Source organism: Pseudonocardia sp. CA-142604 (assembly GCF_050948475.1).
Taxonomy (GTDB): Bacteria; Actinomycetota; Actinomycetes; order Mycobacteriales; family Pseudonocardiaceae; genus Pseudonocardia; species Pseudonocardia alaniniphila.
Genome location: NZ_CP192045.1, coordinates 1,997,501 through 2,055,171, shown reverse-complemented (window position 1 = coordinate 2,055,171; position 57,671 = coordinate 1,997,501). Strand labels below are relative to the sequence as shown.

At 70.7% G+C, this 57,671-nt stretch carries 44 protein-coding genes, 2 rRNA genes and 1 pseudogene (2 of these 47 running past the window's edge); 27 read left to right on the top strand and 20 right to left on the bottom strand.

All coding sequences use genetic code 11. The features are described from left to right. The 4 genes from ACQPZQ_RS09310 to ACQPZQ_RS09295 all read left to right on the top strand — a co-directional run. A protein-coding gene (locus ACQPZQ_RS09310) for an FAD-binding oxidoreductase (protein WP_433294086.1) crosses the window boundary here: on the top strand, positions 1 to 221 show its end. 958 nt of this gene lie to the left of the window's left edge; the window shows 221 of its 1,179 coding nt (coding positions 959-1,179); its start codon lies off the left edge, out of view; it ends in the stop codon at positions 219 to 221. Further along, a complete protein-coding gene (locus tag ACQPZQ_RS09305) occupies positions 218 to 1,567 on the top strand; it encodes a (Fe-S)-binding protein (protein WP_433294084.1) in 1,350 nt (449 codons plus the stop codon). Before ACQPZQ_RS09310 ends, ACQPZQ_RS09305 begins: the two co-directional genes overlap by 4 nt. Before the next feature lie 56 nt (positions 1,568 to 1,623). After that, complete coding sequence (locus tag ACQPZQ_RS09300; protein WP_433294082.1) at positions 1,624 to 2,184, top strand: DinB family protein; 561 nt, start codon at positions 1,624 to 1,626, stop codon at positions 2,182 to 2,184. A gap of 139 nt (positions 2,185 to 2,323) precedes the next feature. Then, a complete protein-coding gene (locus ACQPZQ_RS09295) occupies positions 2,324 to 3,952 on the top strand; it encodes an L-lactate permease (RefSeq protein WP_433294080.1) in 1,629 nt (542 codons plus the stop codon). A 48-nt stretch (positions 3,953 to 4,000) separates the two neighbouring features. Here the strand turns inward: ACQPZQ_RS09295 and ACQPZQ_RS09290 are convergent, their stop codons facing one another. The 3 genes from ACQPZQ_RS09290 to ACQPZQ_RS09280 all read right to left on the bottom strand — a co-directional run bounded on the left by ACQPZQ_RS09290 (position 4,001) and on the right by ACQPZQ_RS09280 (position 7,408). Further along, on the bottom strand, positions 4,001 to 5,656 hold the full coding sequence (locus tag ACQPZQ_RS09290) for an acyl-CoA dehydrogenase family protein (RefSeq protein ID WP_433294078.1): 1,656 nt from the start codon (positions 5,654 to 5,656) through the stop codon (positions 4,001 to 4,003). A 20-nt stretch (positions 5,657 to 5,676) separates the two neighbouring features. Further along, complete coding sequence (locus tag ACQPZQ_RS09285; RefSeq protein WP_433294075.1) at positions 5,677 to 6,288, bottom strand: TetR/AcrR family transcriptional regulator; 612 nt, start codon at positions 6,286 to 6,288, stop codon at positions 5,677 to 5,679. 133 nt (positions 6,289 to 6,421) lie between these two features. Next, a complete protein-coding gene (locus ACQPZQ_RS09280) occupies positions 6,422 to 7,408 on the bottom strand; it encodes a thiamine-phosphate kinase (RefSeq protein ID WP_433294073.1) in 987 nt (328 codons plus the stop codon). 74 nt (positions 7,409 to 7,482) lie between these two features. On the opposite strand from ACQPZQ_RS09280, the gene ACQPZQ_RS09275 reads away from it, so the two are divergent. The 4 genes from ACQPZQ_RS09275 to ACQPZQ_RS09260 are packed head-to-tail and all read left to right on the top strand — an operon-like array spanning position 7,483 to position 10,284. Next, positions 7,483 to 7,722, top strand: a complete 240-nt coding sequence (locus ACQPZQ_RS09275) for an Lrp/AsnC ligand binding domain-containing protein (RefSeq protein ID WP_241041353.1) — start codon at positions 7,483 to 7,485, stop codon at positions 7,720 to 7,722. A 3-nt stretch (positions 7,723 to 7,725) separates the two neighbouring features. Continuing rightward, positions 7,726 to 8,298 carry a DUF3515 domain-containing protein gene (locus ACQPZQ_RS09270; protein WP_241041354.1) on the top strand — a complete coding sequence of 191 codons (573 nt, stop codon included), beginning with the start codon at positions 7,726 to 7,728 and terminating at the stop codon, positions 8,296 to 8,298. A 34-nt stretch (positions 8,299 to 8,332) separates the two neighbouring features. Then, positions 8,333 to 9,025, top strand: a complete 693-nt coding sequence (locus ACQPZQ_RS09265; RefSeq protein WP_433294071.1) for a metal-dependent transcriptional regulator — start codon at positions 8,333 to 8,335, stop codon at positions 9,023 to 9,025. After that, entirely contained in the window at positions 9,022 to 10,284 is a 1,263-nt protein-coding gene (locus tag ACQPZQ_RS09260) for an Nramp family divalent metal transporter (protein ID WP_433294069.1), read from the top strand. The genes ACQPZQ_RS09265 and ACQPZQ_RS09260 overlap by 4 nt, the downstream gene beginning before the upstream one ends. A 1-nt stretch (position 10,285) precedes the next feature. Here ACQPZQ_RS09260 and ACQPZQ_RS09255 read toward each other — a convergent pair whose 3' ends face one another. Beyond that, positions 10,286 to 11,398 (bottom strand): D-alanine--D-alanine ligase family protein, encoded by a 1,113-nt coding sequence (locus ACQPZQ_RS09255; RefSeq protein WP_433294067.1) that lies wholly within the window; start codon positions 11,396 to 11,398, stop codon positions 10,286 to 10,288. A gap of 102 nt (positions 11,399 to 11,500) precedes the next feature. Between ACQPZQ_RS09255 and ACQPZQ_RS09250 the strand changes: the two genes are divergently transcribed. Beyond that, entirely contained in the window at positions 11,501 to 11,824 is a 324-nt protein-coding gene (locus tag ACQPZQ_RS09250) for a type II toxin-antitoxin system Phd/YefM family antitoxin (protein WP_433294065.1), read from the top strand. Positions 11,825 to 11,835: 11 nt separating this feature from the next. Next, positions 11,836 to 12,300: a hypothetical protein gene (locus tag ACQPZQ_RS09245; protein ID WP_433294063.1), complete on the top strand. Its 465-nt coding sequence runs from the start codon at positions 11,836 to 11,838 to the stop codon at positions 12,298 to 12,300. A gap of 31 nt (positions 12,301 to 12,331) precedes the next feature. Here ACQPZQ_RS09245 and ACQPZQ_RS09240 read toward each other — a convergent pair whose 3' ends face one another. Beyond that, entirely contained in the window at positions 12,332 to 13,225 is an 894-nt protein-coding gene (locus ACQPZQ_RS09240; RefSeq protein ID WP_433294061.1) for an isocitrate lyase/PEP mutase family protein, read from the bottom strand. 128 nt (positions 13,226 to 13,353) lie between these two features. Here ACQPZQ_RS09240 and ACQPZQ_RS09235 point away from each other — a divergent pair, with 128 nt between their 5' ends. The 6 genes from ACQPZQ_RS09235 to ACQPZQ_RS09210 all read left to right on the top strand — a co-directional run bounded on the left by ACQPZQ_RS09235 (position 13,354) and on the right by ACQPZQ_RS09210 (position 20,854). Then, positions 13,354 to 13,986 (top strand): GntR family transcriptional regulator, encoded by a 633-nt coding sequence (locus ACQPZQ_RS09235; protein WP_433294059.1) that lies wholly within the window; start codon positions 13,354 to 13,356, stop codon positions 13,984 to 13,986. Beyond that, positions 13,983 to 16,040 (top strand): hydantoinase/oxoprolinase family protein, encoded by a 2,058-nt coding sequence (locus tag ACQPZQ_RS09230; RefSeq protein ID WP_433294057.1) that lies wholly within the window; start codon positions 13,983 to 13,985, stop codon positions 16,038 to 16,040. The genes ACQPZQ_RS09235 and ACQPZQ_RS09230 overlap by 4 nt, the downstream gene beginning before the upstream one ends. 4 nt (positions 16,041 to 16,044) lie before the next feature. Then, positions 16,045 to 17,922, top strand: coding sequence for a hydantoinase B/oxoprolinase family protein (locus tag ACQPZQ_RS09225; protein WP_433294055.1), 1,878 nt, complete (start codon positions 16,045 to 16,047; stop codon positions 17,920 to 17,922). Further along, positions 17,919 to 18,530, top strand: a complete 612-nt coding sequence (locus tag ACQPZQ_RS09220) for an isochorismatase family protein (protein WP_433294053.1) — start codon at positions 17,919 to 17,921, stop codon at positions 18,528 to 18,530. Before ACQPZQ_RS09225 ends, ACQPZQ_RS09220 begins: the two co-directional genes overlap by 4 nt. A 1,400-nt stretch (positions 18,531 to 19,930) precedes the next feature. Beyond that, complete coding sequence (locus tag ACQPZQ_RS09215) at positions 19,931 to 20,344, top strand: hypothetical protein (RefSeq protein WP_433294051.1); 414 nt, start codon at positions 19,931 to 19,933, stop codon at positions 20,342 to 20,344. Between the two features lie 63 nt (positions 20,345 to 20,407). After that, the gene (locus ACQPZQ_RS09210) at positions 20,408 to 20,854 is read left to right on the top strand and encodes a TIGR03618 family F420-dependent PPOX class oxidoreductase (protein WP_433294049.1); all 447 of its coding nucleotides are present in this window, start codon (positions 20,408 to 20,410) and stop codon (positions 20,852 to 20,854) included. A gap of 262 nt (positions 20,855 to 21,116) precedes the next feature. On the opposite strand, the gene ACQPZQ_RS09205 is transcribed toward ACQPZQ_RS09210, so the two are convergent. After that, on the bottom strand, positions 21,117 to 21,599 hold the full coding sequence (locus tag ACQPZQ_RS09205; protein WP_433294047.1) for a MarR family winged helix-turn-helix transcriptional regulator: 483 nt from the start codon (positions 21,597 to 21,599) through the stop codon (positions 21,117 to 21,119). Between the two features lie 50 nt (positions 21,600 to 21,649). Here ACQPZQ_RS09205 and ACQPZQ_RS09200 point away from each other — a divergent pair, with 50 nt between their 5' ends. Next, the gene (locus tag ACQPZQ_RS09200) at positions 21,650 to 22,108 is read left to right on the top strand and encodes a nitroreductase/quinone reductase family protein (protein ID WP_433294045.1); all 459 of its coding nucleotides are present in this window, start codon (positions 21,650 to 21,652) and stop codon (positions 22,106 to 22,108) included. Positions 22,109 to 22,186: 78 nt separating this feature from the next. On the opposite strand, the gene ACQPZQ_RS09195 is transcribed toward ACQPZQ_RS09200, so the two are convergent. Next, the gene (locus ACQPZQ_RS09195) at positions 22,187 to 23,110 is read right to left on the bottom strand and encodes a proline dehydrogenase family protein (protein ID WP_433294043.1); all 924 of its coding nucleotides are present in this window, start codon (positions 23,108 to 23,110) and stop codon (positions 22,187 to 22,189) included. A 115-nt stretch (positions 23,111 to 23,225) separates the two neighbouring features. On the opposite strand from ACQPZQ_RS09195, the gene ACQPZQ_RS09190 reads away from it, so the two are divergent. The 4 genes and pseudogenes from ACQPZQ_RS09190 to ACQPZQ_RS09175 all read left to right on the top strand — a co-directional run bounded on the left by ACQPZQ_RS09190 (position 23,226) and on the right by ACQPZQ_RS09175 (position 29,294). After that, positions 23,226 to 24,893: a PucR family transcriptional regulator gene (locus ACQPZQ_RS09190; protein WP_433294040.1), complete on the top strand. Its 1,668-nt coding sequence runs from the start codon at positions 23,226 to 23,228 to the stop codon at positions 24,891 to 24,893. A gap of 59 nt (positions 24,894 to 24,952) precedes the next feature. Next, entirely contained in the window at positions 24,953 to 26,578 is a 1,626-nt protein-coding gene (gene pruA, locus ACQPZQ_RS09185; RefSeq protein ID WP_433294038.1) for an L-glutamate gamma-semialdehyde dehydrogenase, read from the top strand. A 202-nt stretch (positions 26,579 to 26,780) separates the two neighbouring features. Continuing rightward, positions 26,781 to 28,442: pseudogene (locus tag ACQPZQ_RS09180) on the top strand (MFS transporter); the annotation flags it as partial. Next, positions 28,440 to 29,294: an MSCRAMM family protein gene (locus tag ACQPZQ_RS09175; RefSeq protein ID WP_433299084.1), complete on the top strand. Its 855-nt coding sequence runs from the start codon at positions 28,440 to 28,442 to the stop codon at positions 29,292 to 29,294. The pseudogene ACQPZQ_RS09180 and the gene ACQPZQ_RS09175, both read left to right, overlap by 3 nt. Here the strand turns inward: ACQPZQ_RS09175 and ACQPZQ_RS09170 are convergent. Then, complete coding sequence (locus tag ACQPZQ_RS09170) at positions 29,274 to 30,656, bottom strand: PLP-dependent aminotransferase family protein (protein ID WP_433299082.1); 1,383 nt, start codon at positions 30,654 to 30,656, stop codon at positions 29,274 to 29,276. The two genes, ACQPZQ_RS09175 and ACQPZQ_RS09170, sit on opposite strands and share 21 nt — an antisense overlap. A 68-nt stretch (positions 30,657 to 30,724) precedes the next feature. Between ACQPZQ_RS09170 and ACQPZQ_RS09165 the strand changes: the two genes are divergently transcribed. The 5 genes from ACQPZQ_RS09165 (at position 30,725) to ACQPZQ_RS09145 (ending at position 36,675) form a co-directional block, all read left to right on the top strand. Continuing rightward, positions 30,725 to 31,384: a pyridoxamine 5'-phosphate oxidase family protein gene (locus ACQPZQ_RS09165; RefSeq protein WP_433294035.1), complete on the top strand. Its 660-nt coding sequence runs from the start codon at positions 30,725 to 30,727 to the stop codon at positions 31,382 to 31,384. An 80-nt stretch (positions 31,385 to 31,464) separates the two neighbouring features. After that, on the top strand, positions 31,465 to 33,573 hold the full coding sequence (locus ACQPZQ_RS09160) for a prolyl oligopeptidase family serine peptidase (protein ID WP_433294033.1): 2,109 nt from the start codon (positions 31,465 to 31,467) through the stop codon (positions 33,571 to 33,573). After that, on the top strand, positions 33,570 to 34,619 hold the full coding sequence (locus ACQPZQ_RS09155) for a mechanosensitive ion channel family protein (protein WP_433294031.1): 1,050 nt from the start codon (positions 33,570 to 33,572) through the stop codon (positions 34,617 to 34,619). Before ACQPZQ_RS09160 ends, ACQPZQ_RS09155 begins: the two co-directional genes overlap by 4 nt. 34 nt (positions 34,620 to 34,653) lie before the next feature. Further along, positions 34,654 to 35,037: a globin gene (locus ACQPZQ_RS09150; protein WP_433294029.1), complete on the top strand. Its 384-nt coding sequence runs from the start codon at positions 34,654 to 34,656 to the stop codon at positions 35,035 to 35,037. Positions 35,038 to 35,085: 48 nt separating this feature from the next. Continuing rightward, a complete protein-coding gene (locus ACQPZQ_RS09145; RefSeq protein ID WP_433299080.1) occupies positions 35,086 to 36,675 on the top strand; it encodes a glycoside hydrolase family 13 protein in 1,590 nt (529 codons plus the stop codon). 71 nt (positions 36,676 to 36,746) lie between these two features. Here the strand turns inward: ACQPZQ_RS09145 and ACQPZQ_RS09140 are convergent, their stop codons facing one another. The 4 genes from ACQPZQ_RS09140 to ACQPZQ_RS09125 all read right to left on the bottom strand — a co-directional run bounded on the left by ACQPZQ_RS09140 (position 36,747) and on the right by ACQPZQ_RS09125 (position 40,557). Continuing rightward, positions 36,747 to 37,343 carry a thiamine pyrophosphate-dependent enzyme gene (locus tag ACQPZQ_RS09140; RefSeq protein WP_433294026.1) on the bottom strand — a complete coding sequence of 199 codons (597 nt, stop codon included), beginning with the start codon at positions 37,341 to 37,343 and terminating at the stop codon, positions 36,747 to 36,749. Next, positions 37,343 to 37,870 carry a phosphonopyruvate decarboxylase gene (locus tag ACQPZQ_RS09135; RefSeq protein ID WP_433294024.1) on the bottom strand — a complete coding sequence of 176 codons (528 nt, stop codon included), beginning with the start codon at positions 37,868 to 37,870 and terminating at the stop codon, positions 37,343 to 37,345. Before ACQPZQ_RS09135 ends, ACQPZQ_RS09140 begins: the two co-directional genes overlap by 1 nt. 94 nt (positions 37,871 to 37,964) lie before the next feature. After that, the gene (locus ACQPZQ_RS09130) at positions 37,965 to 39,296 is read right to left on the bottom strand and encodes a branched-chain amino acid ABC transporter substrate-binding protein (RefSeq protein WP_433294022.1); all 1,332 of its coding nucleotides are present in this window, start codon (positions 39,294 to 39,296) and stop codon (positions 37,965 to 37,967) included. A 58-nt stretch (positions 39,297 to 39,354) separates the two neighbouring features. Further along, positions 39,355 to 40,557: a PLP-dependent aminotransferase family protein gene (locus tag ACQPZQ_RS09125; protein WP_433294020.1), complete on the bottom strand. Its 1,203-nt coding sequence runs from the start codon at positions 40,555 to 40,557 to the stop codon at positions 39,355 to 39,357. A 188-nt stretch (positions 40,558 to 40,745) separates the two neighbouring features. Here ACQPZQ_RS09125 and ACQPZQ_RS09120 point away from each other — a divergent pair, with 188 nt between their 5' ends. Continuing rightward, entirely contained in the window at positions 40,746 to 41,270 is a 525-nt protein-coding gene (locus tag ACQPZQ_RS09120; RefSeq protein WP_433294018.1) for an Lrp/AsnC family transcriptional regulator, read from the top strand. Between the two features lie 14 nt (positions 41,271 to 41,284). Here ACQPZQ_RS09120 and ACQPZQ_RS09115 read toward each other — a convergent pair whose 3' ends face one another. From ACQPZQ_RS09115 to ACQPZQ_RS09080, 8 genes are all read right to left on the bottom strand, one after another. Beyond that, positions 41,285 to 41,911, bottom strand: a complete 627-nt coding sequence (locus ACQPZQ_RS09115; RefSeq protein ID WP_433294016.1) for a hypothetical protein — start codon at positions 41,909 to 41,911, stop codon at positions 41,285 to 41,287. A 43-nt stretch (positions 41,912 to 41,954) separates the two neighbouring features. After that, positions 41,955 to 42,371 carry an acyl-CoA thioesterase gene (locus ACQPZQ_RS09110; protein WP_433294014.1) on the bottom strand — a complete coding sequence of 139 codons (417 nt, stop codon included), beginning with the start codon at positions 42,369 to 42,371 and terminating at the stop codon, positions 41,955 to 41,957. Positions 42,372 to 42,444: 73 nt separating this feature from the next. Further along, entirely contained in the window at positions 42,445 to 47,208 is a 4,764-nt protein-coding gene (locus ACQPZQ_RS09105) for an NAD-glutamate dehydrogenase (protein ID WP_433294012.1), read from the bottom strand. Positions 47,209 to 47,357: 149 nt separating this feature from the next. Next, on the bottom strand, positions 47,358 to 52,289 hold the full coding sequence (locus ACQPZQ_RS09100) for a hypothetical protein (RefSeq protein ID WP_433294010.1): 4,932 nt from the start codon (positions 52,287 to 52,289) through the stop codon (positions 47,358 to 47,360). A gap of 58 nt (positions 52,290 to 52,347) precedes the next feature. Beyond that, complete coding sequence (gene ettA, locus ACQPZQ_RS09095) at positions 52,348 to 54,024, bottom strand: energy-dependent translational throttle protein EttA (RefSeq protein WP_433294008.1); 1,677 nt, start codon at positions 54,022 to 54,024, stop codon at positions 52,348 to 52,350. Positions 54,025 to 54,049: 25 nt separating this feature from the next. Next, positions 54,050 to 54,631: a single-stranded DNA-binding protein gene (gene ssb, locus ACQPZQ_RS09090; protein WP_433294006.1), complete on the bottom strand. Its 582-nt coding sequence runs from the start codon at positions 54,629 to 54,631 to the stop codon at positions 54,050 to 54,052. Positions 54,632 to 54,856: 225 nt separating this feature from the next. Continuing rightward, a 5S ribosomal RNA gene (rrf, locus tag ACQPZQ_RS09085) occupies positions 54,857 to 54,973 on the bottom strand. Between the two features lie 110 nt (positions 54,974 to 55,083). Continuing rightward, a 23S ribosomal RNA gene (locus tag ACQPZQ_RS09080) occupies positions 55,084 to 57,671 on the bottom strand; it runs 527 nt beyond the window's last position.

The following is a 57,671-nucleotide window of genomic DNA, read 5'->3' as shown; positions in this document are numbered from 1 at the left end:
ACTCCGTCGCCGACGCCCACGCACTCGTGCACGCCGCCGGGGGCACGTCCGTGCTGCGGGCCCGCCCGGCCGGATCGAACGCCCCGGCGTGGGGGCCACCGCCGTCCGCTGTCGCGGTGCTCAGGGCACTGAAAGCCGAGCTGGATCCTCGCGGCCGGTTCGGCCCCGGCCGGTTCGCCCCCTGGCCCGTGACTGGAAACGATGGGAAGGACGCCCGGTGACCACTCCCGCCGGATCCGCCGAGACCAACCTGCCCCGCACGGGGCCGTCCGGCTTCGACGACCGCCGCCCGCCGGAGCGGGAGCTGCTCGACGACTGCGTGCACTGCGGCTTCTGCCTGCCCACCTGCCCCACCTACCAGCTGTGGGGCGAGGAGATGGACTCCCCGCGCGGCCGCATCTACCTGATGGATCTCGTGGAGAAGGGCGAGATCGGGCTGTCCGGTCCCGTCACCGAGCACATCGACCGGTGCCTGGGCTGCATGGCGTGCGTCACGGCGTGCCCGTCCGGGGTGCAGTACGACCGGCTGCTCGAGTCGGTGCGCCCGCAGATCGAGCGCAACGTCGAACGGGAGACGTCCGACCGGCTCTTCCGCAACGCGATCTTCGCGCTCTTCCCCTACAAGCGCAGGCTGCGCGCCGCAGCCCTGCCCGGAGCGCTGTACCAGAAGATGCGCAAGGTCCCGGCCATCGCGAAGCTCGCGGAGAAGCTGCCGGGCCGATTCGCCGCGATGGAGTCGCTGCTGCCGCCGGTGTCGGTGCGCGAAGCGTTCGCCAAGCTGCCCGCGTACACGCCTGCCGTCGGCGAGCGCCGGGCACGGGTGGCACTGCTGTCGGGCTGCGTGCAGGACGTCTTCTTCCACCGCGTCAACGAGGCCACCGTCCGCGTGCTCGCCGCCGAGGGCTGCGACGTGCTGGTGCCCGCGGGGCAGGGCTGCTGCGGCGCGCTGGAGCTGCACGCGGGCCGGGAGGACAGCGCCCTCGCCCGGGCCAGGCGGGAGATCGCCATCTACGAGAGGCTCGACGTCGACCACGTGGTCACCAACGTCGCGGGCTGCGGTTCGTCGATGAAGGAGTACGGCCACCTGCTCTCCGACGACCCGGAGTGGGCCGAGCGCGCGGCGGCGTTCAGCGCGCGGGTGCGTGACGTCCACGAGGTGCTCGCCGACCTGGAGCCACGGGCGCCCCGCCACCCGTTCCGCGGCCGCGTGGCGTACCACGACGCCTGCCACCTCGGGCACGCCCAGAAGGTGCGGGCCCAGCCCCGTGCGGTGCTGCGCTCGATCCCGGAGCTCCAACTGGTGGACCTGCCCGAGGCCGAGCTCTGCTGCGGCTCCGCCGGGATCTACAACATGGTGATGCCGGAAGCCGCCGGGGACCTCGGGGCCCGCAAGGCGGCCAACGTGCGCTCCGTGGAGCCCGACGTGATCGTCACCGCCAACCCCGGCTGCCTGCTCCAGATCGGCAAGCACCTGAACGCCGGCGACAGCACCGACCCCATCCCCCTGCTGCACCCGGTACAGCTGCTGGACGCCTCGATCCGAGGGATACCGGTCCCCCGCAGCTGAACAACCACGCTCCGACGCTTCGGCGTTTTGTCGGGGTTTCTCCATATCGTCTGCGCATGGGCATCGACTGGACCACCCAGCTCGTCGAGCAGCTGGATTGGCAGTGGCAGGGGCATGTACGGCCGCGGCTGCGCGGGCTCACCGACGAGGAGTATTTCTGGGAACCCGCTCCGGATTCCTGGAGCCTGCGTCCGCGCGGCACGTCGAGCGCGCCGGTGCAGGCAGGAAGCGGTGAGTTCACCCTCGAGTTCGCGTTTCCCGAGCCCGTGCCGCCGCCGGTCACCACCATCGCGTGGCGGCTCGCGCACATCATCGTCGGGGTCTTCGGGGCGCGGGCCGGGTCGCATTTCGGGGCACCGAAGCTCGACTACGACAGCTTCGTCTACGCCGCCACGGCCGACGAGGCGCTGCGCCAGCTCGACGAGACGTACGCCGCCTGGATCACGGGCGTGCGCGGCCTCGACGCGGAGGCGTTGGAGCGCGCGGTCGGGCCGGCCGAGGGACCGTACGCCGAGCACCCGATGGCCACTCTGGTGCTCCACATCAACCGGGAGGCGATCCACCACTCCGCGGAGATCCTTTTATTGCGCGATCTGTATCGGACAAAAGGGATCTAACGGGTGATCAGATCAAAGCTATTACGCCGAATGGGGTACCTCGCTGTGCTGAATTAGAAGCGGAGACGCACACTGCGCCACCATGTGGCCCACCGTTGCGCTGATATCGCCGTCTTCCCCATCCCCAACAGCTGCCATCGTGCTGGCCGCCTATGAACAGAACCCGGAGGCCGTCGGGGGCTCCCTCGGACTCTCGGCGCTCGTCTCGGTGGTGCCACTCGCCGTCGTGCTCGTGATGCTGGGAGTGTTGCGGATCCGGGCGCCGTGGGCGGCGCTGTCCGGGCTCGCCGCGGCGTTGGTGGTGGCGATTCTGGGCTTCGCCATGCCGTTCGGGATGGCCCTGTCGGCCGCAGCGCACGGAGCCTTCTACGGGCTCTTCCCGATCCTCTGGATCGTGGTGAACGCCCTCTGGGTGTTCAACATGACCGTGGCCACCGGCCACTTCGACGTGCTGCGCCGCAGCTTCGGCGCGCTCTCGATCGACGAGCGCACGCAGGCGATCCTGGTCGCGTTCTGCTTCGGCGGGTTGCTGGAGGCCCTCGCGGGCTTCGGCGCACCGGTCGCGATCACCTCGGTGATGCTCGTGGCGCTCGGGTTCAAGCCGATGAAGGCGGCGGTGGTCGCACTGGTGGCCAACACGGCGCCTGTCGCGTTCGGGGCGATGGGTGTCCCGGTGATCACGCTCGCGAAGGTCACCGGCCTGCCGCTCGAGCAGGTCGCGTCCATGGTCGGGCGCCAGACGCCGCTGCTCGCGCTGTTCGTCCCGCTCGTGCTGGTGTTCCTCGTCGACGGCAAGCGCGGCGTCCGGGAGGCGTGGCTGCCTGCCGTCGTATGCGGTGTGGTGTTCGCCATCGGACAGTTCGTGACGTCGAACTTCATCTCCGTCGAGCTCACCGACATCGTCGCGTCGCTGCTCGGCGCGGTCGCGGTGTTCCTGCTGGCGCGGGCGCAGCCGCACGCGGTCTGGGCCGCCCGCCGGCCCGCCGTGGCCGCCGCAGGGGGTCCCGGCACCGCCACCCAGCCCGACTCACCCGCCGAGGTGCGCAAGGCCTACGCGCCGTACGTGATCATCGTGGTGGTCTTCGCGCTGGCCCAGCTTCCGGGCCTCAAGCCTGCGCTCGACTCCCTGAAGCTCGCCTTCCATTGGCCGTTCCTCGACGTCATCGGCACCGACGGCAAGCCGCACAGCACGACCTCGTTCTCGCTGACCTGGCTGACCACCGCAGGGTCGCTCATGGTGATCGCGGGCATCATCGTCGCCCTGATCCTGGGCGTCGGGGCGTGGCGGGCGCTGGCCATCTGGGGGCGCACCGTGGCCGAGCTGCGATGGGCCATCCTCACCGTTGCGGCGGTGCTGGCACTGGCCTACGTCATGAACGCCTCGGCTCAGACCACCGCGATCGGGCTGTTCGTGGCGGGTGCCGGCGCCGCTCTCGCGTTCGTGTCGCCCGTGCTCGGATGGCTCGGTGTGGCCGTGACGGGTTCCGACACCTCCGCCAACGCGCTGTTCGGCTCGCTGCAGGTCACCGCCGCTCAGGGCGCTGGGCTGCCGCCCGAACTGCTGGCCGCCGCCAACTCCTCCGGCGGTGTGCTCGGCAAGATGCTCTCGCCGCAGAACCTCACGATCGCCGCGGTCGCGGTGAGGCTGGAAGGCCAGGAGGGCGTGATCCTGCGCAAGGTGGTCGGCTGGAGCCTCGGGATGTTGCTCGTGCTGGCGGTGCTCATCACGCTGCAGGCCACCCCGGTGCTGGGCTGGATGCTGCCGTGACGACCGGGAGGGCTCTCGTCGCCGTGACGAGAGCCCTCCCGGCGGGCACTATGCGGCCTTGAGCAGGGCCCGTTCGATCAGCGGCCCCACATCGGCTCCCGCGGGGAGGGCGCCGAACGTGTGGCCCCGGTCGCCGGCCAGGCGGGACGCACAGAAGCCGTCGGCCACCGCGGGATGACCGTGGCGCAGGAGCAACGACGCCTGCAGCGTGAGGGCCATCTGCTCCGCCAGGCGCCGCGCCCCGAACTGGACGGCCGGATCCCCCGGCCCGGCCGCCTGCGCTGCCGCGAGCTCGGAACGCAGACGTGCGACGGCGGAGTCGTAGTGGCGGTCGGCGCCGAGAGCGGCGTCGAGCTCCCCCACGAACGCCACGACCGATTCGGGCTCGCGGTGCAGCGCTCGCAGGACGTCGAGCGCGATGACGTTGCCCGAGCCCTCCCAGACCGAGTTCAGCGGCGCCTCCCGGTACAGGCGCGGGATCCCCGAGTCCTCGACGTACCCGTTGCCGCCCAAGCACTCCAGCGCCTCTCCCGCATGGGCCGGTGTGCGCTTGCAGACCCAGTACTCGCCGACGGCCCCCGCGATCCGCCGAAACGCCGCCTCGTTGTCGTCGCCACGGACGGCACGGTCGGTGGCGCCGGCGATCCGCATCACCAGCGCGGTGGCGGCCTCGCTCTCCAGCGCCAGGTCGGCCAGCACGTTGCGCATCAACGGCTGGTCGTGGAGGTAGGCGCCGAACGCCTTGCGGTGCGTGGCGTGACGCACGGCCGCCACCGTGGCCGCCCGCATCCCGGCCGCGCTCCAGACGGTGACGGCCAGGCGTGAGTTGTCGACCATCTCCAGGATCAGCCGCAGCCCGTCGCCCTCCTCTCCGACCAGCCAGGCCACGGCGTCGTCGTACTCGAGCTCAGCCGAGGCGTTCGACCGGTTCCCCAGCTTGTCCTTGAGCCGCTGCAGGTACATCCGGTTGCGGCTGCCGTCGGGCAGGATCCGGGGCAGCAGGAAGCAGGACATGCCGCCGGGCGCCTGGGCGAGCACCAGGAACACGTCGCACATCGGTGCCGAGGTGAACCACTTGTGCCCGGTCAAGCGGTAGGTGCCGTCGGCTGCGGGCACCGCCCGTGTGGTGTTGGTGCGGACATCCGAGCCGCCCTGCTTCTCCGTCATCGACATCCCGGCGAGCAGTCCCTGCTTCTGCGCAGGCGGGCGCGATCCCGGCTCGTACGTCCGCGCCGCGAGCAACGGCTCGTAGACGGCGGCAAGGTCCGGGGCGTGCCGCAAGGTCGGCACCGCGGCGTAGGTCATCCCGACCGGACACATGTGCCCGGCCTCGACCTGCGTCCAGGCGAGACTGGTGGCCGCGTGGGCGGCGTGCGCGCCGGGCCGGTCGTCCTGCCACGGGCCGGCGGTCAGGCCCAGCCGGACGGCCGTGCCCAGCAGTTCGTGCCATGCCGGGTGGAACTCGACCTCGTCGATCCGATGTCCGACGCGGTCGTGCGTGCGCAGCACCGGCGGGTACTCGTTCGCGAGCCGGCCCCATTCCCGGGCCTGCTCGCTCCCGGCGAGCCTGCCGGCCGCGTGGACCTCCGCCTCGGCCCAGCCCGCGCCCTCCCGGTGCAGCGCTTCCAACAGCGCGGGGTCGGCGGCCGTGTCGACGTCTCCCAGCGGTGGCACCTGGTTGGCGACCTCGTGCGTAGGTGGCATGTCGGGGGCACCTCCGGAGATCAGGAATCGGGTCGGGCGGGGCCGGTGGTGAGGAGTCCGCGGACGATGTCCGCCCAGTGGTCGATCAGGGGCTCCTCGTCCCTGACCCGCTCTTGCAGCGACGCGCTGATCGCGAGCCCGCGCATCAGCTGGACGGTCAGGTCGACGACGATCGGATAGCGGGGCCGGGCGGCGATCTCGGGACCGAAGATCGCGTCGATCACGGCGTGCAGTTCAGCGAGAGCGCCACGCTCGGCAGAGCGCAACGCCGTACGCAGCCGCTCGTCGGTGCGCGCGGCGCCCCACAGCTCGAGCTCCGCGCCGAACGACGGCCGCCTGCTCGCGCGTCGCAGCACCCACACGCCGCGCGCCACCGGGTCGGTGTCGGGCGGGGCGGCCGCTAGCTCTTCCCACAAGGCCTCGAGATGGAACTCCACCAGCCGGTGGACGGCCGCGGTGAACAGCTGTTCCTTGGTGGGGAAGTGGTGCAGGAGCGCACCGCGGCTGAGGCCGGCTCGGCGCTGCACCTCCACCGTGGTCGTCGCGGCGAAGCCGGACTCCACCAGCGACTCCACCGCAACGTCGACGATCCTTCGATAGGTCGCCGCACGCTGGTGATCGCGTGTGGTCATGAGCACCTCCAACCCGTTTTCACCGTCAGAGCTGACGGTGAAAACCTAGCACCGGGTCCACTCACGACGCCCCGGCACGTGCCCACCGTCACGCCGCCGGGCGCACACAGCCGACGCCCGCAGCCATGCCCCCTCAGCGGGTGAAGTGGTCCCATCCGTTCTGGGGCCCTTCGTAGGGCCGCCCGTCCACCAGCACGGCGGGGTCACCCGCGCGGACCGTGCCGATCTCGGTCCAGCCCTCGGGGAGCGGACCGGAGAAGGTGGCCGCGAGCGCGTGGTCCTCGCCACCGGTGAGCACCCACTGCAGCGGGTCGACACCCAGCGCGGCACCGACATCCACCAGCCGGGCGGGCACGTCGAAGGCGCGGCTGCGCACGTCGAGCAGCACGCCCGACGCCCGTGCGACGTGGCCGAGATCGGCGATGAGCCCGTCCGAGATGTCGATCATCGATGTGGCGCCGGCCTTCGCCGCCTGCGGACCGGCAGCGTAGGGCGGGTCCGGCACGCGGTGCGCTCCGACCACCGCCACCGGCGATCGGAACCCGCGAGCCAGCACGGCGAGACCTGCCGCCGACCACCCGACCCGTCCGCAGATCGCCAGGACGTCGCCCGGCCGCGCCCCTGCGCGCGTGACCGGGGCCCGTCCCTCCAGTGTTCCGAGCGCGGTGACCGAGAGCACCAGCGTCGGTGACGAGGCCACGTCGCCACCGACCACCCCGACACCCACGATCCCCGCCTCCGTCCACAGGCCGTCCACCAGGGCCGTCAACGTCTCGACGGGCGTGTCCCGGCTGCACGCGAGCCCCACGAGCAACGCGGTGGGCACCGCTCCCATCGCCGCGATGTCGGCCAGGTTGGCGGCTGCCGCCTTGCGTCCGACCTGGTCGGGGGCGGACCAGTCGAGCCGGAAGTGCACGCCCTCGACCAGCACGTCGGTGCACGCAACGACGCGGTCGTCGGGCGCGGCCACCACCGCGGCGTCGTCGCCGGGACCGAGGAGCGTGCCTGCGGGCTGGGCGCGGCCGGCATTGAGCCGGGCGATGAGCCCGAACTCGCCGAGGGTCGAAAGTGTGTCTTCCGCCTCGGCGTCCCCGGTGGGGGGCGGGAACGATGTCGGCACAGCGGTACCTCCGGTACGTTCGGCTTCCGACTTTCCTACCCCGGAGAGCTCAACCGAAGTGGAAGGGGCACGCCGTGGTGCAGGCTTACATCCTGGTCCAGACGGAGGTCGGGAAGGCCGCTGCTGTCGCAGCGGAGATCTCCGGCATCACGGGCGTGCTGTCCGCGGAGGACGTCACCGGACCTTACGACGTGATCGTGCGCGCCCAGGCCAATGACGTCGACCTCCTGGGCCAGCTCGTGGTTGCCCAGGTCCAGGGCGTTGCAGGCATCACCCGCACCCTGACGTGCCCAGTGGTGCACCTAGCCTCCTGAGCCATGGCTCCCACCGTCCGTTCCCGGCCCTCGCTACCGGTCGTGATCGCGATCGCGCTGCCGCTGCTGCTCGCCGTGGCCGTGGCCGCGATCTCCATCACAGCGAGGGTTCGGGGGGTCGGTGAGCCCACACCCGCGCCCCCGCAGACCGGGCCCCTCGCGGTGGTGCCGGTGGACGCACCGGACGCGACAGGCCCGGACTGCACGAAGTTGCTGGCTGCGCTCCCGGCCGGCCTGTCCTCCGGCGACGGCACCCTGCCGACCCGCCAGCAGGCCGAGCCGGCGCAGCCCGGCGTGCACGCGTGGGCAGCGGCGCCCCAGCCCGTGGTGCTGCGCTGCGGCCTCCCGCGCCCGTCCGAGCTGAACCCGGCCTCGGCGCTCCTGGAGATCAACGGCGTGCAGTGGCTGCAGCTCTCCGACGACGCACCGAACCCCGAGGTCGTCACCTACGTCGCTGTGGACCGTCCGATCTACGTGGTGGTGACCGAACCGGTCGACTCCGGCAGCGGCCCCCTCCAGCAGCTGTCCGACGTGATCCGCGCAGAGCTGCCTGCGGTGCCCGTGAGAGTGCGCTAGCGAGAGTCGTTAGACGCGTCTACCATCGTTCTTCATGGTGACTATGTCGCGGGCCACCGAGGACTACCTCAAGGCGATATACCACCTCGCCCATCGCGAAGGCCCGGTCACCACCGGCCAGCTGGCCCACGAGCTGCACGTCTCGTCCCCGTCGGTCTCGTCCATGGTCAAGCGCCTGGAGGACGGCGAGCTGATCACCCGGCCGGACCATAGATCACTACAGCTCACCGCCAGCGGGGAACGCGCTGCGCTCCGCGTGGTGCGTCGCCACCGGCTGCTGGAGACCTTCCTCGCCCGCACGCTCGGCGTGCCGTGGGACGAGGTGCACGCAGAGGCCGAGCTGCTGGAGCACGCCCTGTCCGAGCGGCTCGAGGAGCGCATCGACGCCGCGCTCGGCCACCCCACCCACGACCCCCACGGCGACCCCATCCCGCCGCGTGACGGGCCGCACGAGGAGAACTGGGGCGCGGCGCTGTCCACCGTGCCGGCCGGTCGGCGGTTCCTCGTCGAACGCGTCTCCGACCGTGACAGTGCGGCGCTGCGCTACCTCGGCGACCTCGGGGTCGTGCCCGGCGCCGTCGTCGGCGTCGAGGAGCAGGCCCCGTTCGGAGGTCCGCGCTGGGTGCGGATCGGCGACGAGCGCCATCCCCTCGGCGACCCTCTCACGAGGCTGGTGCACGGCCACATCGTCGACGAGGCCCCCGGCGTCGAAGTGCCGCAGTCGTGACGGCCACACAGCCCGCCCCGTCCACCATCGAGGAACTGCGGGCCCGCGGCAGAGTCCGGGGCCGGCTCGCCTTCTTCGGCCCGGCGATCGTCGCCGCGATCGCCTACGTCGACCCCGGCAACTTCGCCACGAACTTCTCGGCAGGCGCCGAGTTCGGCTATCTGCTGCTGTGGGTGATCGTCGCCGCCAACCTGCTGGCGATGCTCATCCAGACGCTCTCGGCCAAGCTCGGGCTGGCCACCGGGCGCAACCTGCCGGAGATGTGCCGCGAGCGGTTCCCGCGGCCGGTGACCCGTGTGATGTGGGTGCAGGCCGAGCTCGTGGCCATCGCCACCGACCTGGCCGAGGTGATCGGTGGGGCGATCGCGCTGCACCTGCTGTTCGGGATCCCGCTGCTCACCGGCGGGGTGATCACCGGGATCGTCGCGTTCGCGCTGCTCGGCCTCCAAGGCCGCGGCTACCGCCCGTTCGAGCTGGCCATCGCGGGCCTCTTCGGCGTCATCCTGCTCGGGTTCCTCAGCACGGTGCTGCGCATCGGCGTCGACCCCAGCGCTGCCGCCGCCGGGCTCGTCCCCCGTTTCGAGGGCACCGACAGCCTGCTGCTGGCCACGGGGATCCTCGGGGCCACCGTGATGCCCCACGTCATCTACCTGCATTCCGCGCTCACCAACACCCGCATCCCGTCCACCACCGTGAGCGAACGGCGCTTCCTGCTCCGGTACCAGCAGATCGACGTCCTCATCGGCATGGGGCTGGCGGGGCTGGTCAACGCGTCGATGCTGGTGATCTCCGCGGCTCTGTTCTTCGGCACCGGCGTGCCGGACACCGATACCCTGGAGGGCGTCTACGCGGGCCTCGCCCGGGTGCTCGACCAGCCCGCCGCGTTCGCATTCGCACTGGCCCTGCTGGCCTCGGGCTTCGCCTCGTCCGGGGTGGGCACTTATGCGGGGCAGGTGGTGATGCAGGGGTTCATCCGGCGCCGGATCCCACTCCTGCTGCGCAGGCTCCTCACCCTCGCCCCCGCGCTCGTGGTGCTGGGCATCGGCGTGGATCCCACCCAGGCGCTGGTGCTCTCCCAGGTGGTGCTGTCGTTCGGCATCCCGTTCGCGCTGGTACCGCTCGTGCTGCTCACCCGCAATCGCGAGATCATGGCCGAGCTGGTCAACCGGCGGCTCACCACCGCGGTCGCCGGGCTCGCCGCGGCGGTGATCATCCTCCTGAACGGCTTCCTCATCTGGCGGACGATCGCCGGAGTCTGAGTCAGCGCAGGCCGGTGCCCCGCGCGAGCGCCGTCTCCACGAGCGTGGTGAGCAGCGTCGGGTAGTCGAGGCCGGTCACCGCCCACGCCCGCGGGAACATCGAGATCGGGGTGAACCCGGGCATGGTGTTCACCTCGTTCACGGTGACCTCGCCGTTCGGCCCGACGAAGAAGTCGACACGCGCCAGACCCTGGCCGTCGAGCGCCCGGAACGCGGCCACGGCCAGCTCCCGCAGCCGCTCGGACTCCGCGTCGCCCAACTTGGCGGGGATGTCGAACTCACAGACGTCGTCGAGGTACTTGGCCTCGAAGTCGTAGAACTCGGGGGTGGTGCCGCCCGCACCGGTGCCGACGATCCGGATCTCGGCGGGCACGCTCGCCCGCACCGTGCCGTCCGGGAACTCCAGGACGGCGACCTCGACCTCCCGTCCCACGATCGCGGCCTCCACCAGCACCTTCGGGTCGTGCTCGCGGGCCGTGGCGATCGCGTCGGGCAGGTCGGCCCAGTCGGTGACCCGCGTGATCCCCACCGACGACCCGGCCCTCGCGGGCTTCACGAACACCGGCAGTCCCAAGCGTTCGCGTTGCTCGGGCGTGAGGGTGTTGGTGCCGCGCCGGAGCACCACGAGATCGCCGATGGGCAGGCCGTCGGCCGCCAGCAGCTTCTTGGCGAACTCCTTGTCCATGCCGGCCGCGCTCGCGAGCACGCCCGCGCCGACGTAGGGCACCCCGGCCATCTCCAGCAGGCCCTGAATCGTGCCGTCCTCGCCGAACGGGCCGTGCAGCACCGGGAACACGACGTCGACCCCGGAGAAGACCTCACCTGCGCGGTCCTGGTCGAGGACGACGAGCCCACCGCGCGTCGGGTCGCCCGGCAGCGCCAGCGCGGTGCGCGACTCGTCGACGGACGGGAGCTCACGGCCCGAGATCACCAGCTCATGCGGGTCGTTCGTGCCTAGCACCCAGGCCCCGGACCTGGTGACGCCGACCGGCACGACCTCGAAGCGTTCGCGGTCGAGGTGCGAGAGCACCGACCCGGCGGAGATGCAGGAGATGGCGTGCTCGCTGCTGCGGCCGCCGAACACCACGGCCACCCGCACCTTGTCCCGGCTCATGACATCCGAGACTAGGCGGGCGGACCCGGTGGCACCGATCGGGGCCGCCCTCGATCAGGGGATCGCATCGACTTGGCTACCGAGTTGGCCAAGATGGGGTCCATGGTCGAAGTCGGAGTGCATGAGGCGAAGACGACGCTCTCCGACCTCCTGCGCCGAGTGGCCGAGGGCGAGGAAGTGGTCATCACCCGTAGCGGTGAGCCCGTCGCGCGCCTCGTGCCGGTACAGCTGGGCGTGCCGCGCGTGCTGGGACGAGATGCCGGGCTGTTCGAGGTGCCCGCGGACTTTGACGAGCCCTCCCCGAACACCTGTAGCGAGCCGTCGATCCGAGGCTCTGAGCGTCGGTCCGGCTCGGACGCGACGAACCGCAGAAATAGGGCGATTTGCCTGCGTACGGCGGTAGATCGGCTCGACGGTCCACAATAGATTTCCGTTGCATGCGACTGCGTGTGGTGCTCATCGGTCTGGTTGCGGCGGCGGCCCTCGTCGGGTGCACCTCGAGCGGAGAGTCGCCGCCCGCCACCGCTGCCGCGCCCACCACCGCGCCGGTTGCGCAGGACACGACCACGGCGGCCGCGCCGACCACCTTTCCGACAGCGACCACCACGGTGACGGCCGCGCCCGACGCGGTGGCGTTCTTCAAGGCCCAGGAGCCGGCATGCCGGGCGGAGGCGGAGCGGGTCGGCAACCCCGTGGTCGACCCCGCCCGGTTCGCCGGCGCGAAGCTCGTCCAGCAGAACACCGACGGCACCGCGCTCATCGAGGACGGCGAGGGCACGCAGCTGATCGTCGACGTCTCCGGCAAGAAGGTCCTGCCCCCGAGCGGCAACCCCGAGGACCTCATGCCCGACCCCTACGGTTTCGGCTGCCCGCCCGAGGTCTTCGTCGGCACCGTGGCCTGACCCTCGACGAGTACGTTCGCGGCGGCCCGGTTCAGCCGCCCCAGCGCTGCTCCAGATCGAGCACCTCGGGCAGCCCGATGAAGTCGGTGAACTCGGCGAATGCCGGGAGCCCCGACAACGCCGCGGCAGGCGTGCCGTCGGCCCGGATCGTCGCCAGCAGGGACCGGATGGCAGTGGTCGCGGCCAGCAGGGTGCCGATCGGATAGAGGACCAGTGCGAACCCGAGGTCGCCGATCCGCTCCAGCGGGATCGGCGGGGTGCGGCCACCCTCGGCCCAGTTGAAGACCAGCGGAGCCACGCCCTTCAGCTCCTGCGCCACCCGCGCGATGTCGTCCTCACTGGTCGGCGCCTCGACGAACAACATGTCCGCGCCCGCCTCGGCGTACGCGCGCGCCCGCGTGATCGCTGCGTCCAGCCCTTCGACGGCAGCGGCATCGGTGCGGGCGATGATCACGAGATCGGGATCGCGGCGGGCGGCCACGGCAGCATGCAGCTTGCCCACCATCTCCTCGGCAGGAACCACGGCCTTGCCGCTCATGTGGCCGCACTTCTTCGGCATGACCTGGTCCTCGAGGTGGATCCCGGCCACACCGGCCTGCTCGTAGGCCTGCACCGTGCGCACCACGTTGATCGCGTTGCCGTAGCCGGTGTCGGCGTCCGCGATCACCGGGACGTCCACCGCTGCGACGATGCGCCGGGCGTTGTCGATCATCTCGGCGGCAGAGAGGAGCCCGACGTCGGGGCGCCCGATGAGGGAGGCGGTGGTGCCGAAGCCGGTCATGTACACGACGTCGAACCCGGCCTCCTCGACGAGCCGGGCCGAGAGCGCGTCGTAGGCGCCGGGTGCGGACACGGGCTGCGGCCCGGCCAGCAGTTCGCGCAGCCGAGCCCGGGGCGCAGCGGGTTGTCGCAACAGGTTTCCCACGTCAACCTCCCAATTTGTATACAACAAGTTAAGGCATGGCCGTCGCGCTTTGCCATGGGGCGACCGCTGGGCCTATTTTGCACACAATCAGCCGAGGAGGTTGTGCGACGAGGGCGTCGGAACGGGCCGTGGGCGCGGTGCGGGAGCTGATCTTGCGCGGTGACCTCACCGCTGGTACCCGTCTCGGCGAGGTGGAGCTGGCCGAACGTCTCGGCGTGAGCCGCACGCCGGTGCGCGAGGCGCTGAGCAGGCTGGCCGCGGAGGGCCTGGTCGAGATCGTTCCCAACCGCGGTGCGCGCGTGGCCAGTTGGACGGTGGCCGAACTGGAGGGCGTGTTCGACCTGCGCTCGGCGCTCGAACCCCGGATCACCGCGCTCGCGGTCCCCCGCGCCGACGCCGCCGACATCACCGTCCTCGACGAGTTGGCGCGCACGATGCTCGACGTGGGCCTGCCCGGGCCGGACCAGGACCTCGACGCCCTCGTGCCGCTCAACCGCAGGTTCCACGACCGGCTGGTGGTGGTGGCCGCCCAGCCCGCGCTCGCCACCGCACTCGCCGGCGCCATCCATGCCCCGATCCAGCTCCGCAACTTCCACGCCTACGACGACGCCTCGCTGCGCCGCAGCCTGGCCCACCACGTCGAGATCGTCGCCGCGATCCGGGCGGGCGATCCCACGTGGGCGCAGGCCGTCATGACCGCACACATCCAGAACGCCCGCACCGTGATGTTGCGGGTCGCTCGTGAGCAGGAGGCTCCATGACCTATCGCCTCGGTGTCGACGTCGGAGGCACCTTCACCGATGTGTTGCTGGTGGAGGAGGCGAGCGGCACCACGTGGCGCGCCAAGACCGCCTCCACGCCGTACGACCAGGCCGTGGGCGTGCTCAACGGCATCGGCAAGGTGTGCGACGAGGCCGGGATCGCCCTCTCGGACGTCGCCCAGGTACTGCACGGCACCACGGTGGCCACCAACGCGATCCTGGAGGGCAAGGGCGCCACCGTCGGGCTGGTCACGACGAAGGGCTTCCGGCAGGTTCTGCAGATCGCGCGCTCGTACGTGCCCGGCGGGCTGGCCGGCTGGATCATCTGGCCGAAGCCGGAGCCGCTCGCTGCGCTGGAGAACACCGTGGAGGTCGACGAGCGCCTCGCCTCCGACGGCACGGTGATCCGCGATCTCGACGAGGCCGACGTCCGCACGCAGCTGGCGAAGCTCCACGGGATCGACGCGCTGGCCGTCGCTCTGATCAACTCCTTCGCCGACCCCGCCCACGAGCGGCGCATCGCGCAGATCGCGGCAGAGATGCTCCCCGGCGTGCCGGTCTCGCTCTCCTCCGACGTGCTGCCCGAGCTGCGCGAGTACGAGCGCACGGTCACCACCGTGGCCAACGGTTATGTGCAGCCGCAGGTCAAGCGCTATGTCGAGACGCTGTCGGGCAAGCTCGCCGAGGGCGGTGTGGCCGGCGAGCTGGCCATCCTGCGCAGCGACGGCGGGCTGTCCACGGCGGACGCCGCTATCGCCGCCCCCGTGACGATGCTGCTCTCGGGGCCGGCGGGCGGCGTCACGGGCGCGGTGTGGACCGCCGAGCAGTGCGGCTACTCCGACCTGATCACGTTCGACATGGGCGGCACCTCCACCGACGTCGCCCTCGTACAGAACCTCACGCCCCGGATCGGTCGCGAGACGAAGGTCGGCGACCTGACGGTGCGAGCGTCCAGTGTGGACGTCCGGACGGTCGGCGCAGGCGGCGGCTCCATCGCGCACGTTCCCGAGCTGACGAAGGCGCTGCGCGTCGGCCCGCAGTCCGCGGGCGCCGACCCGGGCCCCGCCGGATACGGCAAGGGCGGCACCGAGCCGACGGTCACGGACGCGAACGTGGTGCTCGGCTACCTCCCCCCGTCGCTGGCGGGCGGCGAGATCACCCTCGACGTCGACGCCGCGCGGAACGCCGTCGGCAAGGTCGCCGAAGCGATGGGGCTGCCCACAGCGGAGGCGGCGGCCGCGGGAATCGTCGACATCGTCAACGAGAACATGCTCGGCGGCCTGCGACTCGTATCGGTGCAGCAGGGCTTCGACCCGCGCGACTTCGCGCTCGTCGCGTTCGGCGGAGCGGGCCCGCTGCACGCCAACGCCCTGGGGAAGCTGACCGGCGCGTGGCCGGTGATCGTGCCGCCGTCACCGGGTGTGCTCTGCGCGTTGGGTGACGCCACCACGTCCAAACGCAGCGAGTCGGCCCGCACGGTGCTGCGGCGGTTCCACGACCTGACCGGCGACGACCTCGCCGGAATCCTGCGCGAGCTGGCCGCGGAGGCGGGCGGGCGGCTCGCCGAGCAGGGCGTCGCCGGGCCCGACCAGACCACGACCTACCAGGTGGACGTGCGCTACCACGGCCAGGGCTTCGAGATCGGCATCGACGTCGACCCCCGCTGGCTCGACGACCCCGCGTCGGCGCTCACCACGCTCTCCAGTGCGTTCGATCTGGAGCACGAGCGGTTGTTCTCGTTCCTGCTCAGCACCGACCACGAACTGGTCAACGCCCGTGCCACCGTGTCGGGCCCCCGCCCGCAGGTGGCGGCCACGCGCCTTCCGGACGGCGACGGCGACCCGTCCGCAGCCCTGCTCGACACGCACCCGATCCACGTCTCCGGCGGACCGGTCGACGCCCACGTCTACGACCGCACCAAGCTGCACGCCCGTGACGTGATCACCGGGCCCGCGATCGTCACGGAGATGGACTCCACCACCCTCGTGCTGCCCGGTCACACGGCGACGGTGCACCCGTCCGGCAGCCTGTTGATCAACCCCGTGGAGGGCTGAGCGCATGGCACGGATCATCGAGACCGCAACCGGCGAGATCGAGAAGACCGCCGTCGACCCCGTCACCCTCGACCTCATCGAGAACGGGCTGCGCAACGCCCGCTACGAGATGGACGAGGTGCTGTTCCGCACGGCGCTCTCGCCGGGCATCCGGGAGCAGCACGACGAGTTCCCACTTATCGGTGACCCCAGCGGGAAGATGGTCGTCGGCCAGTTCGGGCTCTCCGTGCCCGACTTCCTCGAAGGGTTCGACGACACCGTCGAGGAGGGCGACGTCCTGCTGACGTCCGACCCGTACGCGTGCGGCGCCGCGATCAGCCACGCCAATGACTGGCTGATCGTCATGCCGATCTTCCACGAGGGCCGCATCGTGGGCTGGGCGTCGATGTTCGGGCACATGTCCGACGTCGGCGGCAAGACGCCGTGCTCGATGCCCACCGACGCCCGCACGATCTACGAGGAGGGCGTGGTGATCCCGCCCTTCAAGCTCTACCGCAAGGGCGCGCTCAACGAGGATGCGCTGCGGATCATCCTCAACCAGGTCCGGATGCCGGACTGGAACCGCGCCGACCTCAACGGCCTCATCGCCGCCTGCCGCACGGCCGGCAGGCGGGTGGTCGAGATGTGTGAACGGTTCGGCACGGCCACCTACCTGTCCGCGCTCGACGCGCTGCTGCAGCGCAACTACGACGCGATGAAGGTGCTGCTGGAGATGGTGTTCGAGGAGGGCAAGACCCTCTCGTTCACCGACTACATCTGCGACGACGGCGTCGGCAACGGCCCCTACGAGCTGAAGCTCTCGCTCACCCGCACCGGCGAGAAGGTGCACCTGGACTTCACCGGGTCGAGCCCGCAGGCCGCCGGGCCGATCAACTACTACATCAACGAGAACCTCACCCGGATGTTCTTCGGGATCTACATGATCACGGTGGCCGACCCGCAGATCCTCTGGAACGACGGGTTCTACCCGCTGGTCGACGTCACGATCCCGGACGGCTCGTACTGGAAGCCGAAGCACCCGGCGTCGCTCAACGGGCGCAACCACGGAATCGGCCGCGTGTTCGACCTGTTCGGCGGACTCCTGGGCCAGACCGACCCGGCGCTGCTCAACGCGGCGGGCTTCTCCTCGTCCCCACACTTCATGTACTCGGGGCACTACTCCGGCGGCGACCGCAAGGGCGAGTGGTTCCAGCTCTACTCGATCGGCTTCGGCGGCATCCCCGGACGCCCGCTCGGCGACGGACCCGACGGCCATTCGCTGTGGCCGAGCTTCGTCAACATCCCGTGCGAATACCTGGAGTCCTACTACCCGCTGCGGATCGAGAAGTGGGAGACGATCGCCGACACCGGTGGCGCCGGGCTCCATCGCGGGGGCAACGGTGTCGACGTGGCGTACGTATTCGAGGAGCCGGGCACCATCGCGATCCACGACGACCGGTGGCTGACCTACCCGTGGGGCGTCAACGGCGGCACGCCCGGCGCGCGTGGCAGGAAGTGGATCGACCGCGTCGACGGCACCCGCGAGGTGCTCCCCTCGAAGTGCCATGACGTACCCGTCTTCCCCGGCGACGTGCTGCACTTCGTCACGTGGGGCGGGGGTGGCTGGGGCGACCCGCTGGAACGCGACCCGGCACTCGTCGCGCTGGAGGTGCGGCGCGGACTCGTCACGGCGACGGGAGCGCAGCGCTATGGCGTGGTGGTCTCCGAGGCCGGCGAGGTGGACGACGCAGCCACGGCGGAGCTGCGCAACCGGCTGCGCGCCGACCGTCCCGCGGAGCTGCCGGTGTTCGACATGGGCCCGCCCATCGACGAGCTCCTCGAACGCTGCGAAGCGGAGACCGGCCTGCCCGCGCCGAAGCGCCCGGTCTGGTCGACCTCATGACCAGCCCGCACGGCAGTTCGTTCTCGGGACGCGTGGGGTGGGGCGCCCGGCCCGCGGTGCTGGTGGTGGACCTGGTCCGCGCCTACACCGAGCGGGGCGGGCCCTTCGAACTGCCCGATCCCGCACCCGCGGTGGCCGCCACCGCCGAACTCGTGGATGCCGCGCGGGCGGGCGGCCACCCCGTCGTCTGGACGGTGGTGCGCTACTCCCCCGACCTCGTCGACGGCGGGCTCTTCGTGCGGAAGGTGCCCGCGCTGACCGCCTTCGCCGAGGGAGCGGCCGGAGGCTGGGGCGAGCTGACACTCAAGCCCCTGACCGGGGAGCCCCTGGTCGTGAAGCAGTACGCCTCGGCGTTCTTCGCCACGTCACTGGCCCCCACCCTGCACGCCCTCGGCGTGGACACCGTGGTGGTCTGCGGCGTCTCGACGTCCGGCTGCGTCCGAGCTTCCGCCACCGACGCCCTGGGCCACGGACTGCGCCCGCAGGTCGTCCGGCAGGCGTGCGCCGACCGCACCCTCGCCCTCCACGAGTCCAACCTCACCGACCTCGACGCCAAGTACGCCGACGTGATCGACCTGGCAGAGGCCCTGGAACACCTAACCCCCTGACCCGGCGAGCGAAGATCGCCGCGAAATCAGGACCTGCGCCCCCACGAGGGCAAACAACCGAATCTCACGGCGATCATGACGGACGGCCGACCCGCGGGCGCGGTTCGGCGACTCGCCCGCCAACGCCCCGGGGGAAGATCGCCACGAGATCGGGGTTTCGCCCCCGCGAGGCGGATTACCCGATCTCACGCCGATCATGGCGCGTCCCAGGGACCGGCGCCGAAACGGGCGACCCGCCGACGCGGCCGGGCGACCCGCTCGCCAACGCCCGGGGGAAAGATCGCCACGAGATCAGGAGTTCCGCCCTCGCGAGGGCGGATAACCCGATCTCGCGCCGATCATGGCGGCCGGGTCCAGCGACCGGCGCCGAAACCGGCGAACCCGCGGACGCGGTTCGAGCGACCCTCGCGCCAACGCCCCGCGGGGAAGATCGCCAGCGGGCTACGGGAACCTCCGGAACAGGCGGCACGCGGGCGCGGTTCGTGTGGCTCGACCGCGAGTTCGTCGCGAGATCGGGAATTCCGCCCTCGCGGCGGCCGAAAACCCAATCTCGCACCGATCATGGCGGCCGAGTCCCGATCGGGCGACTCGCGCTCCCGGCGGGGCGACCGGTGCCCGGACGTGCGACTCGCCGGCCCGTGAGTCGCCCGATTCTGGAGGCCGTGCCGGCCGCCGATGACGCGAGGCCGAAGGAAGATCGTCACGAGATCAGGGATTCCGCCCCCGCAACGGTCGAAAGCCGGATCTCACACCGATCATGGTGGCGGTGTCCGGAACCCTCCGGAACAAGCGACTCGCCGGGCGCGGTTCGGCCGGCGGCCGGCGGCCCACGCGCCCGGAACGGGCCGCTCACCGGGAACAACGTGCGGGCGGTTCGGTCGACGCGTCCGCGAGCGAGTCGCCCCCGATGGCGCGAGACGAGCGAAGATCGTCACGAGATCAGGGATTCCGCCCCCGCAAGGGCGGATAACCGGATCTCGCATCGATCATGGCGCACGGCCCAGGGACCGGCGCCGGAACGGGCGACCTGCGGCCTGCAACCGCCTGCTCACCCGGCGGACAACGAGCGACTCGCGAGCCAAGATCGCCACGAGATCGGGGATTCCGCCCCCGTGAGGGCAGATAACCCAATATCGCACCGATCATGGCGCGGCCCAGGGACCGGCGCCGGAACGGGCGACCCGCGGGCGCGGATTCGGGCGACTCGCCCGCCAACGCCCTGGAAGGAGCGAAGATCGGCGCGAGATCGGGAATTCCGCCCTCGCGACGGCCGAAAGCCGGATCTCGCGCCGATCATGGGGGGTCGGCGACTCCGGGAGGGGTGGTGGCGCGGCGGCGGAGTTGTCCACAGCTTGTTCCGAACGGCCACGCGGACGGGGGTCGGTCGTCACGCTCGTGGCATGCCGATTCCGAACGCCGCAGACGCTCCGCTCCTGCTCACCGACGCCGACGTGCTCCGGCGCGTCACCGATCTGGTCGGCACCGCGGCCGTGGTCCGCCAACTCTGGGTGATGTTCGTCGACGGGGACTGCCGGCAGACTCCAGTCGTCATGCCGATCTCCGACCTTCCCGAGCACCCGGAGTCAGGCCCGCTCGACGGCCTCGCCGTCGTCCTGGCCGGGCTACGCGAGGAGCTCACGACCGATCTCGGTCCGGGATCGGTGATCCTCACGCTCGAACGCCGCGGCCCCGAGGCAGTGCTGCCCTCCGACCGCGAGTGGAGGCGTGCGCTGACGCTCACCTGCGAACGCGCGGAGATCGGGCTGCGCGGCCTCTTCCTCAGCACCGACGCCGGGGTGCGCCGCATCGCATGAGAGTGCCGCGTGCGACGGATCGGGGGACGGCGATCCGGGCCGCAGGGTGCAAGACTCGGTCGCATGGCTGCACCCGACCTGGCTCCCGTCCACCGCATCGTGCCGAAGGAGAACGGGCTCGCGAGCGTCTCCGTCGTGCGGGCCGACGGCACACCGCACTCGTCGCTGGTCAACGCGGGGGTGGTGAACCATCCGCTGACCGGTACGCCCGTCGTCGGGTACGTCACCTACGGCCCGGTGAAGCTGCGCAATCTGCGCGCCCGGCCGGCGACCTCGATCCTCTGGCGGGCCGGGTGGCAGTGGGCGGGCGCCGACGGGATGAGCGAGCTCATCGGTCCGGACGACCCCGTCGACGGCATCGACGCCGAGCGCCTGCGGCTGCTCCTGCGCGAGGTGTTCACCGGCGCGGGCGGCACGCACGACGACTGGGACACCTATGACCGCGTGATGCGCGAGGAGCGCCGGGTGGTCGTGCTGGTCGAGCCACAGCGCGTCTACGGCAACGCCTGACCCAGGCGCCCGTGGCGGGCTGATCAGGTGACCGCAGGCAACCCCAGCGACGCCACCAGGTCGCGCATGTCGGCCTCACCTATCTCAGCCCGTCGGCCGGCCTGGTCCGACCGGGCGAGCGCACGGGCCGCCTCCGCACCGGCGGCGACCAGCTGCTCGTCCGCGCCGACGGCACGAGCGACATCTCCGTCGAGGACCTCGCGGTGGCCGTACTCGACGAGGTGGAGCTCCCCCGGTACGTCCAGCGACGATTCACCGCCATCTACTGAGGTCCATCCGCCGGCCCGGTTCCGACCAGTCCGCGGATCCGCTCGGCCTGCGCCAGCTGGAAAGCCCGACCGCGCTCGAGGAAGTCGGCGATCACCGTGAGCTCGGCGACCGTGAAGCGCTGTAGCTCGTCGGTGCCGGCCTCCCCCACCGGCCCGTAGATCTCCTCCGCGCGCCGCCGGGCCGACGGCGTCAGCGCGACAACGGCGCGCCTGCGGTCGTCCGGATCGGGTTCGCGGGTGAGGTACTCACGGGCGGTGAGCCGCTGGATCGCTGTGGTGGCTGCGGCGGGGCTGAGCCCGACGGCGGCGGCGACCTGCCCTGCGGTCAGCGCGCCGTCCGCCACCGCGCCGAGGATGCGCAGGTCCGTGCGGTTGACGCCGAGCAGGTCGGCGGCCGCCGCGTCCACGGCGTCGGCTGCGTTCCCGAACCGTTCGGCGGCCCGAGCGGCACGCTCGACTGCCAATTGCTTCGACACTCGAAGGAGTCTAGCCTCGAGTCATCATTTCGACTGTCGAAGGAATTTTCATGGGTGCATCACAGCTACCGTCCTGGCTCCCCGTGGTGAACCGGCTCGTCAAGGCCCTCCAGCGGGCCGGCCTCCCGCTCGGGACGATCCACGTCCTGACCGTCCCGGGCCGGATCTCGGGGCGTCCGCGCGCCACCCCCGTCTCGCCGCTCGTGGTGAACGGGCGCCGATACGTCGTCGCGGGCCTGCCGCGATCCGACTGGGCCGGCAACGCCCGGGCGGCGGGCCGGGGCGAGCTCGCCCGCGGGCGACGGCGCGAGGACGTCGCGCTGACCGAGGTGACCGACCCGGACCTGCGCCGGGCGGTGATGCGGGCCTTTCCGACGGAGGTGCCCGGCGGGGTCGACTTCTTCGTCCGCCTCGGGCTCGTCGAGCGCGGCACCCCCGAGCAGTTCGCCGCGGCGGCCGATCAGGTGGCCGTCTTCGAGATCCGTCCACGCGCGGGGGTACGGACCTGACGGCCTCGCAGCCCGTCAGGTCTCCTCGCAGCCCGCCGGCACGCTGCGAGGACGCGCCACGTGCTGCGAGGTCGCCGGTCAGCCGCGGGTGAGCAGCGAGCGCGCGAAGAAGGCCAGGTTCGCCGGGCGCTCGCCCAGCCTCCGCATGAAGTAGCCGAACCACTCGGTGCCGTAGGGCAGGTACACGCGCACCCGCAGCCCCTCGGCCGCCAACTCGGACTGCGCGCGGGGCCGCACCCCGTAGAGCATCTGGAGCTCGTAGTCCGTCGCCGTGCGGCTGGTGCGCCCGGCCAGGAAGCGCGCGATCTCGACGAGCCGCGGGTCGTGGGTGGCCACCATCGGCAGGCCCTGCCCCGCCATCAGGATCTTCAGGCAGCGGACGTACGAGCGGTCGACCTCCGAGCGGCGCAGGAAGGCGACCGAGCCGGGCTCGTCGTAGGCGCCCTTGCACAGCCGCACCCGCGAGCCCGGTCCTGCGAGGTCGCGGCAGTCGCCCTCGGTGCGGCGCAGCTGGGCCTGGAGCACCGCGCCGACCCACGGGTGATCCACCCGCAGGTCACGGACGATTCCCAGCGTCGAGTCGATGGTGGTGTGGTCCTCCATGTCGACGGTGACGGTGGTGCCGGCCGCGGCGGCCGCCTCGCAGATCTGGCGCGCGGAGTCCAGCGCGATCTTGTCGGCGTCGACCGCGAGGCTCTGGCCCAGGGCGGAGAGCTTGACCGACACCTCCACGCGGTCGGCCAGGCCCTCCTCACGCAGCCGCCCCAGCAGCGTCCGGTAGGCGGCCACCGTCGCCTCGGCCTGCGCCCGGTCGGTGGTGTCCTCGCCGAGGTGGTCGACGGTCACGAGGCGGTCGGCCGTGATCCGGCGGGCCGCCTCGATCGCGTCGTCCGCGGTGGTGCCCGCCACGAACCGGTTGACCAGCGGGTCGAACGGGCCGGCCTCGACCGCGGCACGGACGGCCCGCGACCGCGCGGCGGCAAGCAGGGCGCTACGGAGCATGGGCAGGACCGTAGATCCGGCGCACGCAGGCCAGTCTTGTCCGATCGGATAAGGTTCGGGGGTAGCGCTCGTCTGAGCCGACATGGCTGCCGGAGCGACGAAGGGGCGATCGCCCGTGGACACCACCCTGCGGAAGGTTCTGGCCGCCGTCGGCGAACCGCTGGTCGACGTCGTGGAGTCACCCAAGGGGCTCGACGTGCCCGTCACGGGGCTCACGATCGTCGACCCCGACGACGAACCCGACCAGTACGCGGGGCAGCTCGTCCTGGTGATCGGCGCACGGGGCCGCGACGCCGTGGCGGCCGTGCGCACGGTGGCCCGCGGCCGCGCCGCCGCCGTCGCCGTCAAGGCCGGGGACGCCGTCGACGAGCTTCGGGCCGCAGCGTCAGCGGCGCGCGTCCCGCTGCTGGTGGTGCGTCCCGACGTCCGGTGGGAGCGGCTGGAGTCGCTGGCCAGGGACGTGCTGGACAGCGGGGGCGATCCTGCCGAGGACGGCCCGGGCGAGCTGTTCTCACTCGCCCAGACGGTGGCGCTGCTCACCCACGGCATCGTCAGCATCGAGGACACGGCCAGCCGGGTGCTCGCCTACTCGCGGTCCGACAGCGACGCCGCCCAGGTCGACGAGCTGCGCAGGCTGTCCATCCTGGGCTGGCAGGGCCCGCCCGACTACCTGCGCATGCTGCGCGAGTGGGGGGTGTTCGACCGGCTGCGCACCGGCGAGGAGGTGGTGCACGTCGACGAGCACGCCGACCTCGGCGTCCGACGCAGGCTCGCCGTCGGTATCCACGCAGGTCAACGGCAGCTGGGGACGATCTGGGTACAGGAGGGCGCCACACCGTTCGCCGAGCGCGCGGCCGACGTGCTGCTCGGCGCGGCACGCGTGGCGGCCGGGCACCTGATCCGCCGCCGCAGCCGGGAGACGCCGGGTGCGCGGTGGAGCCGCGAACTGGTGACCGGGCTGTTGGACGGCCGGACGGACCCTGGCCTGGTCGCCGGCGTGTTCGGACTGGCCGAGCGGACGACGGCGCTCGTGGTCGCCTTCGCCGTCCGCGACCGCGGGTCGTTGCCGGCCGGGGACCCTGCGACCCACGAACTCAGCCTGGCCGAGCTCACCGACGTCGTCTCGGTGCACGCCGCGACCTACCGCCGGGCCGCACTCACGGCGTCGGACGGGGCCCGCGTGTACGCCGTACTGCCGGACGCGCCGGGGGACCGCCCGGATCCCGCACTCCTGGCCATGTGCAGCGAGGTCGCGGCGATGACGCTGCGCCGCGCCGGTGTGCGCGTGCAGGCCGGGATCGGCTCGGCGGTGGCGGGGCTGGCCGGCGTGGCGACCTCACGGCGGGAGGCCGACCGGGTGCTCGACGCGATGCCGGACGGGCCCGGTGACCCGACCGTTGCCGCCTTCTCCGACCTGCGGGCCGAGGTGCTGCTCAACCAGACCCTCGCCCTGCTGGAGACGAGCCCCGACCTGCGCGATCCGGCGGTGACACTTCTGGCCGCCTACGACCGTGAGCACGGCAGCGACCTCGTCGGCTCGGTGCTCGCGTGGCTCGACGCGATGGGGGACGTTCGCGTGGCCGCGGAACGGCTCACCGTGCATCCCAACACGCTGCGGTACCGGGTGCGCCGGGCGGTGGCCGTGGGCGGACTGCGCCTCGACGAGCCCCGTGCACGGTTGATGCACCACCTGCAGCTGCTCGCGGCAGTCCGGGCCGACGGCATGCGCGCAGACTTGTTCGACCGGACAAGAGTGGATGCGCATCGTCGTCCGCCTGAATGAACCGCCGGGCGGCGCACCTTCCTAGGGTTCTGGGCACCTGACCCCGGGGAGGCTTCGCCATGGACGCGATCACCAGCACGCCGCCGCCGCGCAACGAGCCCGTGCGCGACTACGCACCCCGCTCGCCCGAGCGCGCGAGCCTGCAGGCCGCGCTCGCCGAGCTGGGCGGGCAGCACCACGAGCTGACCGTCACGGTCGACGGCCGCCGGCACATGCCCGGTGGTCCCCGGATCGATGTCGTCGCCCCGCACGACCACGGGCACGTACTGGGGACCTACGCCAATGCCGGTCACGAGGACGCGAAGGCCGCGGTCGAGGCGGCACTGCGGGCGGCGCCGGTGTGGCGCGCGATGCCCTTCGACGAGCGCGCAGCCGTGGTGCTGCGGGCCGCCGACCTGCTCTCGGGCCCGTGGCGGGACCGGATGAACGCCGCCACGATGCTGGGCCAGTCGAAGACCGCGATCCAAGCGGAGATCGACTCCGCGTGCGAGCTCGCGGACTTCTGGCGCTTCAACGTGCACTTCGCGCGTCAGATCCACCAGAACCAGCCGAACAGCGGCGCGGGCGTGTGGAACCGCATGGACTACCGCCCGCTCGAAGGCTTCGTCTACGCGATCACGCCGTTCAACTTCACCGCGATCGCCGGCAACCTGCCCACCGCACCCGCGCTCATGGGCAACACCGTGATCTGGAAGCCCTCCCCCACCCAGGGGCTCGCGGCGCACATGACGATGCGACTGCTCGAGGAGGCGGGGCTGCCGCCCGGTGTGATCAACCTGCTCACCGGCGACGGGCGGGAGATCTCCGAGGTGCTGCTCGCCGACCGTGCGCTCGCGGGCATCCATTTCACCGGTTCGACGGCCACCTTCCAGTACCTGTGGCAGCAGGTCGGCGCGAACATCGGTTCCTACGCCACCTACCCGCGCGTGGTCGGGGAGACGGGCGGCAAGGACTTCGTGGTCGCCCACCCCTCGGCCGACGTCGACGTGCTGCGCACCGCGCTCGTCCGGGGCGCCTTCGAGTACCAGGGGCAGAAGTGCTCGGCCGCCTCACGCGCGTTCGTCCCGCGGTCGGTCTGGTCCCGCCTGCGCGACGACCTCGTCGACGAGGTGGAGGCGCTCCCGATGGGCGACGTCACCGACTTCCGCAACTTCCTCGGCGCGGTGATCGACCGCCGGGCCTTCGACAAGGTGACGGCGGCACAGCGCGCGGCCCACGACGACCCGTCGGTGGAGGTCGTGGCGGGAGGCACGGCCGACGACTCGACCGGGTACTTCGTCCGGCCGACGGTGATGGTCGGCTCCGACCCCGACCACGAGATGTTTTGCACGGAGTACTTCGGGCCGTTGCTCGCCGTGCACGTGTACGACGACGGGGATTTCGACCAGGTGCTGACGCACGTCGACCGTGGTGCGCCCTACGGGCTCACGGGCGCGGTGATCGCCCGGGACCGGGCCGCGGTCGCCCGCGCGAGCGAGACGCTCAGGTTTGCCGCAGGCAACTTCTACATCAACGACAAGCCAACGGGCGCCGTTGTCGGCCAGCAGCCTTTTGGCGGCGGCCGCGCATCGGGCACAAACGACAAAGCGGGCTCGATCTACAACCTCCTGCGCTGGGTGAGCCCGCGCACGATCAAGGAGACATTCGTCCCGCCGACGGCCACGGGCTATCCCCACCAGGGATAACTAGCCGGATGACCCTCCGGAACATCCCCGAAGGCCCATGTGTTTAGCATGGGACAAGTAATTATTCGGGGCCGGCGGGAGTGGTCGAGTGACAGCGGCAGTGGCGGAGCGCGGACCGGAATCGGGAGGACCGGCGCGCGCAGAGGAGCCGGATTCCAACTACAAGTGGATCGCCATCTCCAACACAACCCTTGGGTTGCTGATGGCGACGATCAACTCCTCCATCGTCCTGATCGCGCTGCCCGACATCTTCCGGGGCATCGGCCTCGACCCGCTGGCGCCCACCAACACCAGCTACCTGCTGTGGATGATCATGGGCTTCCTGGTCGTCACGGCGGTGCTGGTCGTCGGGTTCGGCCGCCTCGGGGACATGTACGGCCGCGTCAAGATGTACACCCTCGGCTTCGCGATCTTCACCGTCGCGTCCGTGCTGCTCGCCATCACCTGGCAGAGCGGTGGCGCAGGCGCGATGTGGTTGATCGGCTGGCGCGTCATCCAGGGCATCGGCGGCGCGTTCCTCTTCGCGAACTCCAGCGCGATCCTCACCGACGCGTTCCCCGTGCACCAGCGCGGCATGGCGCTCGGCATCAACGGCGTCGCGGCGATCGCGGGCTCGTTCATCGGCCTCGTGCTCGGCGGCGTGCTCGCGCCGGTGAACTGGCACCTCGTGTTCATCGTCTCGATCCCGTTCGGGATCTTCGGCACGGTCTGGGCCTACCTCAAGCTGCGCGACACCGGCCAGCGCAATCCGGCCCGGATGGACTGGTGGGGCAACATCACCTTCGCCGTCGGGCTCATCGCGCTGCTGGTCGGCATCACCTACGGCATCCAGCCTTACGGCAGCCACATCATGGGCTGGACCAGTCCACTGGTGCTCAGCTGCATCATCGGCGGCATCGTGGTGCTGGGGATCTTCGCGTTCATCGAGACGCGGGTGGCGAGCCCCCTCTTCACGCTGTCGCTCTTCGCGATTCGGCCGTTCACCCTCGGCAACAGCGCCAGCTTCCTCGCCGCGCTCGGCCGGGGTGGCCTGCAGTTCATCCTGATCATCTGGTTGCAGGGCATCTGGCTGCCGCTGCACGGCTACAGCTTCGAGCAGACCCCGCTGTGGGCGGGCATCTACATGCTGCCCCTGACCGTCGGCTTCCTCATCGCGGCGCCGGTGTCGGGTGTGCTCGCCGACCGCATGGGCGGACGCGGACTCGCCACCGCGGGCATGCTCATCTCCGGCCTGAGCTTCGTGCTGCTGGAGATTCTGCCGATCAACTTCTCCTACGTGGCGTTCGCCGCCATCCTGCTGGTCAACGGCGTGGGTATGGGCCTGTTCACGTCACCGAACCGGGCCGACGTCATGAACAGCCTGCCCGCCAGTTCGCGCGGCGCCGGCGCCGGGATGACCGCGACGTTCCAGAACTCGGCCACGGTGCTGTCCATCGGCCTGTTCTTCGGCCTCATGATCGCGGGGCTCTCCCAGCACCTTCCGACGGTGCTGGAGCAGGGCCTGCTGCAGCACGGGGTGCCCGCGGACGACGCGAGCCGGGTCGCCGCGCTGCCTCCGGTCGCCGTGCTGTTCGCCGCGTTCCTCGGCTACAACCCCGTGCAGCAACTCCTCGGCGACGTCCTGCCCACGCTGCCGCCCGACCAGGCTTCGTTCCTCACGGGTCGCAGCTTCTTCCCGGAGCTCATCTCCGGGCCGTTCCAGGATGGCCTCACCGTGGCCTTCTGGTTCGCGATCGCCGCGAGCGTCCTCGCCGCCGTGGCCTCGTGGTTCATCGGCGCGCGGCGCTCGACGGAGACCACCTCGGTCGGAGCGGAGCTCGCCTCCGTCGCGGGTGAGGCGGGGATCGGCCCGTCCGAGCTCGTGGAGGACTTCCCGACCGAGCCGCGGCACCTGGCCGCACCGCGGGTACTGACACCGGCGGTGGGCGAGATTCTCGGCGACGTCCGCACGGCCGCGGGTAGCGCCGTCCCCGACGGCGTCGTCACGCTGACCGATGCGAACGGACGCCAGGTGGCGCGTTCGGGCGTCGACCAGGACGGCCGGTTCTCCGTGCAGGGGCTCTCACCCGGTGCCTACATGGCCGTGGCCACGTCACCCGGCTTCCGCCCGGACGTCACGGCGCTCGTGATCAACGGTGCGGGCGCCGTGCACCACTTCGCCCTGCGCGGTGACGGCACCGTCACCGGGACCGTGCGCGCGGCCCGCCACGGCGCCCCTCTCGCCGACGCGATGACCCTCGCCACCGACGCGACGGGCCGGGTCGTGGGCAGTACCCGCACCGGCCCCGACGGCACGTTCACGCTGGCCGGGCTGCCCGCCGGCCGGACCACGGTGACCGCGAGCCTCCCGGGTCACGCCCCGGGCGCAGCAGCGGTGCAGGTGAGCGCGGACGTTCCGACGGTGGTCGAGGTGCTGCTGCAGTCCACGGTCGCCGCGCTCAGCGGCCGGGTGACCGGGGCCGGAGGAGCGCCCCAGCCGTTCGCGACGGTGGCCGTCACCCGTGCCGACGGCGAGACCGTCGCCGCTGCCACGACCGGTCCGGACGGAACGTTCGAGATCGTCGGGCTGGAGCCGGGCGACTACACGGTGGTCGCCACCGCGCAGAACGCGGCACGGGTGCAAGTGCCCGCGGGCGAGCAGTGCAGGGTCGACCTGAACCTCGGCGGCAACAACGGCGCGTCCGTCGACGCCGGCTCAGCCGTTCGCGTTCAGTAGCGTCAGCACGTCCCCGGCCACCGCGAGGCCGCGCTCCAGCGCGGACCGCGGTGGTTCGGCGTATCCGAGGACGATTCCCGCCCGTCCCGGGTCCCCGGCGTGATGGCGGGCCAGCCCGTCGAGCGTGACGCCCCTGGCCGCCGCCGCGTCGATCACGGCACGTTCCGCCGCAATGTCCGGGAGCGGGACGACGACGTGGGCGCCTGCGGCGTCGCCCTCCACGACGTGGCCGGCGCTGCGCACCGCGGCCGCAACGGCTGCCCGTCGCTGCGACAGCTCGCGGCGCAGGCGCCGCAGGTGCCGGGCCAGGTCACCGTGCGCGGCGAGAGCCACGAACACGCGCTGCCCGGCAGGGGCGGGCCGGGTGCCCGTGTGACCGCGCAGGTCGAGGACGGCGGAGCGCACGGCAGGAGGTGCCACCAGCCAGCCCGCGCCAAGTGTCGGGGTCAGCAACTTGCTCGCCGTGCCAAGGTGGGCCACGACGTCCGGGCCGAGCGCGGCGAGCAGCGGTAGCGGGGCGACGTCGTAACGCAGTTCGCCGTCGTAGTCGTCCTCGATCACGAGGAACCCCTCGGCCCGGGCCCGCTCGACGAGCGCCATCCGGCGGGTAGCCGAGAGCCGCGCCCCGAGCGGGAACTGGTGGGCCGGGGTGCAGTAGACGCCCGCGAGCCCGGTCGGGAGAGCCTCGACCACCAGCCCCGCGGCGTCGACCGGCACCGGCGTCACCACGAGCCCTGCCGTCCGAAGTGCGGCGACCGCGCGTTGGTACCCCGGCTCCTCGACGGCGACCCGCGAGCCGGGAGCCAGCGTGCGCGCCAGCTCGGCGACCGCCGCTGTGCTGCCGCCGGTGGCGAGCACCTGCGCCGGGTCGACCGCGAGCCCCCGGTGGCGCAGCAGGTGCTCCACCACGGCGGCCCGGAACGCCGGCACGCCGACGGGCTCCGCAGCCGCGTCCGGTGGCGGATCGGCCGCCGCGCGCCAGGCACGTCGCCACGCGGCGCGGTCGAGCACCTCGAGACACGGGGCGCCCGGCCACAGGGAGATCGGCCGCGGCTTGCGCTCCCTGCCCGGTCGGGACGGAGCCGCCGGCCGGGCAGGGCCGGGAGGACCGGCGGGCGCCCCGACCACGAACGTGCCCGCTCCGCGGCGTCCCACGGCCCAGCCCTCGGCGAGCAGCTGGTCGTAGGCCGCGGCGGTGACCGTGCGGCTCACCCCGAGGGTGGCGGCCAACTCGCGGGTCGACGGCAGCCGGTCCCCTGCCCGCAGGCTGCCGCCCGCCGTGACCGCCCGCAGCGCGTCGGCGAGCTGCACGGCGAGTGGCCGGTCGGCGTTCCGGTCGAGGGCCAGCGGCGGCAGCTCCATGAGTGGCCTTTCGAACGGGGACAGGATTGGCCCTGCCACGATGCCACTTCCCGGCCCACGATGGGTCTGTGAGCCTCTCTCCCACCCTCCGCAGCACCGTCACCCGCCTACGCGAGCGGGCCCGCACGAGCCGGGACGACCTGTACGCCGTGCTCGATGCGGGGCTGGTGTGCCACCTCGGGCTGGTCCGCGACGGCGCCCCGGTGGTGCTGCCCACCGGTTACGGACGGATCGGGGACACCGTCTACGTGCACGGGTCCACCGGGGCCGGCTACCTGCGGATGGCCGACGGCGCGCCGGTCTGCCTGACGGTGACCCACCTCGACGGGATCGTCTACGCCCGCTCGGTGTTCCACCACTCGATGAACTACCGCAGCGCCGTCGTGCACGGCACGGCCCGGGCCGTGACCGACCCCGCCGAACGGCTCGACGCACTGCGAGCGATCGTCGAGCAGCTCTCGCCCGGCTCGTGGGAGCACGCACGGCAGCCGACCACCCGCGAGCTCGCCGCCACCGCGGTGTTCGGCATCGACCTGACGGAGGCGAGCGTCAAGGTGCGCACCGGCCCCCCCGGCGACGACGACGGCGACATCGAGGAGGGCGGCCGGTGGGCCGGCGTATTGCCGGTGCGCACGGTCTTCGGACCGCCGACCCCCTGCCCGACGCTCCCACCCACCGCCGCTGCGCCAGCACACGTAGGCGAGAGAACGCTGGTTGTGGATCCGTAGTGCTGTCGAGACGGGGTATTTGACAGCACTACGGCTCCGGAACGGTGAGCCGTGATCGGCGTGACGTAATCTCGGCCCGCGTGGACGTCCCCCGCCCCTATCCCGACGCCGAGCGGCTGGACCTCGTCGAGGACCTGCACGGGTATCGGGTTGCTGATCCCTACCGCTGGCTGGAAGACCCCGAGGATCCCCGCACCCGCACCTGGTCAGCCGCGCAGGACGGGCTGACCAGACAGCACCTCGACGCCCTCCCCGGCCGCGACGGCCTCGCCGCGACGCTCACCGACCTACTCTCCGCCGGGTCGGTGTCGGCGCCGCAGTGGCGTGCCGGCCGGTCGTTCTTCACGCGACGCGAGCCCGGCCAGGAACACGCCGTGCTCCACGTCCGCGATACGGACGGCACCGAGCGGGTGTTGCTCGACCCGACCGCTGTCGACCCCACCGGCCTCACCACCCTCGACGCCTGGGTGCCCGACCTCGAGGGCCGCCGGCTGGCCTACCAGCTCTCCAGCGGCGGCGACGAGTACTCCGTACTGCACGTGCTCGACGTCGAGAGTCGCGAGGAGGTCGAGCCCCCGATCGACCGCTGCCGCTACTCGGACGTGGCCTGGCTACCGGGCGGCAGCGAGTTCGTCTTCGTCCGGATGGTGGAGGAGGACGAGGCGCCCGACGGCGAGCAGGCCTTCCACCGGCGCGTGTGGCGTCACCGCGTGGGCACGCCCACGGAGGACGACGAGCTCGTCGACGGTCCGGGGCTCTATGACGAGCACACCTACTACGGGGTGCGCGTCTCCCGCGACGGGGCGTGGCTCGTCGTCACCGGCAACGTCGGCACGGCGCGCCGCGACAGCGTCTGGATCGCGGAGCTCGGCGAGAAGACCGGGCCCCTCACGCCGTTGCTCACCCAGGACGACGACGTGCAGTGCAACGCCTGGGTCGAGCGCGACGGGCTGCTGTACCTGCACACCACGGACGGCGCGCCGCGCTGGCGGCTCGCCGTCACCGATCCGCGCACCCCCGGCCGCGAGCACTGGCGAGAGCTGGTCGGCGAGGACGCCGGTTCGGTGCTGCAGGCGGTGCGGCGGCTGGAGCCTGCTCCCGGCACCGACGGCGAACCGTTGCTGGTGCTGGCCAGGGCCCGGCACGCGGTGGCCGAGCTGGCCCTGCACACGGCCGCTGACGGGGCACCGGTTCGCACCGTGCCGCTTCCCGGCACCGGATCGCTCACCGGGCTGTCCGTCTCCGACCGCGACACGCCGGAGCAGGCGGGACGCGTCTGGCTCGGCTGGACCGACCTCGTCACCCCGCCACAGGTGCACCGGTTCGATCTCGCCACCGGCGAGACCACGCTCGAGGCCACCGCACCCGGCGCGGTCACCGTGCCCGCGGTCCGCACGGAGCACCGCACGTTCACCTCGGCGGACGGCACCACCGTGCGGATGTTCGTGATCGCGCCGGATGGACCCACCCGCGCGCGGCCGGCGCTCGTCACGGGCTACGGCGGGTTCGGGATCAGCCGCGAGCCCGCCTACACGGCGCAGGCCCTGGCCTGGGTGGCGGCCGGTGGTGTCTACGCGCTGGTCTCGCTGCGCGGCGGTGGCGAGGAGGGCGAGGACTGGCATCTCGCCGGCAACCGGGCCAACAAGCAGAACGTGTTCGACGACCTCCACGCCGCGGCCGCCGCCCTGATCGACGCGGGCGACACCACGGCAGGATCGCTCGCGATCATGGGCGGCTCCAACGGCGGGCTGCTCGTCGGGGCAGCGCTCACCCAGCGACCGGAGCTCTACCGGGCCGTGGTCTGCTCGGCCCCGCTGCTGGACATGGTGCGCTACGAGGAGTTCTCGCTCGGCCGCACCTGGAACGACGAGTACGGCACGGCCGCCGACCCCCAGGAGCTGCGCTGGCTGCTGTCCTACTCGCCCTACCACCACGTCCAGGCGGGCGTCGCGTACCCGGCGGTGCTGTTCACGGTGTTCGATTCCGACACCAGGGTGGACCCACTGCACGCGCGCAAGATGTGCGCCGCCCTGCAACACGACACCACCGGCGACCCGCTCGAACGGCCCGTCCTGCTCCGCCGCGAGACCGACGTCGGTCACGGCGCCCGGTCCGTCTCACGCACCGTTGCGCTCGCGACCGACCAGTTGGCGTTCCTGGCCGCGCACACCGGGTTGGAGCTCTCGTGACCGTGCTCGCGACGATCCCCGGCAGCCCCCTCGCCGAGTCCTTCCTCCCCGTGCGCCCGGCCTGCGCCGACGACGCAGGCTCGCTGTGCGCAGCGATCTACCAGCTGACCAACAACGACTTCCTGGCCCGCTCCGCCGACGCGATCATCACGGGCACACTGCACGTCGCGCTGATCGTGTTGCTCGCGTGCGCGGCCCGGTTCCTCATCCACCGAGCCATCAACCAGATCGTCGACGGCGCCACCAGCTCCCGGCTCACCCGGCTCGTCGGCCGGGCTCCACGGTTCCGCGCCCCGCGGTTCCGCGCGCCGGCCGCCGGCGGCAACGGCAACGGCAGCGCTCCGGTGTCACAACGGCGGGCGCAGCGGGCCCGCACGATCGGATCGGTGCTGCGCTCGCTCAGCTCCGTGGTGATCCTGCTGATCGGCTCGGTGATGGTGCTGGCCGAGTTCGGCGTGGCGCTGGGCCCGATCCTCGCCTCGGCCGGCATCGTCGGCGTCGCGGTCGGCTTCGGCGCGCAGAACCTCGTCCGGGACTTCCTCTCGGGCATGTTCATGCTGCTCGAGGACCAGTACGGCGTCGGTGACATCGTCGACCTCGGCGAGGCGAGCGGCGTGGTGGAGTCCGTGGGGCTGCGCATCACCACGGTCCGCGACGTCAACGGCACGGTCTGGTACGTCCGCAACGGCGAGATCCTCCGGGTCGGCAACAAGAGCCAGGGCTACGCTGTCGCCGTCGTGGACCTGCCGCTCGCGCACAGTGCTGTCATCGCCGAGGCCACCGAGATCGTCGCGACCACCGCCCAGTCGCGGGTTGCGGAGAAGGACGTGGCCGAGTCCGTGCTGGAAGCGCCGGACGTGCTGGGCGTCGAGAAGGTCGGGCCGGAGGGTGTGACACTGCGGATGACGGTGAAGGTCAAGCCTGGCCAGCAGTTCGCCGTGCAGCGGGCCCTGAACGCGGCGATCACGGACGCCCTCGACGACGCCGGCGTACCCCGCCCCGGCGTGATCCCCGCACCCACGACGTTCCGTCCGTCGGTGCCGTGAAACGCGGCTCCCGGAAGCGGAGGATGATGGACGCGTGACCGATCCCCAGAACTTCTACGCCGAAGTCGGCGGAGCACCGGTCTTCGACAAGATCGTGTCTCGTTTCTACGAGCAGGTCCGCGAGGACGAGGTGCTCCGCCCGCTCTACCCCGAGGACGACCTCGACGGAGCCGAGGTCCGGCTGCGCATGTTCCTCGAGCAGTACTGGGGCGGTCCGCGCACCTACTCCGAGCAACGCGGGCACCCGCGGCTGCGGATGCGGCACGCGCCGTTCCGCGTCGGCCCGATCCAGCGGGACGCCTGGCTGCGCTGCATGCGGATCGCCGTCGACGAGGCCGGGCTGGAGGAGCAACACCGCGCGCAACTGTGGCAGTACCTGACCTACGCCGCCGCGAGCATGGTCAACAGCGACTTCTGACGACCGGCCGGGGCAGTACAACCCTCTGATCAGCACGGGTTTGGCAAGATCTCGTCCGTGCAATGGTGGCAGAACGCCGTCGTCTACCAGGTGTACGTGCGGTCGTTCTCGGACTCCGACGGCGACGGCGTGGGCGACCTCGAGGGCGTCCGGTCGCGGCTGGGCTACCTGGAACTGCTGGGCGTCGACGCCCTGTGGCTCACGCCGTTCTTCACCTCGCCGATGGCCGACCACGGCTACGACGTCGCCGACCCGCGGAGCGTCGACCCCGTCTTCGGCGACCTGCGCACGTTCGACGCGCTCGTCACCGATGCCCACGAGCACGGCCTGCGCGTCGCGATCGACCTGGTACCCAACCACACCTCCACCGAGCACGAATGGTTCCGTGCGGCGCTGGACTCCGTGCCGGGCAGCCCGGAGCGGGCGCGCTACCACTTCCGCCGGGGCCGTGGCGAGGAGGGCGAGCTACCGCCGAACAACTGGACGAGCATGTTCGGCGGCCCGGCCTGGACACGCGCGCTCGACCTGGATGCCGCAGGCGAGTGGGCTCCCGGCGGCTGGTACCTGCACCTTCTCTCACCCGACCAGCCCGACCTGAACTGGACCAACCCCGAGGTGTGGGCCGACCTGGAGAAGACGCTGCGCTTCTGGCTGGACCGGGGGATCGACGGCTTCCGCGTCCACATGGCTCACGGCATGAGCAAGCCGGACGGACTGCCCGACAATCGGGGCGGCGACGAGGCTGCCGCAGCGGGATGGCTGGCGCCGATCGACGGCGACCCGCGCTTCGACCACGACGGCGTCCACGACGTGCACCGGATGATCCGTGCGGTGCTCGACCACTATCCCGGGCGCACGGCGATCGGCGAGATCACGGTGGGCGACGACGAGCGCTTCGCGCGCTACGTGCGTTCCGACGAGTTGCATCTCGGCTTCAACTTCCGGCTCCTGCGGGCGCCTTTCGACGCCCACGCCGTGCGGGAGGCCATCGAGCACTCGCTCGCCGCGGTGAAGTGGGCGGGCGCCCCACCGACCTGGACGCTGTCGAACCACGACGCGCCCCGTCCCGCCAGCCGCTACGGCGGGGGCGCGCTCGGCCGCGCGAGGGCGCGGGCGATGACGCTGGTCGAGCTCGCGCTGCCCGGCGCGGTCTGCCTCTACAACGGCGAGGAGCTCGGCCTGCCCGACGCCGAACTGCCCGACGCCGAACTGCAGGACCCGATCTGGGAACTCTCCGGCCACGCCGAACGCGGACGCGACAGCTGCCGCGTGCCGATGCCGTGGGAAGGCGACGCGCCCGGCTACGGCTTCACCAGCGGCCAGCCGTGGTTGCCGATGCCGCCGGAGTACGGCGAGCTCACCGTGGCCGGCCAGCTCGAGGACACCACTTCCACGCTGTCGCTGATCCGCCGGGCCGTGGAGCTGCGCAAAACGCATCCGGCCTTCAAAGGCGACGGCGTCGAGTGGTTCGGGGCACCGAGCGGCTGCCTGGCGTTCCGCCGCGCCGGTTCCACCCTGGTGTGCGCCCTCAACGCCTCCACCGACGCCGTCCCGCTCCCACCGGGCGATCTCCTGCTGGCCAGCGGCAAATTGAACGGCAATCTCCTCCCACCGGACACTGCGGCCTGGCTGGCCTGACGCCGCGTAGAGGGTGCGGGACGGCCGCCGGTCCGCCCCCATGCCGGCTCTCGAGATGCAGTGACAGCGTCCTAGAAGGTGTCGAACCCGAGCGCGGCCCGGAACCGGTTCTTGATGTGGACTCCGTCGCGCGCCGGCAGGGCCCGGGGCGGCTCATCCGTGTCGATGAGGACCTGGGTGAAGGTAGGGCCGCGCCGAGCGGCGATCCGCTCGGCCACCCCGTTCGTGCCGTCCTGGCGGTCGACGCGCACCGAGTCGGCGATGCCGAACCCCCGGGCCACCGCCGACAGATCAGTGCCGAGGCCGGTGTGGCTCGGCTGCATCCCGGTCTCGCCGTAGTGCCCGTTGTCCAGCACCACGACGTTGAGGTTCGCCGGCTGCTGAACGCCGACCGAACCGAGCGCGCCGATGCCCATCAGCTGCTCGCCGTCACCGGTCAGCACGACGACCGGCACGTTCCGCTGAGCAAGCGCGAGCCCGAGACCCACCGGCACGGCGGCCCCCATCGCCCCCCAGAGATAGAAGTTGCGATCGCGGTCGCCCGCGGCGAACAGGTCGTAGGACGGGGACCCGAGCCCGGTCACGAACAGCGTGTCGGCCGGGACGGCCGCGACCAGGGCGGCGACGAATGCCCGCCGGTCGATCCGGGTCCGCGCGACGGTCGTCATCAGTTGCGCTCCCACTTCTTGCGTCCGATCAGGCTCTGGCTCAGCAACACCGCGTTGCGCTCGCCGGCGAGGAAGGTCGACTCCAGCGCGGCGCCGACGATCTCCCCGACCTCGTCGGGGCGCTCGGCCCGGTGGACGTTGATGCCCATCAACTCCAGGACGCCCTGCGTGCGCCGCCCCATCGGCCCCTGCCACGGATTGAACTCCGCGTACTCACCGCGCATCGTCACCAGCGTCAGGAAGGGGAAACGGCAGCTGTCGAGCAGCGAGAACATGTTCACGCAGTTGCCGACGCCGCTGCTCTGCATCAGCAGCGCGGCCCGCTGCCCACCCAGCCAGGCCCCGGCGACCACGCCGACGCCCTCCTCCTCCGTCGTGAGCACGACGTCGGTGATGTCCGGGTCGCTGCGCGCCGCGCTGAGCGCGTACGAGTGGCCCGCGTCCGGCACGAACGCGATCTGCCTGATCCCGCCCTGCTTGAGGACGTCGAACACGTCCTTCTGCCACGAGTGGTCGACGGTCTCCATGCGGCTCCTCTGATGTTGCGTTGTCGAACTGCCCAGCACGGGAGTACTCCAGCAGTGGGCACCGACGCCAGCGCGAGCGTCAGTGCCCGGGAGCTCAGCCGTCGAAGGTGCCGGTCTCCACCGGCGCGAAGTCGCCGCCCTGCACCGCGTAGACGGTGAGCACCTTGTTGGTGGTGTCGCCGAACTCGTCGAACGACACGTGGCCGGTGGCGCCGTCGAAGTTCGTCTGCTGCACCGCGTCGATCAGCTCCTGCCGACGGGAACTGGTGAAGTCGCCTCTGCTGACGACCTTTGCCAGCGCAGCGATCACCGTGTTGGCCGAGTCGTAGGACAGCGCCCCGTAGACGCTCTCCGGCTCCGCGTACCCCGCCGCCGCGTACTGGTTCAGGAACGACCTGGCGCTGGGCACGCTCCGTGCCGGTGCGCCGATGCTGGTGGCCAGGTCGCCCTGCCGACCGCCGAGAGCGATGTACTGCTTGTCGTTGACGGCGTCGCCGCCCATCAGCGGAATCGCCAGCCCGGCATCGGCCAACTGCTTCGACAACGGCCCGGCCACCGGATACTCACCGCCGTAGAACACCACATCCGGGTTCGTCGGACGAATCCTGGCGATCACACCGGAGAAGTCGGTGTCGTGCTCGCCCACCCTTTCCCGGGCGACCACCTCGGCGCCCAGCTGCTGCACCTCCGGCACGAATGTCTGCGTCAGCCCCACACCGTAGGTCTTGCCGTCATCGATCACGGCAATCCGCTTCTTGCCCGCTTTCTGCACCAGATACTGCGCACCGAACGGACCCTGTAGCAGATCCGTCGTCGCCAACCGGAAGTATGTCGGGAACTGCCGCTTCGGCGCTGCCGCATCCGGACCCAGCGTCAACGTCGGACTGGTGTTCGCGGGCGAGATCTCCACGATGTTCTCCCGCGCCAGGATCGGAGCGGCCGTCTGCGCCGTCGACGAGTTGGCGGTTCCCAACACCGCAGCAACGTTCGGATCCGACGCCAGGGTCGTGGCCGCCTGGGCCGCCACCTGCGGAACCGACTGGTCATCCTCCGGCTGGAGCGCCAACCGATACCCCGGTACGGCGCATTTGTCGTTCGCCTGCCGGATCGCGAGGTCTGCTGCGTTCCTCATACCCAACCCGGTCGCCGATACGCCACCGGAGAGCGGCACGATCATGCCGATGACCAGTGTTCCTTTGCTGGTGCCGCACGAGTCGCCGGAATCCTCGTCGCCCGACTGGTTCGTACCGCACGCCGTAATCAGTATCACTCCGGCCAGAGCTGTGCCGGTCCAGGCGAACACACGTTTTCGAATCATTTTCGCTATCTTCCCCTCTCGGTGCACAACACGAGCGGTCTTCGCTGCGCGCGGCGATGTCGCCCTGTTGGAGCCGCAGCAATGCATTTTCGACGCGAATAGCTCCACGACGCGAACGACGTTGTCGTACTGCTCACGTGCAGGATCCGGTTGACCGTAAGGACGGTCAGGAGGCGACCAGTGCCGCCAGGCGGGCGACACCTTCTGTCAGATCGGAGAGCTCGGCGCTGCTGAAGGACAGCCGCAGGTACTGGCGGAAGCGCCCGGCAGCATCGAAGAGCGGGCCGGGGACGTAGACGACACCCGCTGCCACGGCACGGTCTGCGAGTGCGGTGGTGTCGACCGCCTCCGGTGCGGACAGCCAGGTGAAGAACCCGCCGGCCGGAACCGTCCAGGTGACACCGGGAGGCATGCGCTCTTCGAGAGCACCGAGCATCGTGGCGCAGCGGTGGGCGTAGGTCTGCCGCAGCCGCACCAGATGCCGTTCGAGTTCGCCGCTACGGATCATCTCCGCGGCCAGTTGCTGCCCGAGCGCACCCGCGCACTGGTCGGTGTTCTGCTTCGCGGCGACCATCGCGTCGACCACCGACGGCGGCCCCGCCGCCCACCCCAGACGTACCCCGGGGAAGAAGATCTTCGAGAACGTGCCGATCTGCACCACGACGTCCGGAGCCAGCGACCAGAGACTGTCCTCCCGGGCACCGCTGAACGACAGGTCCCGGTACGCGACGTCCTCGACGACGAGGACCCCGTACCGCCGGGTCAGCTCCACGAGCTCGCGGCGCCGCCGGGCGGACATGCTGATCCCGGCCGGATTGTGGTGATCGGGGATCGTGTAGAGCAGCTTCGGCCGGATTCCGGTGCCCAGCAACGCGGCGAGAGCGTCCACGTCGAGACCGTCCCCATCCATCGGCACGGTCCGGATATCAGCGTGTTGACCGCGAAACGCCATGATGGCGCCGAGATAGGTCGGAGCCTCGACGACCACGGCGTCACCGGGCTCGATGAAGGACCGGGACAGCAGCCCGAGCGCGTCGATGCCGCCGCTGGTGACCATCAGCTCGTCATCACCGGGCCGCCGGTCGCCGGTGGTCTCCCGCCAGCCGGCGATCGCATCGCGGACGCCTGCCAGACCCCGGGTCGGCGCGTACTGCATCGCGCTCACCGGATCGATCCTCATGAGATGCGCGGTGACGGCAGCGACGCGGGCTGCGGGAAACATCGCTGGATCCGGCAGGCCTCCCGACAGCTTGATCACCCCGTGCATCTGCGACTGCGCCATGATCGCCGCGATCGCCCCGCCGCTGGGCCCGCCGACGGGCACCGCCAGCCTGCGGGACCAATCCGGAGCGTTCTGCGTCAGCGCCATCTCTCCTCCTCGGCCCAGTCGGGGCTCATCGGGTGGTCGGTCGGACGAGCAGCGGCGCCGGAGCTGTTCGACACAGGGCCATTCGTTGAGCAACGATGCAAGGTGCCGAACGAGAGGGTCAACTGTTCCCCTCTGGACTGCGCAAATGGGTCAACTCGCAGGTCCAGACCGGCCGTGAGGTGAGCAATATGGTGAACACGAACCGGGTGGCGTTGGACCGGCTCGACGTCGAACTGCTCGGCATCCTCACGCGAGACGCGCGGGTCGGTGTCGTCGAGCTCGCGTCGAAACTGGGCGTCGCGCGCAACACCGTGCAATCCCGGCTGCGCCGCATGGAGGCCGAAGGGCTCCTTCACGGGTACCGGCTGGACGTGGACCTCGAGCAGGCGGGGGCCTCGGTGCTCGCGTTCATGGCCGTCGAGCTGGTGCAGGGGCGGCAGCGACATGTCATCAGGGAGATGTCCGCGCTGCCCGAGGTGTTGGAGATCAACACCACCACGGGACGGGAGGATCTCCTCGTTCGGCTGGCCACCGAGTCGCACGCCAGCCTGCAGGAACTGATCGAACGGCTGCTCTCGATCTCCGGCGTGACCCGAGCGACCACCTCGCTCGCCCTGTCGAACCCGCTTCCCTATCGCGTTCAACCGCTGCTGGAGAAGATCACGGAGGGCGCGGGATGGGGCCGGTCGACGCCACCACCGCGACCCGAGTGACGCACCGTGCGGCGTCAGGCCAGCAGCAGAGGCAGCGTCGTGACGCGGCGACGGACCACAGCGCCGTAGCGGGCGTCGAGCCGCAGCCAGCTTCCGGTGGCCGAGACGCGCACCGCGCCGGCGCCGGTGTCGCCCAGGAACCCCATGCCGGACAGCGCGAAGAGGCAGCGCAGCGGGATCTTGACCACGGGCCCTGCCGAGTTGGTCACGGTGAGCACCGTCTGATCCAGCAACGAGGCCGGCGGACCGAGCGGCCCCGCGTTCTCCCTGGCCAGCGCGAGCCCACGCTCGGTCACCGCGTCGACCTCCGCGGCCGGCACGTCGTCCACGGGTGCCCAGCCCTCGTCCGGCGGCAGGTCCCCCGGCCACAGCCCACCGGCTCCGGGGTCGACCGTCTCGGCACGGTCCACGGTGAGCGCCGTGAGCAGACTGGTACCCGGCACCGTGACGTCGGCGGGATCGAGCGTGCCGTGCACCGAGCGCGAGGCCAGCACGTCGAACGGGGTGGTGGCCCACGCCGTGACGGTGCCGCCGCTCGCCCGCAGCCGCACGATCGCCGCCTGGTCGAGCCGGACCACCCGCGCCACGAAAGCTCCGAGATCGCCCCGCTCAGCGGGGTCGGGAACGGTGAGCGCTGTCATCACTCCGCCTCCGCGGAAAAGGGTACGGCCGTCATCAGGCGGGTCATGCGGCCCACCTCCCCAGGAAAACGCGCTCGTCGTCGGTCAGCCGTCGCGGCCGCTGCGCCGCGAGGTCGAAGGTGGCCATCCGCGTCCAGGCCTCGACGGCCACCGGATCGCTCTCCTCCGGTCCGTCGTGCATCTCGTAGCAAATCCGGAACGACGCCGCACGCACCTCGTCCACCCACATCCCCACCCGCAACGGGTGTGGTCGATACGGGATCTGCCGCCGGTACTCCATGTTCAGACCGGCGACGAGCAACCCGTGGGTGAAGCCGAGTATCCCCTCGGCCGCCGCAGTCTCGAAGAACAGATCGATCCGCGCCTCCTCCAGCAACGTCACCGCGCGGGCGTGGTTGAGATGCCGGTAGGAGTCCTGATCGGTCCAGCGCAGGGGCACCTGCGTGACGAAGCGAGTCACGCCACTCACCCTTTCAGGACGGTCCGGACGGCCGGGCACCCAGGGTGCCCGATCCGTCCGGCCGACGACTGGTTCAGCGAGCGAGCCCGCGCAGCTGCCGGGAGATCACCGAGAGCGTTGCGAGGTCGAGCTGCCCCGCCGAGCCGACCTCGTGCAACGCTGCCCGCGCACGCACCAAGCGGGAGGCGTTCGCCTTCTCCCACTGCGCGATGGCCGCGTCCACCGGAGTGCCCGGCGCTGCCTCGCGCAGTCCGTCGAGGGTGATCGCCCGCAGCGACGCGTACAGGTCGTCACGCAGCGCGAGCCGGGCCAGCGCATGCCAGCGGTCGCCGCGTTCCAGCGCGGAGACCGACGTCAGGGCCACGTCGATGCCGAGGTGCTCGGACAGGCCGAGGTACAGGGCCGCCACCTCGTGTGGCTCGCGCGGCTCCCGGTCGCGCTCCGCCAGCTCCGTCAGCTCGACGACGTCGAGCATCCCGTAGCCGTACATCAGCGCCGCTGCCCGCAACGCGAGGTCCTCGGGCACGCCGGCCGACCGCAGCTCCGCCGACCGCTTCTCGACGGCGAGAAGCTCCCGGCCGCGCATCAGCCGTGGCAGCTCGGCGCGCAGCTCCCGCACCGTGTCGGCGAAGCGCGCGGTCTCCGCGGCGACGGCCAGCGGCTGCGGCCGGTTGGTGAGGAACCAGCGCGACGCCCGGTCGAGCAGCCGCCGCGTCTCCAGCACGATCTGGTCCGACACCGCCGTGGGGATCTCCGGTGCGCGGACGGCCTCCCACAGCTCGGGCAGGTCGAACACGGTGGTGGTCACGGCGTAGGCCCGCACGGCGTCGGCGGCGTCGGCCGAGAGTTCTTCGCCGAGGCGGAACGCGTAGGTGATGCCTGCGCCGTCGACCATCTCGTTGACCAGCTGCGTGGTCACGATCTCCCGCCGCAGCGGGTGGCCGGTGATCGCCGCGGGGAAGCGGCTGCGCAGCGGGTGCGGGAAGTACTCCGGGAGCCGGGCGGCGAACGTCACGCTGTCGGGAAGGTCCGTCGCCAGCACCTGGGTGGTCAGGTCGAGCTTGGTGTGCGCGAGCAGCGTGGCGAGCTCCGGGCTGGTCAGGCCCGCACCCGCGGCCTCGAGCGCGGCGAAGCCCCTCTTGTCGGGCAGCACCTCGAGCTTTCGGTCCAGCCCGTGACGTACCGCAAGGTCGCTGGTGAGCCTGCCGTGCACGTTGACCATCGCCGAGGCGTGCGCCCGCGCGATGCCCAGCACCGCGTTCTGGTCGCGGTTGTCGTGCAGCACGAGATCCGACACCTCGTCGGTCATCTCGACGAGCAGGGCGTCCCGACCGGTCTTGTCCAGCTCTCCCGCTGCGACGAGCCGGTCGAGCAGGATCTTGATGTTGACCTCGTGGTCGGAGCAGTCGACGCCCGCCGAGTTGTCGATGGCGTCGGTGTTGATCTTGCCCCCGCGGCGGGCGTACTCGATGCGCCCGCGTTGGGTCAGCCCGAGGTTGCCGCCCTCGCCCACCACCTTCACGCGCAGTTCGGCGGCGTCGGCCCGCACGGCGTCGTTCGCCTTGTCCCCCGCGTCGGCGTTCGACTCGTCGGTGGCCTTCACGTAGGTGCCGATCCCGCCGTTCCACAGCAGGTCGGCCGGGGCCCGCAGGATCGCCGCGATCAGCTCCGGCGGGCTCAGCCTCGACACGTCCTCGGCGAGCCCCAGCGCGGCCCGGATCTCCGGCCCGACGGGCACGGACTTCGCCGATCGGGGCCAGACGCCACCACCCGCGCTGATCACCGAGCGGTCGTAGTCGTCCCACGACGACCGCGGCAGCGCGAACATCCGCTCCCGCTCGGCGAAGCTCCGCGTCGCGTCGGGGGACGGGTCGACGAAGACGTGCCGGTGGTCGAACGCCGCGAGCAGCCGGATGTGCGGCGACAGCAGCATCCCGTTGCCGAACACGTCGCCGGACATGTCGCCGACGCCGACGACGGTGAACTCCTGGGTCTGCGTGTCGATCCCGAGCTCACGGAAGTGGCGCTTGACGCTCTCCCATGCGCCCTTCGCCGTGATGCCCATGGCCTTGTGGTCGTAGCCGACCGACCCACCGGAGGCGAACGCGTCGCCCAGCCAGAAGCCGTAGGACGCGGCCACCTCGTTGGCCGTGTCGGAGAACCGGGCCGTGCCCTTGTCGGCCGCGACCACGAGGTAGGAGTCGTCCGCGTCGTGGCGGACCACACCGGTCGGCGGGATCGTGACGCTCGGCTTGCCCTCGTGGCTGACCAGGTTGTCGGTCAGGTCGAGCAGGCCGGAGATGAAGGTGCGGTAGCAGTACTCGACCTCGTCGGGGCCGGGGTCGGCCCGGCGCACGATGAACCCGCCCTTGGCCCCGACCGGCACGATCACCGCGTTCTTGACCGCCTGCGCCTTGACCAGACCCAGGATCTCGGTGCGGTAGTCCTGCGGACGGTCGGAGTAGCGCAGACCGCCCCTGGCGACCGGCCCGAACCGCAGGTGAACGCCCTCCATCCGCGGCGAGTACACGAAGATCTCGAACTTCGGCCGTGGCGCCGGCATGTCGGGCACCGCGGTCGGATCGACCTTGAACGAGAAGAAGGGACGCTCGCGAAACCAGTTGGTGCGCAGCGTGGCGCTGATCATCGCCAGGTAGGAGCGCAGGATGCGGTCGGCGTCGAGGCCCGTGACGGCGTCGATCAGCCCCCGCACCTCGGTGAGCGCCGCATCCATCTCCCGCTCGCGGTCGTCGAGAGCCGGGTCGAAGCGGGCCCGGAACAGCGCGAGGAGGGCTCGTGCCACATCAGGCTGCGCGAGCAGCGTGTCGGCCATGTACTGCGCCCCGTAGGGCGAGCCGAGCTGCCGGGCGTAGCGGGCGTAGGCGCGCAGCACGGCGACCTCACGCCACGGCAGCCCGGCCCGCAACACGAGCGCGGAGAACCTGTCGGTCTCGGCGTCACCCCGCCACGCGGCGCTGAACGCCATGCAGAAGCCGCGTTCGATCGCATCCTCGGTGCGCTCGGCCAGCACGGCGCTCGTGGCGTCGTCGACCTGGAGCCCGAAGTCGTAGAGCCAGCAGCGCAACCCGTCGGCCCGGACGAACTCCGACGGGCGCTCGTCGAGCACCTCCACACCGAGCTGCTGCAGCAGCGGCAGCACCGAGGTCAGCGTGGCGGGCGCCCCTGCGAGGTAGAGGCTGAACCGCCGGTCCACGCTCCCGGCCGACGGACCCTGCGCCGTGTAGAGGCGCACATCGAACGCGCCGGGACCGGCCAGTGCAGCGACCCGGCGCAGGTCCTCGACGGCGTGCTGCGGTGCCACGGCCGCCTTGTAGGGCTCCGGCACGCCAGGCAGGAGAGCGGCGAAATCCGCTGCCCCGGGCTGGCTGAGCAACCGGTCGTCCCACGTGCGGGCGGCCTCGGTCAGCTCGTCCTGCAGCGCCTGCACGTCGACGTCACCGAAGCCGGACGCATTCGTATCCGTGTGCACCGTGAAGTGCACGAGAGCGAGGTTCGACTCCGAGACGCGGGCGTTCTGATCCACGCTGCGCCCGCCGAGGCTGCGTTGCAGCACGTCGGCCATCCGGAGCCGGGACGCGGGGGTGTAGCGGTCGCGGGGGAGGTAGACGAGACAGGAGATGAACCGCCGGTAGGGGTCGGGCCGCAGGAACAGCCGCACCGCACGCCGCCCGGCCACGGCGAGCACACCTACCGCTGTGTCGTGCAGGCGCTGCTCGCTCGCGCTGAACAGCTCCTCCCGCGGCAGCCCGGAGATCACCTCGAGCATCTGCTGACCGGAGTAGGACTCCAGCGGGAACCCGGCACGGTGGATGGCTTTACGCACCCTGCGCTCGATGACCGGGATGTCGAGGACGCTCTCGTACAGCGCCGCCACCGTGAGCATGCCGAGGAAGCGGTGCTCGCCGACGAGCCGTCCGTCGGTGTCGACGGTGCGCACGGCCAGGTAGTACGGGTGCACGGGCCGCAGCGGGCTCAGCGCATTGGCGCGCGTGAGCACCAGGACGTCACCTGGGCCGTCACCGAGGTCGACCCGGGGGGTGAAGGTCTCGGTGATCCCCTTCTCGCCGCGCAACACGCCCAGCCCGGACTCGGGGACGGCTCGCAGCTCCGCTGAGTCATCCGGCACCGTGTAGCAGCGGTAGCCGAGGAACGTGAAGTGGTCGTCGGCGAGCCAGCGCAGCAGCTCCGCGACGTCGGCCGGGTCCGTGCCACCGGGCACGGCAGGCTGCGCGGGCAGCGCGTCGGCAACCTCCCTCGCCTTGGCGGCCATGGGCTCGACGTCGTCGACCACCTCACGCACATCGCGCAGCACCCGGCCGAGCTCGCGCTCCAGCTCCGCGGAGTCGATCTGGGCGGGGGTCAGGTCGAGGTGGATCCACGACTCCACGAGCGCACCCGGTGGCGGAGCGGCCGGATCGGCCTCCGTCAGCACCTCGGTCAACGCACCCTCGTCGGTGCGGCGCACGACGACGATGGGGTGGATCAGCCGCTGCACATCGCCGCCCACCCGGCCGACGCCGGCCAGCAGCGACTCCACCAGGAACGGCATGTCGTCGGTGACGATCTCCACCACGAGCCCCACCTGGCCGCTCGAGTCCGGAGCGGGCTCAGGTGCACGCACCCGGATCAGCGGCTCGCCACGGGCCCGTAGCCGGGCGAGCTCGAGATGCCCGCGAGCGGCAGCCCGCAGCAAAGGCAGATGATCGCCCCGCTCCAGGTCAGGGGCGTGGCGGGCGTAGAGCGCCCCCAGGTCGGTCAGCTCGGGGTCCGGCGCGGGAACTGAGTCCCGTTCACGGGTCCGGCTCGTCACAGGCAACTCCGGAGATCGACGGCGGCCAGGTCTTTCAGGCCGGTCACCACGGGTTCCCCCATGCCGACCTTGCCACCCTAGCCCCGTCGGCCTAATGGTCGGTTGCCCCTACGACAGCTCCCGCCTGTTGGGAACGCGCCTGGTCAGACACATGCTCAGATGCCCCGGTAGGCAGCGAGGGCACCCGCGAGGAGGTCCGCGATCCCGAGACCTTCCGTCGACTGGATCTCCTCCTGCGCCGGTCGGGACGGGTTCTCCGTGCCGTCGCGGCGGTGCCGGTTGCCTTCGGAGCCCGCCTCCCCGGCCGCGCGGAACGGTGTGCGGCCATCGGCCTCGTGCCGGCCACCCGCCCCCGACTCTCCGCCCGAGTCCCGTTCCGTGACGCCACCGGACGGGGACGGCTTCCCGGTGTCACCCGAGGACGTGTCCGCTGACCGCGAGCCCTCCCCCGAGCCGCGTGCACGTGACGACGCAGCGGGATCGGCATCTCGCGCAGAACCATTCAGGGCCCCGGCCCCCGAACGCCGACCGGCACCATTCTTCGCGCCGGTGCCGGACACACGCTTCCCCCGGGAACCCCCGCCGGACGCCTCAGCTGCATCCAGACCGCTCTTCGTCGACGAGCCGGACTCCCGCCCCGCACGCTGCGACCGAGCACCCGAGGGCTCACTCACACCCGCCGCTGAGCCGGACGCGCGAGTCCCTTGCGAGCCTGCAGCCGAGGAGTCACGAACATCGGAGCCCCCGGGCGAGAAGGACTCATCCGACGCCGCGTCAACCGACGAGCCATCTCGCCCCGCAGTCCGGTTCGAGGACCCGCGGAGAGCACCGCCGTGCTGCGACCCGGACCGCGATGTGCCCTCCGCCGGCGCGTCGCCGGACTCCTCGTGGTCGGCATCGTGAACGGCGTGAGTCGAACGAACCGCCCAGCCACCGTTCTCCGGCCCGTCACGGACATCATCAGGCCCGGCGTCGTGAGTGTCTCCCGGCGCATCGCTGGAGGTCTCCCGCCCGGCGTTACGCGTCGAGCGGGCCGAAGGTGCACCCTTCCCCAGCCCATCACCGGAGCCCTCACCGCCGGCATCGCCGGGCGAGCGGAAGGCGGACGCACCGTTTCCCGGCGCATCGCTGGGATACTCCCGCCCGGCGTTGCGCGTCGAGCGGGCCGAAGGTGCACCCTTCCCCCGCGCATCGCCGGAACCCTCACCGCTCGCACCGCGGGTCGAACGGAACGCGGACGCACCATCCCCCAGCGCGTCGCCGAAACGATTCCCGCCGATATCGCCGGGCGAGCCCACCGCAGATGCACCCTTCCCCAGCCCATCACCGGAGCCCTCACCGCCGGCATCGCCGGGCGAGCGGAAGGCGGACGCACCGTTTCCCGGCGCATCGCTGGGATACTCCCGCCCGGCGTTACGCGTCGAGCGGGCCGAAGGTGCACCCTTCCCCGGCCCCTCGCTGGAGTCCTCCCGCCGAGAGTCCTGCAGCGAATGGGCCGCCGTTGCACCGTTCCTCGGTAAGTCGCTGGGTTCGCCGCGGTCGCTGTCCCGGGTGCGGCCGGGGCTGCTCTCGCGAGAGCGCCGCCGTGACGAGCCGTTCACCGTGCCGGTGTCGCGCGCCGCAGAGCGGGCCGCTGCGCCGAGGTCACCCCAGGTCCCGTGGGCACTGCGGCCGTTTCCGGCCTGGCCGACGTGCTTCCGCTCGGGCGTCGCCGACCTGCTGGTGACGCTGTCCAGTCGCTGCATGATCTGCGCACCGACGGGGCCGTCCGCGTCGTGCACCGCGGCCCGCAGGTGCGCCCCCGGCATGTCCTCGCCGGAGGTGACGCCCGACAGCAGTCCGGGCAGCGTCCGATGCATCCAGGCCACGGCATCGCCGTGCTCCCATCCCGAGAGCACCACAGACAGCGCGTCCGCCTCGTCGAACCGGAGCCGGGCGCCGGGCGGCAGCCTGTCGATCAGCCGATCGGCCAAGGACCGGACGACGGCAGCGGCGCGCTTACCGGCGAACCGGCGACCGTCCCTGACCACGTCGATCGCGACGACGCTCCCCTCGACGTCCGGAGCCGCAGGCGCCGGCGCCGCGTCGGCGGGATTCGACCGTTTCCGGATGCGCTCCAGATCGGCGAGCGCAGCGTTCAGCCAGGCCTCGGGGTTCGCGACGGCAGAGACGGCGGACTCGCGTTCCGGTGTGGGCTCCATGGCGGCCGATCCCGCGTCCGAGCTGCCATTCCGACGACCTTTCCGAACGCCCCCGCCCTGCTCGTCGGCACTCGGCACGATCGACCACTGCCCGGTTGCCCAGGGATCGTCCAGCCGGTGCTTGCGCCGTCCGTTGCGCGGGGCGTCGGCACGTCCAGGACCCGGCTCGTCACGTCGGCCACGCCCACCAGAGGCGTCTCCGCCCTGGTCATCGCGCGAACGGCCGAGGCCGCGCGACGCTCGGTCGGCGCCACGGCCGCCACCGTCCCTCCGGCGCGACCACGAGCCCGACGTACCGTTCGTGGGCCGCTCCCGCTCGTCGGAGGAATGAGTCCCGGCGGAACGGCTGTCGGCGCCGCCCCGTTCGCCGCGCAGAAGATCGTCATCCGATCTACCGCCGCGCCGGCCGCTCGTGCCGAGCACGTCCCCATGCAGGTCGCCTGCCAGCCAATCCGCGCCGGTCAGCGGCGCGTCATGGTGCCGGTCGCCGCCCGAGTGGCTGCCGGACCCGAGTTCGTCCCGACGGGGGCCGGCCGCGAGCCAGTCCACGCCGGTCAGCGAGTCGTCGTGCTGCCGATCGCGGTTGTCCCGACCGATGCGACGGACGTTGGCCAAGCCGTTGCGGAGCGAGCGCCCGTTCGACGCACCGGTCGGCGGCTGCTCGTCCTGGCGGTCGCGGCCCGACCGTGCGCTTCCCCGGCCGTTGCGCCGGACGCCACTGCTCGACCGGCCGGTCAGCCAGTCCTCCGCAGTGAGTGAGTTGTGCTCAGGACGGCCGCGGTCACGGAGACCGGCGCCGCCGCGCGCGCCTCCGTCCAGGCCCTCCGCCGAACGGTCGGCGCTGAACGGCCGGTCGTCCTCGGCATCTGATGGACCACGGCCTGCGGGGCTGGTGCCGAACTCCTTGCGCGAGGCGCCCGCCAACCACTCCGCGCTGGTCAGCATCCCGTCGTCCGGGCCGTCGGACCGGCCTCGGCCCGATCGACCGTTCACCCGATCCGCACCCGTCCGACGGTCGAACCTCGACCAGTTGCGCCCGGCGCCGTTCGAGCCACCGTTCAACCAGTCCAACCCCGTCAGCGGGTCCTCATCGCGCAGGCCGTTCTCAGTGCGCGGACTGCCGCTGCCGTTGCGCCGGCGCCTCGCACGATCGATCACGTGGTCGGCACCGGTTGCCAGGTCGTCCTGCGGGTCGACACTCGACCTGCCCCGCACGCGGCTGCCGGGTTCGAACAGGTCATCGCCCGCGCCAGTCGGCTTGTCGTCCTGCCTAGGATCGCGCTCCGACCGGCCCAGGCCCTCACGACGGCCGAAGGCGAAAAGATCCCTGCCCGGTCCGCTCGACGAATCCGCGCCGGTCCGGCGGGCGTCATTGCGCTGCTCCGCCTGTGTCCGATCACGGCTTCCGCGTCGGCTGCCTGCGATCAGATCCGCACCAGAGCCGCTCGACGGCGAATCCGCGCGTGTCGGCTCGCGGTCTTCCGGCCGGCCATCGAGACGACTGCCGCGCCGGCCGTTGGACGTGGGCGGTGCGCTCTCGCCCGCCCAGTCACCCTCCAGCCAGCTGTCGCCAGGCCTGCTGCTGTCGGACCAGACCGCTCCTAACGGGTCGCTCTCAGCCACGTCCTCCTCAGCGTGCCCGGTTCCGTTCGGACCGGACCGGAGACTCCGGAACAGCAGGTCGCCGATGGGGCACTCGGCGGAGGCGTCGTTCCAGCCGGCCGTCCACTCGCCGTGCAGGTCGTCGTTCAGCGGGTCCGTCGGGTGGACGGCCCCGTTGCGTCCGGCACTCCGTCCGCCTTCTTCTGCCTTCGCGGGTTCGTCGGCCGACAGCGTCGCTGCCGGAAGAGCGGCGAGCGTGGCACGGAGCCTTCCAGTTCGGTCGCTGTCACGGATTTCGGCGGCGTCACCGAGCCGCATCGCCTCCTGCGCCGCGACCGACCGCCCTGCTTTCGCCTGCACGGCGGCGAGGGCGGAGCGGCACACCGCCTCGAGGTCCGGCACATCACTGTCGGCAGCATCGCGCGCAGCCTGCTCCAGTGCCTCGACGGTGCCCGGCTCGACGCCGCCGGTCGTGACCGTTCTGGCAACCGTCAGCCGGAGGCGAGCGAGGTGCCTGCTGGGCCGCGCGGGCTCGGAGAGCCTCGGCATCAGCGGGAGGCAACCCTCGCGGGCCTCGTCCACGCGACCGGCGTCGAGCAGTGCTGAGATCCACTCCGCTGCCAACGCCGCGGCGAGGTGCGCCGACGGTGTGCCCGGTGTGTCCGATCCCCGGCTGCGCTCCAAGCGGGCGAGCCCCTCAGCGGCGTGCTCGACCGCGGTGTCGGGCCGGTCGGCCGCGCGCTGGGCTGCGGCCCTGATCAGGGCCACGGATGCGGCACCGATCTCCCCGTAGGGAGCCTCCACCTGTGACCATGCCTGCTCGGCCCGGCGCAGCGCGTCGGCGACGAGGTCGGGAGCGTCGTCCACCGCGCACCGAGCGAGGACGCAGAACGCATCAGCCTGCGCCTCGGGTGCGGTGGCGTCCGCGGTGACCGGCGCGACGAGGCTCCGCGCGAGGTCCCGCTCCCCCACTCGGCCGGCCGCAAGCGCCAACTCCACGCGCAGCCGGTGAGCCGACGGGCCCGCCAGGGGCGCCGCGCCCCACCGGGGCAGTTCCTCCACGATGTCGGACGCCATCGTGCGCCCGTCGCCGGTGGCCAGGCGCGCGTTCAACGCCCAGCCTGCAGCGGTGAGCCACAGGTCCCGCTCGCCGACCAGGGACGCCCATTCGAGCACGTGGTCGGCGAGCGCCGCGGTGAGGTCCGGCCGGACCCAGCGGAGTGAGGAGGCAACCGCGAGGAGGTCGGGCTTTCCAGCTTTGGCAGCTCCGCCAGGCAACCCCACGTGACCTCCTGATGCCACCCGGCTGATCCTGATCCACCAGCCGGGTGAGCCTAAGCGTTCAGTCGCGCGTGAGCTTACGGTGGGTCACTCTGTGGGGACGCGCGGCGTCGGCTCCGAGACGATCGACCTTGTTCTTCTCATACGCCTCGAAGTTGCCCTCGAACCAGAACCACGACGCCGGGTTCTCGTCTGTGCCCTCCCACGCGAGGATGTGGGTGACCACACGGTCGAGGAACCACCGGTCGTGCGAGATGACCACCGCACACCCGGGGAACTGCTCGAGCGCGTTCTCCAGCGACGACAGCGTCTCGACGTCGAGGTCGTTGGTGGGCTCGTCGAGCAGGATCAAGTTGCCGCCCTGCTTGAGCGTGAGCGCCAGGTTCAGCCGGTTGCGCTCACCGCCGGACAGGACGCCTGCGGGCTTCTGCTGATCCGGCCCCTTGAAGCCGAACGCCGCGACGTACGCCCGCGAGGGCATCTCGACCTGGCCGACCTTGATGTGGTCGAGCCCGTCGGACACGACCTCCCACACGTTCTTCTTCGGGTCGATGCCCGCACGGTTCTGGTCGACGTACGACAGGCGCACCGTCTCGCCGACCCGCACGTCTCCCGAGTCGGGCTTCTCCAGTCCGACGATCGTCTTGAAGAGCGTGGTCTTGCCGACCCCGTTGGGGCCGATGACGCCGACGATGCCGTTGCGGGGCAGGGAGAACGACAGGTCCTTGATGAGCACGCGACCGTCGAAGCCCTTGTCCAGGTGGTCGACCTCGACGACGACATTGCCCAGCCGCGGGCCCGGCGGGATCTGGATCTCCTCGAAGTCGAGCTTGCGGTACTTGTCGGCCTCCGCCGCCATCTCCTCGTAGCGCTGGAGCCGGGCCCGGCTCTTGGCCTGCCGAGCCTTGGCACCGGACCGGACCCAGGCGAGCTCCTCCACCAACCGCTTCTGCAGCTTGGCGTCCTTGCGGCCTTGAACAGCGACGCGCTCGGCCTTCTTCTCGAGGTACGTCGAGTAGTTGCCCTCGTACGGGTACGTGCGCCCGCGGTCGAGCTCGAGGATCCACTCAGCGACGTTGTCGAGGAAGTACCGGTCGTGCGTGACCGCCAGGATCGCGCCGGCGTAGCTGGCCAGGTGCTGCTCGAGCCACAACACGCTCTCGGCGTCGAGGTGGTTGGTGGGCTCGTCGAGCAACAGGAGATCGGGCTTGCTCAGCAGCAACTTGCACAGCGCCACGCGGCGGCGCTCGCCACCGGAGAGCTGAGTGACCGGAGAGTCCGGTGGCGGGCACCGGAGCGCGTCCATCGCCTGCTCGAGCTGGGAGTCGAGCTCCCAGGCGTCGTTGTGATCGAGAATCTCCTGGAGCTGACCCATCTCCTCCATCAACGCATCGGAGTAGTCGGTGGCCATCAACTCGGCGATCTCGTTGTACCGGTCGAGCTGTTGCTTGATCTCGCCCAGCCCTTCCTCGACGTTGCCGAGGACCGTCTTCTCCTCATTGAGCGGCGGCTCCTGTTGAAGGATGCCGACAGTGGCACCAGGCGCCAACATGGCGTCGCCGTTGTTGGGTTGTTCCAGGCCGGCCATGATCTTCAAAACGGTCGACTTCCCCGCGCCGTTCGGCCCCACCACGCCGATTTTCGCGCCCGGCAGGAAGTTCAACGTCACGTTGTCGAGGATGACCTTGTCGCCGTGGGCCTTCCGGACCTTCTGCATGCTGTAGATGAACTCCGCCACGTCAACGATGGTAGTTCCGTCCACCTCAGGCCCCCACGCCCGCCTCCAGCGGCGCAGACCGCGTGGCGGGGAAACCGCCACCGGTCGTCGCAGGTCCACGGGCATGCGGCGCACCCGGCTGTGACTCCCACCCCGCCTCGCCGCCGACCGGATCCGGTGGGCGGTCGCCGGCGCCTCCCGCTCTTCCGCCGGATTGCGGACCGTTGTCCGGGCCGCCTACGGGTGACGCTGCCCCGGCACCGCTGGACCGCGAAGGACGGGTGACCACGGCCGTGGAACGGGCCAGGTCGGGGCCCACCGTGTGGCCTTCCATCTCGACGGCGCTCTGGCGCTTCCCGTCCTTCTCCCAGCTGCGGGTGAACAACTTGCCGTGGATGATGACCGGGTCGCCCACGCCGAGCGAGCGGTGCACGTTCTCGGCGAGCGCCCGCCAGCAGGTGACTTGCAGGTAGAGGCTCTCGCCGTCGCGCCACGACCCCGTGTCGCGATCGCGCCTCCGCTCGGTGGTGGCCACCCGAAAGCTCGCAAGAACCGTGCCGTCCTGAAGATTGCGCAGATCCACGCGCGTGGCGATGTTGCCGACAACGGTGGTGTAGGTCTCGTGCATCTCTCTCCTTGCTCGCTGGTGATCCCGCGAGAACGAGAGTGCGCTCCTGCAGCCGGCCGAACCAGATGGTCAGCAGTTCTGTGGACAGCCGCGGCTCGAGGTGGACAACTCCACGCCCGCGCCGCCGGGCAGCCACAGACTGTCGCCCCAGACAGCGAAGCTGGCTCAAAAATGCATAAAAAGTGGGCCCCCGCCTTCCGGCGGGGGCCCACAACAAACGTTGAATGTCGGCGACGACCTACTCTCCCACACCCTAACGAGTGCAGTACCATCGGCGCTGGAGGGCTTAGCTTCCGGGTTCGGGATGGGACCGGGCGTTTCCCCTCCGCCACAACCACCGACAACACTATCAACTTATGGCCGAACAAACAGTGGATGCGAGAGTTCCGCACCCCGACCACACAATGTGCTTTGTGTGTTCAGGGTCGCACAGTGGATGCAAACAACTTGTCATGAACAAGCCCTCGGCCTATTAGTACCAGTCAACTCCACCCCTCACAGGGCTTCCATCTCTGGCCTATCAACCCAGTGGTCTGCTGGGGGCCTTAACCACGCAAGGTGGTGGGAGACCTCATCTTGGAACGAGCTTCCCGCTTAGATGCCTTCAGCGGTTATCCCTTCCGAACATAGCCAACCAGCCGTGCCCCTGGCGGGACAACTGGCACACCAGAGGTTCGTCCGTCCCGGTCCTCTCGTACTAGGGACAGCCTTCCTCAAGTCTCCTACGCGCGCGGCGGATAGGGACCGAACTGTCTCACGACGTTCTAAACCCAGCTCGCGTACCGCTTTAATGGGCGAACAGCCCAACCCTTGGGACCTACTCCAGCCCCAGGATGCGACGAGCCGACATCGAGGTGCCAAACCATGCCGTCGATATGGACTCTTGGGCAAGATCAGCCTGTTATCCCCGGGGTACCTTTTATCCGTTGAGCGACACCCCTTCCACCAGGAGGTGCCGGATCACTAGTCCCGACTTTCGTCCCTGCTCGACCTGTCAGTCTCACAGTCAAGCTCCCTTGTGCACTTACACTCAACACCTGATTGCCAACCAGGCTGAGGGAACCTTTGGGCGCCTCCGTTACATTTTGGGAGGCAACCGCCCCAGTTAAACTACCCACCAGGCACTGTCCCTGAACCAGATCATGGCCCGAGGTTGAGACACCCAATTCGACCAGAGTGGTATTTCAACAACGACTCCACAACCACTGGCGTGGCCGCTTCACAGTCTCCCACCTATCCTACACAAGCCGAACCGAGCACCAATACCAAGCTATAGTAAAGGTCCCGGGGTCTTTCCGTCCTGCCGCGCGTAACGAGCATCTTTACTCGTAGTGCAATTTCGCCGAGTCTGTGGTCGAGACAGCGCCCAAGTCGTTACGCCATTCGTGCAGGTCGGAACTTACCCGACAAGGAATTTCGCTACCTTAGGATGGTTATAGTTACCACCGCCGTTTACTGGCGCTTAAATTCTCCGCTTCGCCCCGAAGAGCTAACAGGTCCTCTTAACGTTCCAGCACCGGGCAGGCGTCAGTCCGTATACATCGTCTTGCGACTTCGCACGGACCTGTGTTTTTAGTAAACAGTCGCTTGGGCCTGGTCTCTGCGGCCGCCCAGCCCTAGCCCGCGAAGAGCTTCAAACCAGACGGCCCTCCTTCTCCCGAAGTTACGGAGGTATTTTGCCGAGTTCCTTAACCACAGTTCACTCGATCGCCTCGGTATTCTCTACCTGACCACCTGTGTCGGTTTAGGGTACGGGCCACAACAGCACTCGCTAGAGGCTTTTCTCGGCAGCATGGGATCATCCTACTTCGCCTCAATCGGCTACGCGTCACCTCTCACCCTGATGACATCCGGATTTGCCTAGATGTCGGGCTACGGGCTTACACCAGTACTACCATTCACTGGCGGGACTACCCTCCTGCGTCACCCCATCGCTTGCCTACTACCGGATCGGGTCCCACGCTCCCCCGACAAGGACTCCCGAAGGACTCCAAGCGAGTTCGGATGGTCAGCATCACCGGCCTCAGCACGGACGCACTGTCACGGGCACGGGAATATCAACCCGTTGTCCATCGACTACGCCTGTCGGCCTCGCCTTAGGTCCCGGCTCACCCTGGGCGGATTAACCTGGCCCAGGAACCCTTGGTCATTCGGCGGCAGAGGTTCTCACTCTGCATTCGCTACTCATGCCTGCATTCTCACTCGCACACCCTCCACGACTCAATCACTCGGCCGCTTCACCGGATGCACGACGCTCCCCTACCCAACACCACGACTACACCCAGCTCCTCGAAAAGAACCAGGCGGATCTCTAGTGGCATTGCCACGGCTTCGGCGGTGCGCTTGAGCCCCGCTACATTGTCGGCGCAGGACCACTTGACCAGTGAGCTATTACGCACTCTTTAAAGGGTGGCTGCTTCTAAGCCAACCTCCTGGTTGTCTGGGCGATCCCACATCCTTTCCCACTTAGCGCACGCTTAGGGGCCTTAGCCGGTGATCTGGGCTGTTTCCCTCTCGACTACGAAGCTTATCCCCCGCAGTCTCACTGCCGCGCTAGAAATACCGGCATTCGGAGTTTGGTTGAGTTCAGTAAGCTTGTCGGCCCCCTAGCCCATCCAGTGCTCTACCTCCGGCATCCACCACACGACGCTGCACCTAAATGCATTTCGGGGAGAACCAGCTATCACGGAGTTTGATTGGCCTTTCACCCCTACCCACAGCTCATCCCCCAGGTTTTCAACCCTGGTGGGTTCGGGCCTCCACGACGTCTTACCGACGCTTCACCCTGGCCATGGGTAGATCACTCCGCTTCGGGTCTATACCCCGCGACTACACGCCCTATTCGGACTCGCTTTCGCTACGGCTACCCCACACGGGTTAACCTCGCCACGAAGCATAACTCGCAGGCTCATTCTTCAAAAGGCACGCCATCACCCCAGAAAGGCTCTGACGGCTTGTAGGCACACGGTTTCAGGTACTATTTCACTCCCCTCCCGGGGTACTTTTCATCTTTCCCTCACGGTACTCGTCCGCTATCGGT

What these genes read in the sequence shown, in the direction of transcription:
- ACQPZQ_RS09300 (WP_433294082.1), top strand. Translation starts at nt 1,624, where the DNA reads ATGGGCATCGACTGGACCACCCAGCTCGTCGAGCAGCTGGATTGGCAG.
- ACQPZQ_RS09290 (WP_433294078.1), bottom strand. Translation starts at nt 5,656, where the DNA reads ATGCCACCTACGCACGAGGTCGCCAACCAGGTGCCACCGCTGGGAGAC.
- ACQPZQ_RS09285 (WP_433294075.1), bottom strand. Translation starts at nt 6,288, where the DNA reads ATGACCACACGCGATCACCAGCGTGCGGCGACCTATCGAAGGATCGTC.
- ACQPZQ_RS09270 (WP_241041354.1), top strand. Translation starts at nt 7,726, where the DNA reads ATGGCTCCCACCGTCCGTTCCCGGCCCTCGCTACCGGTCGTGATCGCG.
- ACQPZQ_RS09265 (WP_433294071.1), top strand. Translation starts at nt 8,333, where the DNA reads ATGGTGACTATGTCGCGGGCCACCGAGGACTACCTCAAGGCGATATAC.
- ACQPZQ_RS09255 (WP_433294067.1), bottom strand. Translation starts at nt 11,398, where the DNA reads ATGAGCCGGGACAAGGTGCGGGTGGCCGTGGTGTTCGGCGGCCGCAGC.
- ACQPZQ_RS09250 (WP_433294065.1), top strand. Translation starts at nt 11,501, where the DNA reads ATGGTCGAAGTCGGAGTGCATGAGGCGAAGACGACGCTCTCCGACCTC.
- ACQPZQ_RS09245 (WP_433294063.1), top strand. Translation starts at nt 11,836, where the DNA reads ATGCGACTGCGTGTGGTGCTCATCGGTCTGGTTGCGGCGGCGGCCCTC.
- ACQPZQ_RS09230 (WP_433294057.1), top strand. Translation starts at nt 13,983, where the DNA reads ATGACCTATCGCCTCGGTGTCGACGTCGGAGGCACCTTCACCGATGTG.
- ACQPZQ_RS09225 (WP_433294055.1), top strand. Translation starts at nt 16,045, where the DNA reads ATGGCACGGATCATCGAGACCGCAACCGGCGAGATCGAGAAGACCGCC.
- ACQPZQ_RS09220 (WP_433294053.1), top strand. Translation starts at nt 17,919, where the DNA reads ATGACCAGCCCGCACGGCAGTTCGTTCTCGGGACGCGTGGGGTGGGGC.
- ACQPZQ_RS09215 (WP_433294051.1), top strand. Translation starts at nt 19,931, where the DNA reads ATGCCGATTCCGAACGCCGCAGACGCTCCGCTCCTGCTCACCGACGCC.
- ACQPZQ_RS09210 (WP_433294049.1), top strand. Translation starts at nt 20,408, where the DNA reads ATGGCTGCACCCGACCTGGCTCCCGTCCACCGCATCGTGCCGAAGGAG.
- ACQPZQ_RS09200 (WP_433294045.1), top strand. Translation starts at nt 21,650, where the DNA reads ATGGGTGCATCACAGCTACCGTCCTGGCTCCCCGTGGTGAACCGGCTC.
- ACQPZQ_RS09195 (WP_433294043.1), bottom strand. Translation starts at nt 23,110, where the DNA reads ATGCTCCGTAGCGCCCTGCTTGCCGCCGCGCGGTCGCGGGCCGTCCGT.
- pruA (WP_433294038.1), top strand. Translation starts at nt 24,953, where the DNA reads ATGGACGCGATCACCAGCACGCCGCCGCCGCGCAACGAGCCCGTGCGC.
- ACQPZQ_RS09170 (WP_433299082.1), bottom strand. Translation starts at nt 30,656, where the DNA reads ATGGAGCTGCCGCCGCTGGCCCTCGACCGGAACGCCGACCGGCCACTC.
- ACQPZQ_RS09140 (WP_433294026.1), bottom strand. Translation starts at nt 37,343, where the DNA reads ATGACGACCGTCGCGCGGACCCGGATCGACCGGCGGGCATTCGTCGCC.
- ACQPZQ_RS09135 (WP_433294024.1), bottom strand. Translation starts at nt 37,870, where the DNA reads ATGGAGACCGTCGACCACTCGTGGCAGAAGGACGTGTTCGACGTCCTC.
- ACQPZQ_RS09125 (WP_433294020.1), bottom strand. Translation starts at nt 40,557, where the DNA reads ATGGCGCTGACGCAGAACGCTCCGGATTGGTCCCGCAGGCTGGCGGTG.
- ACQPZQ_RS09120 (WP_433294018.1), top strand. Translation starts at nt 40,746, where the DNA reads ATGGTGAACACGAACCGGGTGGCGTTGGACCGGCTCGACGTCGAACTG.
- ACQPZQ_RS09115 (WP_433294016.1), bottom strand. Translation starts at nt 41,911, where the DNA reads ATGACAGCGCTCACCGTTCCCGACCCCGCTGAGCGGGGCGATCTCGGA.
- ssb (WP_433294006.1), bottom strand. Translation starts at nt 54,631, where the DNA reads ATGCACGAGACCTACACCACCGTTGTCGGCAACATCGCCACGCGCGTG.